This window comes from Sphaerimonospora thailandensis, assembly GCF_016863115.1.
Taxonomy (GTDB): Bacteria; Actinomycetota; Actinomycetes; order Streptosporangiales; family Streptosporangiaceae; genus Sphaerimonospora; species Sphaerimonospora cavernae.
In genome coordinates, this window is record NZ_BOOG01000033.1 from 1 (window position 1) to 56,621 (window position 56,621).

Sequence of the window (56,621 nt, forward strand, 5' to 3'; positions counted from 1 at the left end):
GTCCGCCCGCCGGTGAGCAGGCCCACCAGCGGCGCCGGCAGGCCGGACTGGTCGATCGTGAGGAGGAGCGATCCGCCGCCCGGTCGAGGTGTGATCGCGTGCCCCGCGACCGTGGTCACGCCTCCGCTGGTCGCCTGCCAGACGAAGGAGCCGCCCTCCGTGAACTCGGTCACCTGCCAGACCATCACGGGAAGCCCCGGTTGCTTGATCCGGACACGGCTGCCGAGGCCCAGTGGACCGTCCCCTTGACCGTTGCCGAGAAACTCGAGCTCGGTCACCGTGGGGAGGAACTCGGGCCACCTGGCCACGTCCGTCATGACCCGCCAGATCCGCTCCGGAGACGCGTCGATGTCGATGCCGGTCTCGAATCGCATAACGGTCGACCCCCGGGTCAGTTGGGTTTGACGAGCGTCGTCTCCCGCATCCTACAGAGAAACGATCTACGGAAGTGAGGAGGCCTCCCCACGGTCCCGATCGCACTGGTCAGCCTGCGGTCGACGCCTACTACGCCCTGCTGGTCCGGTCGCCGCGGCCGGAAAACCTGTGCCGGACTCCTACCTGAATGCCGGATGATGGCGACAGGCAAACGAAAGGTGGCCCAGTGGGTGGTTTAGGCAGAATCGGGGTCCTTGTCGTCGCCAACCTGCTCGGTGGAGTCGGAGTCGCCGCCGGGGTCGCGGTCGGTGCGCTGCTCATCGAGGCGGTCGGCGGCACCACGATGGCGGGGCTGGGCTCGGCCGCGAACGTGCTCGGCGCGGCGGTCGCCGCGGTGCCGCTGGCCGCGGTCGCGTCCCGGCACGGGCGGCGCTGGTCGCTCACCCTGGGCTATGCGCTCGCCGCCATCGGCGGCGCTCTGATCATCGCCGCCGCGGTGATCTCCAATATCGTCGTCCTGCTGGCCGCGCTGGCCTTCTTCGGCGTCGCGCAGGCGGTGAACCTGCAGACCCGGTACGCGGCGGCCGACGACGTCCCGCCTGCCACCCAGGCCAGGGCGATGTCGACGGTGATCTGGGCGACCACCATCGGGTCGGTGGCCGGACCCAACCTCAGCGAGGTGGGGGACAGGCTCGGCGTACGGCTCGGGCTGCCCGTTCTGTCCGGCCCCTACCTGTTCTCGGTCCTGTCCTTCGTGTTGGCGGCGGCGGTGGTGGCGCTGCTGTTCCGGCCTGCCGTACGGCCCCGGGAGGCGGCTGCGGCCGGTTCGGCGGGGTCCGCCGGGACGGAACCGACGGTGGGTGCGATGGCGGCGCTGCGCTGGGCGGCGGCGCATCCGACCGCGCGGTTCGCGGTGGTGCTCATCGCGGCGGCACACGCCGTGATGATCACGGTGATGGTGATGACCCCGCTGCACCTGCAGCACCACGGGATGACGCTGCAGGTGGTCGGCATCGTGATCAGCCTGCACATTTTGGGGATGTACGGGTTCAGTCCGGTCTTCGGCTGGCTGGCCGACCGGCTCGGCGTGGTCCGGGTCGCGTTCGGCGGCATCGCGATGCTCTCGGTGGCCCTCGTGCTCGGTTTCCTGGCCGCGGCCACCCCGGCGGGCGGGGCTCTCACCGCGGTGGCGCTGACCGTCCTCGGGGTGGGCTGGTCGGCGTCGGTGATCTCCGCTTCCGCGCTGCTGACGAGCGCCTCGCCGGCCCGGGTCCGGGTGCCGCTGCAGGGTGTCACCGACGCGGGCATGAGCTACGCGGGGGCCGTGGCGGCCGCGCTGGCCGGGCCGATCCTCGCATTCGGGGGTTTCCACGCGGTCAACATCGCCGCGGCGGTCATCCTGGTGCCCGCCGTGGTGGCCGGTGCCGCAGCCCTTCGCGGCCGGGGCGCCGACGCCGAGTCCCCGAGCAGCCGAGGCGTGACCGAACGCGCGAGTTGAGCGGGGACGGGGAGACTGTCGGTGTGCGGGGGGAGCCTCACGCTGCCGGCGGGTGACCGCACCCTTGCCGGGGTGACCGCACGATAAGGGCCTGTTGTGCAGATTGTCCGGCGTAGATCGATTTGGTGCCGGATGGTCTGGGCATATTGCCCGGTACGGCCTGGCCCCGGCGAGTTCGTGCTGATCAGCGGGGTAAAGGTCCACTAGCATGCGATCGTGGACAGCGACGAGGTGACGTTCTCCGGTGGCGAGGCCCGTGGCGAGGAACTGTTCGCCTCGCTGTTCGACGACGCCGCGCTCTTCCCGCCCGGCAACGCGCCCATGGCCGCGGCCGTACCGGCGCATCGCCGCCATCGCGCGTCGTGGTACGCCGGTTTCGTCGGCCCGTTCATCTGTGCGGACACCCGGCTGGCCGAGCTCCCGGCGGACCTGGCGATCAGCGTCGTGGTGACGGGCGGACCGGCGGCGATCGAGGGGCTGGTCGAGGGGCTGGCCGAGGGGTTGGCCGAGGGGCTCGGCACGCTGCCGAACGCGGTGGCGCTGGAGGTCTCGGGCGTGGCGGATCCGGCCGACGCGGCGGCGGCCGTGACCGCGCTGCGGGCCTGGATGAGCGGCAACCGGGCGAGCGGCAACCGGGCGAGCGGCCCCGACAGGGGCGCCGCCGGGTTCGTCGAGGTTCCACGGGGCGAGGCGTCCCTTCCCGTGCTGGACGTGCTCGCGGGCACGGCGTTCCTCGCGAAGTTCCGTACCGGCGGCCTCCAGGCGCAGGCGTTCCCGTCCGAGGCAGAGTTGGCCGGGGCGATCGTCGCCTGCGCGGACCGGGGCCTGCCGTTCAAGTGCACCGCCGGGCTGCACCATGCCGTACGGCACACCGCGCCTGACACGGGCTTCGAGCACCACGGGTTCCTCAACGTGCTGCTCGCCACGAGCGCGGCCCTGGACGGCGTGGCGGCGGACGAGGTGGCCGGGGTGCTCGCCGAGCGGGATGCCGCCGCGGTGGCAGACCGGATCCGCGCCCTCGGCGACGACGAGGTGGCGGCGGCCCGCCGGATGTTCCGATCGTTTGGCACCTGCAGCATCGACGAGCCTCTCGACGACCTGGCCGCGCTGGGCCTGATCACCGTACCCGCCTGATCAGCATTCGGACCGCGACCGTACAGGAGCGACTGTGACCTGGATCGACCTTCGAGACGACGGATGGGGCCTGGACAATCTGCCCTACGGCGTGTTCTCCACCGGCGGGCCGGACCGACGGGTGGGCGTGGCGGTCGGCGGGCACGTCCTGGACCTGGGCGCCGCCGCGCGGGACCTGTGGCCGGCCATGGCGGGCACGTTCGCCGAGGGCACGCTCGACCGTTTCATGGCCCGGGGGCGGGCCGTGTGGGACGAGACCCGCGAGCGCGTCACCGGCTGGCTCACCGACGCCGCCCACGAGCGCGCTGTGCGGCCGCACCTGGTGGACCGGGACGCGGTGCGGCTCCACCTGCCCTTCACCGTCGCCGACTACGTGGACTTCTACGCCTCAGAGCACCACGCCGCCAACCTCGGCCGCATGTTCCGCCCCGGCCAGGAGCCGCTGACCCCGAACTGGCGGCACCTGCCGATCGGCTACCACGGCAGGGCGGGCACGGTCGTGGTGTCCGGCACGCCGGTCGTACGGCCATGCGGGCAGCGCCGCACCCCGGACGGTGACATCGTCTTCGGCCCGTCGACCCGCCTGGACATCGAGGCCGAGCTGGGATTCGTCGTGGGCGCCCCCTCCGAGCCGGGCATGCCGGTGCCGATGGAGGATTTCGCCGACCACGTCTTCGGGGCCTGCCTGGTCAACGACTGGTCGGCCCGGGACATCCAGTCGTGGGAGTACGTGCCGCTGGGTCCCTTCCTCGGCAAGTCGTTCGCCACGTCGGTCTCCCCGTGGGTGGTCCCGCTGGCGGCGCTCGGACGCGCCCGGGTCGAGCCGCCGGTACGCGACCCGAGGCCGCTGCCCTACCTGGACGACGCGGGCATGGAGGACTGGGGGCTGGACATCCGACTGGAGGTCAGGCTGAACGGCCACGTGGTGTCGCGGCCGCCGTTCGCCGGGATGTACTGGACGGCCGCCCAGCAACTCGCCCACATGACGGTGAACGGCGCGAGCCTGCGCACCGGTGACCTGTTCGCCTCGGGCACGATCAGCGGACCCCGGCCGGATGAGCGCGGCTCCCTGATCGAGCTGTCCTGGGCGGGCGAGTCGCCGATCGAGCTGCCCGACGGGAGCAAGCGCACGTTCCTCGAAGACGGCGACGAGGTCGTCATCACCGCCACCGCTCCAGGAAGGAACGGGAGCGCCGTCTCCTTCGGCGAGGTCCGCGGCGTCATCGTCCCGCCCCGAGCCGGCTGAAACACCGCGCCCGGCTCGGATCTCCAGCCGGGTGGATGGAGCGGACGGGCCCCGGTTCCAGCTGGAACCGGGGCCCGTCGTCACTCAGCCGGTCAGCACGCCTGGTGCGTGGCCGGCGTCCGTCTCGCGAAGACCGCGTCGGCGAAGGCGCGGGCCTCGCCGTACGAGGCCGCCACGGTCGTCCTGTGGTCCGGCCCGGTGGCGGGCGGCGAGCCCAGCAGCAAGTAGTCCACCAGGGGCCTGCTGTTGGCGCACAGCCGTGGAATGAGCGGGTTCACCTGGGTCGCCGGATCGACGAGCGTGTCGCCCCAGCTGGAGACCACCATCGTCGGCACCCGCAGTCTGAGGTGCTCGGACGCCTGGCTGTCGAGGTAGGCGGTCAGCTTCGCCTGCTCGGTCTCGGTGCCGTCGGCGAAGGGGTTGCGCGGTGCGGCGGCGTACACCTGCTCGGCGACCGCGTACGAGTCCTCGATGCACCCGTTGCGGCCGACCTCCAGCAGCGGCTGCGCCTCGGGGATCAGCATCGCCGCGGCGTCGATGGCCGGATCGGCGGCTTCGGCCCCGCTCAGGATGGTCGGCAGGAAGGCCAGCACCGCGATCGCCTGGGCCCGCGGCATGTGCGGGATGGCGGAGAAGTACGAGGTGGTGACCTTCAGGTTGTGGCCGCCGGGGGAGATGGCGACCGCGCCCAGAAGTCGGACGTCGCGGCGCGGGTCGCTTTGGGCGGCGGTCCAGAGCGCGGAGTGCCCGCCCTGGCTGTGGCCCATCACGACGTAGTTCTTGCCGACGCGCGGGTCGAGGGCGCGGGCCGCGCGCACGATGTCGACCACCGTGTTGGCGGCGCTCGGCCCGTTCAGGTAGGGATGGACGCCCGGGGTGCCCAGGCCCTCGTAGTCGGTCTGCACGACGGCGTAGCCGGCGGCCACGTACCTGTCGAGTGTCTGACTGGCGGTCCCGATGTAGCCGCCGTCCTGGCGGGTGGGGGTGCACCGATCGGCGTTGCCCACGGTGCCGTGCGCCCAGCTGATGACCGGCCAGCCGCCCGCCGGCGCCTTGCCCCGCGGGATCGCGACCGCGCCGGTGACCTCGATGCGCCGGCCCCGGGCGCCCACGGAGACGTAGCGGACCAGGCGATTCGACGCGGCGCTGGGCAGGACGGTGGCGCCGGTCAGCTTGGTGCTGCGCAGCAGCCTGCCTCGCTGGCCGGGCGGGACCGACTGATGGGACGAGTTGCCGATCGCGTGGCCGGTCCCGTTGCCTTCGGCGCTACCTGCCTGCGCGGTGGTGATTCCGCCGGCGGTCAGCAGGGCGACCGTCCCGGTTACGGCGATGGCCCGGGACATCCAGGCCAGACGCGTGGTGCTCATCAGTGTTCCTCCTCGTGGGGGATACCGCCGGTCCGCCACGTCCTGTGGCGGTGTCGTTCACCTGTGCGTCTCCTCGGATGTCGATGGGCGGCATCCAACCGGTGAAGATCACGCTGCGGCAACCCGCCATCCCGCTCAGCGGGATGGCGGGTTGCGCGACGAGAGTTCCAGCTCGCGTCCGCCGCTTCCGGCGGTCGGCCCGCCCCGTCCGAAGATCCGAAATCCGCACAGGCTTCAGTGTGACGTGCTGGCCCGGATCATCAGTTCGGTGGGGAGGATCTCGACCGTGCCCGGCGCGACGTGGCCGGCGAGGATGCCGGCGAGCAGCCGCGCCGCCCGGCGGCCCATCTCGCGGGGGGCGATGTCGACCGCGGTGATGGGGGTGGCCAGGCCGCGCAGTGAGGGGCTGTCCACGTAGGAGGCCACCAGCAGGTCGGCGGGCACGTGGCGGCCCTGCTGGAGGGCGGCGTGCACCGCGCTGGTCGCGCCGCCGTCGGGGACGGAGACGATCGCGCCGACGCCGCCCGGCGCGCGCAGGGCCTCGGCCACCGCGTGGTTCACGTCCTCCGGATCGCAGACGAAGGGCACGTCGTAGACGAGCGCCTCGCGGCCGTTGTCGGCGCACCAGGCCCGGTAGGCGGTGCGGATGTCCAGGCCGAAGGAGGTCTCCTCGCCCGGGCAGAGCAGTGCGATGTGGTCGCCGCGGCCGGACAGGTGATCGAGCAGGGTGCGGGTCCCCGCCCGATGGTCGGACTCGACCCGGCCCGCGTGCCGGGCGCCCGGCGTCAGGTCCCGCTCGCAGGTGACGACCGGGACGCGCAGGTCGGTGAGCGTCCCCAGCATCGGGTCGCCGAGCACGGGGTCGGAGACCATCACTCCGTCGATGTGCGGCGGCGGCGTGCGGCCGGGGTCCGCGGGGGCCGGGATGAGGGTGAGCGCCAGGTCGTGCGCGAGCGCCTCCTCGGCGGCGCCGATGGCGAGGTCCATGTAGTACTCGAGCCCGATGGTGCGCGCCGGGAAGTACAGGCCGATGGCCCCGGTGCGGCCGCCGCGCAGGTTGCGGGCGCTCCGGTTGGCGACGTAGCCCAGCTCACGGGCGATCGCGGCCACCCGCTCGCGGGTGGCGGCGGGCAGCCGGCCACGCCCGCTCAGCGCGTCCGACACGGTCGTCTTCGACACCCCCGCGGCGCGGGCCACGTCCTGCAGGGTGATCGGTCGGGATTCGTTCATCGAGGTCAACGGTACTCGCAAAGATCGGCTGCCATCCCCTGTGGTAACGATCCGGACCACATTGGCGGAACGTTCCTTCAACCCTATTGCAGGAACGTTCCTGTGCGTGGTCTAATCGCGCTCACCTTCTCCGACCCCCTGCGCCCACGCCCTGGACACGGAGGTGACAGTCGTGCATCTCACCCCTGCGGAACGCGACCGGCTGCTGCTGTTCACCACGGCGGAGCTGGCCAGGGCGCGGCGGGCCCGCGGCCTGCGGCTGAACGTGCCCGAGGCCACCGCGCTGATCGCCGACACGGTGTGCGAGGCGGCGCGCGACGGCCGGCGGCTGAGCGAGGCGATCGAGGCCGGCCGCTCGGTGCTGACCCACGAGGACGTGCTGCCCGGCGTCGCCGACGTGGTCACCGAGGTGCGGGTCGAGGCGGTCTTCGACGACGGGACCCGGCTGGCCGTGGTCACCGGGCCGTTCGGCCCGGCGGGGCCCGGCCCGACAGGGCCCGGCGCGGTGATCCCCGGGAAGCCTCAAGCCGAGCCGTACGGCGACGACGCGGTGGACGGGGTGGACGCGGTGGACGGGGTGGACGCGGTGACGGTGGAGGTCGTCAACACGGCGGCCGTGCCGATCAGCGTCACCTCGCACTTCCACTTCTTCGAGGTGAACCCGCGGCTGCGCTTCGACCGGGCCGCCGCCTACGGGCGGCATCTGGCCGTACCGGCCGGAACGGCCGTACGGTTCGACCCCGGCGCGGCCAGTGAGGTGCGGCTGGTGCCGATCGGCGGCGCGCGGGTGGCGGTCGGCTTCGCCGGCCTGGTGGACGGTCCGCTGGACGCGCCCGGCGCCCGCGAGGCGGCGCTGGAACGGGCCCGGGCCTGCGGCTACCTGGGAGCGGGGGAGCAGGCATGAACGGTGGCGACTACGCGGCGGTGTACGGGCCGACGACCGGAGACCGGGTGGTGCTCGGCGACACCGGGCTGGTGGTGGAGGTCGAGGCCGACGCGCAGCGGTACGGCGAGGAGTTCCTGGCCGGATTCGGCAAGACCGCCCGCGACGGCCTGCACCTGAAGGCGACCTCGGTGCGCGACACCTGTGACCTGGTCGTGTCCAACGTGCTGATCCTCGACCCGGTGCTGGGGGTGCGCAAGGCCTCGATCGGGATCCGGGCGGGCCGGATCGCCGCGATCGGCCGGGCGGGCAACCCCGACACCCTCGACGGGGTCGACGTGGTGGTCGGCACCGGGACCACGATCATCAGCGGGGAGGGCCTGATCGCCACGGCCGGGGTGATCGACACCCACGTCCACCTGATGTCCCCGCGGGTGATGGAGGCGTCGCTGGCCTCCGGGGTGACGACGATCCTCGGCCAGGAGTTCGGCCCGGTGTGGGGGGTCGGGGTGAACTCGCCGTGGGCGCTGCGCACCGCGTTCGCCGCGTTCGACGCCTGGCCGGTCAACATCGGCTTCCTGGCCCGTGGCTCCTCCTCCCGGCCCGAGCCGCTCATCGAGGCGCTGGCCGAGGGTGGTGCCTGCGGCTTCAAGGTGCACGAGGACATGGGCGCGCACGCACGGGCGCTCGACACCGCGCTGCGGGTCGCCGAGGACCACGACGTGCAGGTCGCGCTGCACACCGACGGCCTGAACGAGAGCCTTTCGGTACGGGACACCCTGGCCGTGCTGGAGGGGCGCACGATCCACGCCTTCCACATCGAGGGCTGCGGCGGCGGGCACGTGCCCGACGTGCTCAGCCTGGCCGGGCAGCCGCACGTCATCGGTTCCTCAACGAACCCGACGCTGCCGTTCGGCCGGGACGCCGTCGCCGAGCACTACGACATGATCGTCTCCTGTCACGGGCTGTCTCCGGACCTGCCGAGCGACGAGGCGATGGCCCGCGACCGGATCCGCGCGCAGACCATGGGCGCCGAGGACGTGCTGCACGACCTCGGCGTCATCCCGATCACCTCCTCCGACGCCCAGGGCATGGGCCGGGCCGGGGAGACGGTCCGGCGGACCTTCGCCCTGGCCGCGAAGATGAAGGCCGAGCGGGGGGCAGAACACGACCGGCACGACAACGCCCGCGTCCTGCGTTATCTGGCCAAGCTCACCGTCAACCCGGCGCTGGCGCACGGCCTCGGCCACGAGATCGGCTCGATCGCGGTGGGCAAACTCGCCGACCTCGTGCTGTGGCAGCCGGCCCGGTTCGCCGCCACCCCGCACCTCGTGCTCAAGGCCGGGTTCCCGGCCTGGGGGGTGACCGGCGACCCCAACGCGGCGGTGGACAGCGCGCAGCCGCTGGTCCTCGGGCCGCAGTTCGGCGGGTACGGCGCAGCCCCGGCCGAGCTGGCCGTCGCCTTCGTCAGCCGGTCCGCCCGCGACGCCGGGGAGGACCGCCTGCCCACCCGCCGCCGCCGCGTGGCCGTACGCGGCACGCGCGGCATCGGCCTGCCCGACATGGTGCGCAACACCCGCACCGGGCGGGTCCACGTCGATCCCGGCACCGGCGCGGTCGACCTGGACGGTGAGCCGCTCACCTCCAGACCGGCCGAACGGGTGTCCCTGTCCCGCCTGTACTTCCTCTGAAACCCCTCAATCTCTCTCAGAACCAGGAGGTGCGCACCGAGTGACTCCGTACGCCGATCTTGTCATCACCGGGGCCGACGTCTACACCGTGGACGCGGCCCGGAGCTGGTCCGACGCGGTGGCCGTACGCGGGGACCGGATCGTCGCGCTCGGCGCGGCGGCCGCCGGGGAGCTCATCGGCCCGCGCACCCGGGTGATCGAGTCGCGCGGCGGGATGGTGCTGCCCGGCTTCCAGGACGCGCACGTCCACGCCCCGTTCGCCGGCCGGAACCGGCTGAACGTGGACCTGAACGGCCTGGCCGGCCGGCAGGCCTACCTCGACCGCATCGCCGCCTACGCGGCGGCCGACCCCGACGTGCCCTGGATCGTCGGCGGCGGCTGGGCGATGGAGTACTTCCCCGGCGGCACGCCCAGCAAGGACGACCTCGACGCGATCGTGCCGGACCGGCCGGTGTTCCTGTTCAACCGGGACGTGCACGGCGCCTGGGTGAACTCGGCCGCGCTCGCCGCGGCCGGGATCGACAGGGACACCCCCGACCCGGCCGACGGCCGCATCGAGCGCGACCCGCGGACCGGCGAGCCGACCGGCACCCTGCACGAGGGCGCCGCCTACAGCTTCAACGACCGCCACGTCCCGCTGCCCAGCCGGCAGGACTGGGAGGCCGCGATCCTCAACGCGCAACACCACCTGCACTCCCTCGGCATCACCGGCTGGCAGGACGCCTGGGTCACCCCGGCCACGCTGGACGCCTACCGCTCGCTCGACGCCTCCGGCCGGCTCACCGCCCGGGTGGTCGGCGCGCTGTGGTGGGACCGGCATCGCGGACTCGACCAGATCCCGGAGTTCCTCGGCCAGCGGGAGATGGGCACCGACCGGTTCCGCCCGACCACCGTGAAGATCATGACTGACGGGGTGATGGAGAACTACACCGGCGCGCTGCTCGAGCCGTACTGCGACGGCTGCGGCGGGCACACCGACAACCACGGCCTGTCGTACGTCGAACGCGACCTGCTGGCCGCGGCGGTGACCGAGCTGGACCGGCTCGGCTTCCAGGTGCACATGCACGCGATCGGCGACCGTGCCGTACGCAACGCGCTCGACGCCGTGCAGGCCGCGCGGGCCGCCAACGGCGGCGGCGACAACCGGCACCACATCGCGCACCTGCAGCTGGTGCAGCCCGAGGACGTGCCCCGCTTCCGCGAGCTGGGCGTCACCGCCAACTGCCAGGCGTACTGGGCGCAGATGGAACCGCAGATGGAGGAGCTGACGCTGCCGTTCCTCGGCCGGGACCGCGCCGACCTGCAATATCCGTTCGGCGACCTGCTCCGCACCGGCGCGACGCTGGCGATGGGCAGCGACTGGGCGGTGACCACCGCCAACCCGCTGGAGGAGATCGAGGTCGCGGTCACCCGCATCGACCCGGACAACCGCGGCAACGCGCCGTTCCTGCCCGAGCAGGCGCTGCCGCTGCCGGTCGCGCTTGCCGCGTTCACCGCCGGCTCCGCCTACGTCAACCACGACGACGACGCCGGCACCATCGCCGTCGGCAAGCGCGCCGACCTCGCCGTCCTCGACCGCGACCTGTTCAGCCGCGCCGCCGGTCCGGTCGGCGACGCGCACGTCGACTACACCATCGCCGCGGGCTCCGTCGTGTACGAGCGCCCGTAAGTCCGTAAGGAGCCCTGAGGAGGGTTCGATGCCAAACCAGCCCACCCCCCACTCCACCCCCAACACCACGACGACACATCTGCAGCGGGTGCTCGGCATGCCCTCGCTGGTGCTGTTCGGTCTGGCCTACATGGTGCCGCTGACCGTGTTCACGACGTACGGGATCGTCACCGACCTGACCGAGGGGCACCTGCCCGGGGCGTACGTCGTCACGCTCACGGCCATGCTGTTCACCGCCTACAGCTACGGGCGGATGGTCCGGGCGCATCCGTACGCCGGATCGGCCTACACCTACACGCAGAAGTCCTTCGGCCCGCACCTGGGATTCATGACCGGCTGGGCCCTGATGCTGGACTACGTTTTCCTCCCGATGATCAACTATCTGGTCATCGGCATCTACCTGCACGCCGCCTTCGACATGATCCCGATCTGGGTGTGGATCCTCGCCGCGATCGTCCTGGTCACCGGGCTGAACGTGCTGGGCATCCGCATGGTCAGCCGGATGAACCTCATCCTGATCGCGATCCAGATCGTGTTCATCGCGGTGTTCCTGGTGGGCGCCCTGCGCGCCGTCGCCGGCGAACCGCTGCCGTCGCTCACCGCGCCGTTCTTCAGCGACGGCGCCGACACCTCGAAGATCCTCGGCGGCGCCGCGATCCTGTGCCTGTCCTTCCTCGGGTTCGACGCGGTCTCCACACTGTCGGAGGAGACCCACGACCCGCGGCGGCGGGTGCCCCGGGCGATCATGCTGACGACGCTGGCCGGCGGCGTCATGTTCATCGTCATCTCCTACGTCGGCCACCTGGCCTTCCCCAACTGGCAGTCGTTCACCGACGTGGACTCGGCGGCGCTGGACGTCATGAAGCACATCGGCGGTGCCGCCATGGCCGCCTTCTTCACCGCCGCCTACATCTCCGGGTGTTTCGCCTCGGCGATGGCCTCCCAGGCGAGCGTGTCGCGCATCCTGTACGCCATGGGCCGCGACGGCGTGCTGCCGCGGCGGTTCTTCGCCTACCTGCACCCCCGGTTCCGCAACCCGGTGCTGGCCACCCTCGCGGTCGGCGCGGTGTCGCTGGTGGCGCTGTTCATCAGCCTGGATCTGGCCTCGGCGATGATCAGTTTCGGTGCGCTCGTCGCGTTCTCGTTCGTGAACCTCTCGGTGATCAAGCACTATGTCGTGGACGAGGGCCGGCGGACCGCCGCCGACCTGGTCAAGTTCGGCGTGGTGCCCGCCATCGGCGTGCTGCTCAGCCTGTGGCTGTGGACCAGCCTGTCCGGGCTGACGTTCATCGTCGGGCTGTCCTGGGTCGCGGCCGGGTTCATCTACCTGCTCGGGCTGACCCGGATGTTCACCCGGCGCCCGCCGGAACTGCGCCTGACCGAGGTCGAGCTGGACGACGAGGCGGAGCCCGGACCGGCGGTGCGGTCATGACCGTACGGGTCGCCGTATGTCAGCTGGCTCCCGTGGTCGGCGACCCTGAACGCAACCTCGACCTGGCGCTGGCCGCGGTGTCGGCGGCGGCCGACCGGGGAGCCCGGCTGGTCGTGCTGCCCGAGCTCGTGACCAGCGGATACGTCTTCGCCGACGAGGCGGAGGCACGTGCGACGGCGCAGGCGCAGGACGGTCCCGCGGTGACCGCCCTCGCCCGGGCCGCCCGCGACCGCGGCCTGGTGGTCTGCTTCGGCTTCGCGGAGCTGGACGCCGACGGGCTGCTGCGCAACAGCGCCGCGCTGGTCGACGCCGACGGCCTGCGCGCGGTCTACCGCAAGGCGCACCTGTGGGATCGGGAAAAGGAGATCTTCATCCCGGGGGACGACCCGCCTCCGGTGGTCGAGACCGAGCTCGGCAGGGTCGGCCTGGTCATCTGCTACGACCTGGAGTTTCCGGAGTGGCTGCGGCTGGCCGCGCTGCGGGGCGCCCAGATCGTGTGCGCGCCGACCAACTGGCCGGCCGAGCCCCGGCCGCCGGGGGAGCGGCCGATCGAGGTGGTGCGCGCGCAGGCGAGCGCGTCGGTCAACCGGATCTTCCTGGCGGTCGCCGACCGGGCCGGCACCGAGCGCGGGGTGGAGTGGGTGTCCGGGTCGGCGATCATCGGCCACGACGGCTTCCCGCTGAGCGAGGCCGAGCCGGGCGGCCGCGAGCAGATCCTGCTGGCCGACTGCGCCCTCGCCGAGGCGGCCGACAAGCGGATCTCCCCCCGCAACGACGTCCTCGCCGACCGCCGCCCCCACCTCTACGGCGGAGTCACCCAGCCTCCGCAGTTGTGACTCCTCCGTCTCTGAAATAGATAGGAGTACACTTCGACGAAGTACACTTCTATCAATTGGGTGGCCCTTCCGGTTGCCGCCTGGTGGGCCACGCCGCGACATGACTCAGTTGAGGCGGTCGAGCAGGCCCTCGAGGTCGAGCTCGCCGTCGCGGGTCTGCGCGCCGGCCGTGACGGCGCGTCGCATCCGCTCGACGACAGACGGCGGGGCGGGGTAGACCTTGGCGTGCGCCTGAGCCTCCTCGAGGAGGTCCGGGACGGCACCGCTGGCTTCGGCGGCGTCGATGGCCTGCATGGCGGCCTCGGCGACACCGGGCGGCAGGGCCGCGATCCGGCGTGCGAGGGAGTCGACGAAGGCGTCGAGGTCCTCGGGAGCTATCGCACGGTTGATCCAGCCGTAGCGTTCGGCCAGGTCGGTGTCGAAGAGTTCGGCGCCGAGGACGACTTCGAGCGCGCGGGCGCGGCCGAGCAGCCGGGTGAGGTACTGCGTGCCGCCCCCGCCGGGGAAGATGCCCATCCGGGTCTCCGGCTGGGCCAGCCAGGTCCGACCACGGGCGGCGAAGCGCATGTCGGCGGCCATGGCGAGCTCGGCGCCGCCGGCCCGGAGCCGTCCGCGCAGTTTGGCGATGGTGACCTGCGGCAGCGTGCGGAACCGTTCGTGCAGCTGCTGGAGCGGATTGAGGTTCGGATCCCCGTCGTCGTCGGCCAGCTCCGTCAGCTCGTCGGGCTCGAACATCCACTTGAGGTCGGCGTGCGCGGAGAAGAACTCCGGGTTCGCGGACTCCAGGACGATCACGCGTACCGCGTCGTCGTCCCTGACCGAGCGGACGAACCGGATCAGGTCGGTGACCAGCGCCCTGTCGAGGGTGTTGATCGGCGGGTTGTCCAGGGTGACGGTCGCGACGGCGCCCTCACGGGTGACGCGCAGTGCGGTGTAGCCGGTGTCGGTGAGCGGCATCGGTTCTCCTTCAGGATCGTTCGGTCCGGGCGGGGTTCGCGCCGCCCGGTGTCGATATCGACCGTACGGAGACTCGCGTTGTCGAGTCGATGCCTGAAAAGCTCATGATTTTGCCCATCTGTGTCACCAAATGCGGTGGGATGCACCACTCGGTGCCGCAGGGATGTACGGTCGTGTCATGGATGTGCTGGCCGACGCGCTGTCGGTGGCAGGCGTACGCGGCACCGTGGCGGTGCGGATCGACGGCGGCGACGACTGGGCCGTGTCCTGGGCGCGGAACGCCGACGCGGTGCTCTACGCCGTGACGACCGGCACGGCCTGGCTGACGCCGGACACCGGGCAGGACGACACGCCCGTGGAACTGCTGCCCGGTGACGTGATCTTGTTGCCCACCGGTGCCGCGCACAGCATCGCCAGTGACGCGCACCGCACACCGGCGCCCTGCGACACCGCGCTCGCGGACCACGCGAGGCGGGCAGGCGCACCGATGCGTCTCGGTTCCGGCGACACCCGCACCCACCTGCTCGGCGCGTCCTACCGGCACGACCGGGTGGTCTCGCTGCACGTGTTCGACCTGCTGCCGCCGATCGTGCACATCCGAGCCGGCCGCGTGAACAGCGCCCTCGACGACACGGTGCGCCTGCTCACCCGAGAGATCTGTGACCCGCAGATCGCCACCACGGTCGTGCTCGACCGGCTCGTCGACGTCATCCTCGTCCAACTGCTGCGCCGCTGGCTGAGCACCTGCCCGGACCTCGCCCGCGGCTCCTGGCTCGGCGCTCTCGCCGACCCGTTGGTCACCGAAGCCATGGTCCGCATGCATCAGCAGCCCGCCCGGCCGTGGACCACCGAGACGCTCGCCCGCGACCTCACGGTGTCCCGTTCCACCCTGACCCGACGCTTCCAGGACGTCACCGGACAGAGCCCGGGTGCGTACCTGACCCGATGGCGAATGGACCTCGCCGCCCGCCGGCTACGCGACACCGACGACAGCATCGAGACCATCGCCCGATCCGTCGGATATACCTCCGTCTACGCCTTCAACCGCGCGTTCCGCCGCACACGATCCCAGCCGCCGGCCCGCTTCCGCCTCAGCACCCGCTGACCGTCGCTGCCTCCCGAGATGATGTGGAAGCCGGTGCCCTTGGAACCTGCGACGGTTCCGGGGGCCGCGGTCAGATGAAGGGATCGACGATCGGCAGCAGGACCAGGATGAGGCAGGCCGCCAGGACCAGCCATGACTTGGGCCGTCCGGCGCTCGTCCGCCGCCAGACGATCGCCAAGGCCGCCGCCACGGCGAGCGCCAGGAGCAGGTGGGCGCCGTACCACACGGGCATCGGGATCTTCCCCGTGACCGTGCCGGAGAACAGGTCGTCGGGCAGCGCGTAGCCGACGACCAGGGTGAGCGTGCCCAGTCCCAGCAGCGCGACCCCGGCCAGCACCTGCCGGGCCGTGAGGCCGGCCACCGCACGCAGCGCCATCAGCACCAGGAGAGCCTGGGAGAACCCGTGGTGCGCCTGCCGCATCAGCAGGCCGCCGCGCACGTCGAAGCTGATCTGCAGGGTCGAGTGGTAGGCCTCGCTCATCTGGACGCCGTGCAGCGGCGTGTAGGAGCCGTCGTAGGAGACCGTCCCGCCGTCCGGGGTGTAGAAGAACGCGAGGAAGCCGCCGGTGATCAGGACGACCACGAAGCAGGAGATGAGCAGCGCGTTCAAGATCACCGTTAACGTCTGTCGCACGCGGCTTATCTCACCACAAGTCGCAGCTTGATGATCGGCGCACCGTGGGGTGGACCGACGTGAGCCCGGTGCGGGTCAGAGGTCGTTGCCGGCGTAGGACAGGTTGAAGCTCTTGTTGACCAGCGGGAAGTCGGGGACGATCGCGCCGCTCAGCGCGACGGGCAGGGCCGGCCAGTTGAAGAACGACGGGTCGACGATCTTCACGCGGGACAGCGTCCCGTCCCCGGCGAGCTCGACGCGATGGACGATCGTCCCCCGCCAGCCCTCGGCGATCCCGACGCCCGACGCCGGCCCCCCGGCCGTCACGCGCTCGCCGAGCTGGACGCCGGCGGACAGGCCGGCCACCAGCCGGTTGATCAGCTCGACCGAGACCGCGATCTCCTCGGCGCGCACCTGGAACCGGGCGAGCACGTCCCCGCTGGTACGGGTGACCACGCTGAGCGGCCCGATGTCGGCGAACGGGTGGTCGCGGCGGGCGTCCACGTCGAGGCCGCTGGCCCGCGCGACGTACCCGAGGACGCCGAGGTCCCGCGCCGCCTCCGCCGACAGCTCGGCCGTGCCCGCGAACCGGTCGAGGACGACGGTGTGCCCGAGCGCGAGATCGACGATCTCCGCGACGTCGGCGGCGACGGCCGACATGATGGCGGGATCGGGCAGGACGCGCAGCTCCGCACCGCCCGGGATGACCCCGCCGCGCAGCAGCCGGTGGCCGGTGACCTCGGCGTTGAGCCGCAGCAGCCGCTCACGGACCCGCTGGGCATGGGCGTTCAGGATGGCGTGGGCCACGTCGTTGCACAGCGCGCCGAGATCGGTGACGTGGTTGTACAGCCGTTCCAGCTCCAGGAGGACGGCCCGCATGAGCTGCGCCTTCCGCGGCACCGCGCATCCCGTGGCCTCCTCCACGGCCAGGCAGTACGCCAGGGCGTGACCGACGGAGGTGTCACCGCTCACCCGCTCGGCGAGCTCGAGCCCGTCGGCGGGGGCGCGGCCCTCGAAGAGCTTCTCGATGCCCTTGTGCACGTACCACAGCCGGGCCTTCAGCTTCAGGATCGTCTCGCCCACGACCGAGAACCGGAAGTGTCCCGGCTCGATCATCCCGGCGTGCACGGGCCCGACGGGGATCTCGTAGACACCCGGCCCGGTCACGGTCAGGAACGGAAAGGGCCCTTCGGGGTCGCCGAACGACGGCGGCGGCCCGGCGTCGGCGCGCATCGGATACCACCCGCGCGGCCAGTGGTGGTGGCGCACCAGGCGGCGCGGCAGCGGATGATCGGCCGGCACGATGCCGTACAGGTCGCGCATCTCGCGTTCGAACCGTCCTGCGGGAAATGACAGCGCGGCGAGGCTGGGCACGACCGGATCGTCGGCGGGCAGGTGCACCCGCAGCTCGGTACGCCGTTCCGGGCCCTGATCGAAGCCGGCGGCGGTGAACAGGTAGACGACGCGGAAACCGCCGGCCTGCTCGCACGCGGACACGAGCGCCAGCCGGTGGCCGCCGTCGCCGAGCAGCCGCGCGGCGTGGCCGGGCAGCTCGCCGGGGCCGATGTCGAGGACGAGACGTTCGGTCATGGCGTGACTCCGGCTATGGTCGCGGCGGTTTCGAGCAGCGGCCGCAGCGGCCCGGTCCAGACGCCGAGCACGGCGGCCGCGGCCAGCCCGGCGACCAGCGGCAGGGCGGCCGTGCGCGGCAGCAGCCGTACGGCGCCCGCCGGGTCGTCCGGACCCGCCGCATCGGAGAACTGGGGGGGACCGAGCAGCATGCGCCCGGCGTGGCGGGCGACGGCGGCGAACACGACGAGCAGCAGCACGAGAGCCGCGCCCGTCGCCCAGCCCGCCCAGGCGCCGGACCGGAACCCGGCCCGTACGATGCCGATCTCGCTGGCGAACAGGCTGAACGGCGGCAGCCCGAGCACGGCGGCCAGCCCGAGGCCGAAGGCCCCCGCGAGCAGCGGCGCCCGCCGGGCCAGGCCGCGGATCGCGGTGATCCGGCTGCTGCCGGCCGCCAGGTTGATGTGGCCGGCCGACAGGAACAGCACCGACTTGGCCAGGCCGTGCCCGAGGATGTGCAGCAGGACGGCCATGAGCGCCAATCGACCGCCGATGGCGGCTCCCAGGGCCAGCAGGCCCATGTGCTCGATGCTGGAGTAGGCCAGCATGCGCTTGTAGTCGCGCTGGGCGATCAGCAGCGCGGCGGCCACCGCGAGCGAGCCGAGCGCGGCGGCCAGCAGCAGCGTCCGGGTGAAACCGGCGCCGAGCGCCGCGTCGGAGATCACCTTGACCCGCAGGATCGCGTAGAACGCCACCGACAGCAGCACGCCGGACATCAGCGCGGACACCGGCGCCGGCGCCTGGCTGTGCGCGTCGGGCAGCCAGGCGTTCATCGGGGCGAGCCCGGCCTTGGCGCCGAAGCCGAGCACGAGCAGGGCGACCGCCATCCGCGTCACGCCGGGGTCGAGCGCGGCGGCGTGCCCGGCCAGCACCGCCCAATCCAGGCCCGCGCCGGCGTCGACGCCCGCGTGCTGCCCCGCGTAGTGCAGCAGCACCACGCCCAGCAGCGCGAGCGCGATGCCGACCGAGCAGATCACCACGTACTTCCACGCGGCCTCGGTCGCCTCCCGGGTGCGGCGGTGCCCGACGAGGAACGCGGTCAGGATCGTGGTGGCCTCGACCGCCACCCACAGCACGCCCAGGCTGGCCGCCAGCACGGCGAGCGCCATCGCGGCGACGAAACCCTGGGTGAACATGCCGTAGCGGCGGGCCGCCCGCGGCCCGCCGTGTCCGGCGGCGGACTCGGCGGCCAGGTAGGCGGGGCTGGCGAGCATCGCGAGCAGCGCGACGGCCCCGATCACGATCAGCATGAACGCGCTCAGCGAGTCGGCGCGCAGCAGCCCGCCGAGGGCCTGCCGCGGCCCGTCGGCGGTGACGGCGGCCAGCGCGATCGCCGCGGCCAGCGAACCGGCGGCGGCCACCGCGCCCAGCCAGGCGGTGGCGGGCCGCCAGCCGAGAACCGCGTACAGGCAGCCGGCCAGCGCCGGCAGCAGCACGGGTGCGCCCACCAGCAGGGTCACGACAGGTCCTCCTCCATCAGTCGTGCAGCTCGCGCAGCTCGCCGAGGTCGGTCCCGCCGAAGGCGGCGCGCATCCGCGTGGTCAGGACCTGCAGCACCAGTACGGCCAGCAGCACGTCCAGCGACACGCCGAGCTCGACCACCAGCGGCACTCCGCTGGTGGTGAGGAACGCGGTCGCCGTGATCGCGTTGTCGATCAGCAGGAAGCCGACCACCTGCGACAGCGCGCGCCGCCGGGTGACCAGCACGAAGAAGCCGACCAGCAGCACGGTCAGCGCCACCGGCACCGCCTGGGTGGCGGGGCCGGGCGACAGCCGCACGATCGGCTGGGACACGGCGTAGGCCACCAGCGCGAGCACCGCCGCGGCCAGCAGCGAGGTCGCCACGTTGACCAGCGGCCGCGTCTCACGCGCCTCCTCACCCGCCGTCCCGTTCCCGGGTGGCGGGGTGTCCAGCGCGCGCCGCATCAGGTACGGCAGCAGCCCGGCCCGCAGCGCCCCCACTCCCACCGCGACGGCGACCAGATGGACCGACCCCTGGCGCAGGCCGAGCACCACGACCATCGCGCCGAGCGCGACGCCCTGCAGGGCGAACAACCTGACGATGGCCGCCAGGTCGCGCCGCCACAGCACCAGCACCCCGGCGAGCAGGAACGCCCCGCAGGCCAGCGCGAGCCACTGGGCGTACATCGAGTCGTTCATCAGGCACCACCCGCCAGGAAGAAGGACGCGGCGACCGCCAGCAGGGCCAGCAGGAAGGACCCGGCGAGCAGCTCGGGGATGCGGAACAGGCGCAGCTTGGCCATGAAGACCTCGCCGACGGCCAGCAGCACGCCCAGGGCGGCCGTCTTCACCGCGAACGCCGCCACACCGATCAGCACGGCGAGCGCTCCCGTGCCGGCCGTGGCCACACCCCAGGGCAGGAACAGGCTGCCCAGCAGGCCGAGCAGTACGGTCAGCCGGGCCGCGGAGGCCCACTCGATCAGCGCGAGATCGGGGCCGGAATACTCCAGCACCATCGCCTCATGGATCATCGTCAGTTCCAGGTGGGTGGACGGGTTGTCCACCGGGATCCGGCCGGTCTCCGCGATCGTCACCACGGCCAGGGCGACGGCGGCCAGCAGGCTGGCCGGGGACAGCACCCGCATCGGGTCCGCCTCGGTCACGTTGACGATCGCGCCCAGGTTGGTCGACCCGGCCCGCACCGACAGGGCGAACACCGACACCAGGATGGTCGGCTCCACCAGCGCGAGCACGGTGACCTCCCGGCTGGCCCCCATGCCGCCGAACGCGGTCCCGGTGTCCAGGCCGCCCAGCGCCAGCGCCACCGAACCCAGCGCGAGCAGCGCGGTCACCGCGAACAGGTCGGCCGCCGAGTCCAGCGGCGACGCCGTGCTGACGAGCGGGACGACGGCCGCCACGACCAGCGCCGTGCCGGCAAGCACCAGCGGCGCCAGGCGGAACGGCCATCCGGTGTCCCGCGGCTCGGTCGGCTCCTTGCGCAGCAGCTTGCGCAGGTCCCGCCACGGCTGCGGCACACCGGCTCCGGCCCGCCCCTCCATGCGGGCGCGCACCTGACGCATCAGCCCGACCAGCAGCGGCGCCCCGGCGATGACGAGCACCACCTGCAGCACGGTCGCGATCAGGCCGCTCATGAGATCACCGCTCATGGGATCACCGCCAGCAGGATCAGCAGGCCGGTGAGCGTCCAGAAGCCGTAGGCCAGGTAGCGGTGCACGCTGCCGTTGGCCAGCGCCCGCGCTCGGCGACCGACCGCGTCGACGGCGGCCAGCACCGGGCCGTACAGCCGCCGCTCGATCCGGTCGGGGACCAGGGCGTGGAAGCGGATCCGCTCCACCAGGTAGGCCGACTCCTGCTTCGGGGTCACGTCGACGTCCGTCTCCGGTCGCAGCACGTCGTCGAAGACACGCTGCAGCGGCTCGGCGAAGGACGTCGCCGTGTACTGCATGCGCGCCGACATGGGTCCGACCCCGCAGTCCCACAGCCGCGCGACCCGCCGCCCGCGCGCCGCGAGCATCCGTACGGCCCCGGCCAGCAGGATGATCGCCGCCACCACGGCCGCGGCGATCAGCAGCGGCGACATGGTGCCCGCGATCCCGGACAGATGCAGCGTCACGGTCTCCATCGCCGGCCCGGAGACCGGACCGGAGACGGGGCCGGTGGCCGGTGCGGCGCCCGGGAGCAGCGTGCCGACCGCGCGGGCCAGGCCGGGCACGATCACGGTGGGGCCGAGCGCGAGGGCGGCGCAGCAGAGCGCGGCCAGGCCCATCCCGCCCAGCATCGACGGCGGGCTCTCCACCGCCCTGTCCGCCTCTGGGCTGCGCGGCCGGGCGAGGAACCCGACGCCGAACGCCTTGACGAACGTGGCGACCGCCAGCCCGGCCGACAGCGCCACCACCCCGACGGCCAGCGGCAGCGCCACCGCCCCGGCGACGCCGGAGGCGGGGATCGCGTGGACGAGGCTCTGCAGCAGCAGCCACTCGCTGACGAACCCGTTGCCCGGCGGCAGCGCGGAGGCCGCCAGCGCCCCGATCGCGAACAGCGCGGTCGTGTACGGCATGCGGGCGCGCAGCCCGCCCAGGACGTCCAGGTCCCTGGTGCCGGTGGCGTACAGCACCGACCCGGCGGCCTGGAACAGCAGCGTCTTGAACGCCGCGTGGTTGACCACGTGCAGCAGCGCGGCCACCAGCGCGAGGGCGGCCAGTCGCGGCGCGCCGCGCGTGGCGAAGAACCCCGCGGCGCCGAGGCCCATCAGCACCAGCCCCATGTTCTCCGTGGTGGAGTAGCCGAGCAGCCGCTTCAGGTCGGCGGACACCGCGGCCTGCAGGATGCCGTACATCGCGGAGACGCCGCCGGCGGCCAGCACCAGCAGCCACCACCAGGCCGGTGCGCCGCCTTCCGACGAGCCGCGCAGCAGGTCGAGGCCGACCCGGGCGATGCCGTACACGCCCATGTTGACCATGGCGGCGCTCATCAGCGCCGACACGTGGCTCGGCGCCTCCGGGTGCGCCCGCGGCAGCCACGCGTGCAGCGGCACGACGCCGGCCTTGGACGCGAACCCGGCGAACGTCGCCAGGAACACCGCGTCGCGGGCGAGGGGCGGCAGATGCGCCGCGCGGAGCTGGTCGAAGGCCTCGCCGTGCGCCCCCGCCGCGAGCCCGGCGAGCCCGGCGAGGATCGCGATCAGCCCGAGATGGGTCATCACGGCGTACCACAACCCCGCACCGCCCACGGCCGTACGGCGGCCATGCTCGGCCAGCACCAGCAGCAGCGAGGTGATCGCCATCAGCTCCCAGGCGACCAGCAGCGTGCTCACGCTCGCCGCGGCCGGCACCAGCAGCATCGACGCGACGAACAGCGGCAGCGTCGCCTGCACCACTCGGCCGGAAAGGCCGTGCCGGGCGTAGCCGATGCCGTAGACGCCCGCGCAGACGGCCACGCCTCCGGTGACCGCGACGAACAGCCCGCCCAGCGGGTCGAGCGCGAGCCGCACCCCGGCCAGCGGCAGCAGATCGGGCAGCCAGGCCGACCAGGCGTGCCCGGCCATGGCGGCCCCGCCCGCCGCCGCGCCCACCGCGCCCGCCGCCGCCGTGCCGAGGCCCGACAACGCGGGCCGGATCCGGGCGGGTACGGCCGGCGCGAGCAGGGCCGTCGCCAGGCACAGGCCGAGCGCGACCGTCAGCAGAGTCCCGGGGACGTTCATCGGCCGGTCAGCCGCCGCAGCGCCGCGACGATGGCCTCGGGCTCGGGCGGGCAGCCGGGCACCTCGGCGTCGACCGGGACCACGTCGCTCACCGCGCCGGCGACGCCGTACGCACCGGCGAACACCCCGCAGTCGCGGGCGCAGTCACCGACGGCGATGACGAGCCGGGGCTGCGGCACCGCTTCGTAGGTGCGCCGCAGCGGCACCTCCATGTTGCGCGTGACCGGGCCGGTCACCAGCAGCGCGTCGGCGTGCCGGGGAGAGGCCACGAGCCGGGCCCCGTACCGCTCGGCGTCGTGGACGGGGCCGAAGGCCGAGCCGATCTCCACCTCGCAGCCGTTGCACGACCCGGCGTCCACGTGGCGGAACTGTACGGACCCGCGCAACTCGGCCGCCTCCGGCGGCGCCTCCCCGGTGGGTCGTTCGGGCGCGGGCTCGGCGACCCGTCCGGTCTTTCTGATCTTGCGCCACAGGCTCACGCGGCGGCTCCTGCTTCCAACTCGGATGATCTCATTGGGACCGGGGTTGTTCCTCCTGCCGCAGCTCGGCCAGCACCCTTCCCTGGCCGGAGAGCACCTCGGTGAGGATCCGCCGGGCCGCGCGCAGTAGATCGGCCACATCGCCGCAGCTCAGGGCGTACACAACGGTGGATCCCTCGCGGGTGGCGGTCACGAGGCCCGCGCGGCGCAGGACGGCGAGCTGCTGCGACAGGTTCGACGGCTCGACCTCGATGTCCGCGAGCAGGTCACGCACCGGCAGCGGGCCGTCCTGGAGCAGCTCGAGCACCCGCACGCGCACCGGATGGCCGAGCGTGCGGAAGAACTCCGCCTTGACCTGATGGAGGGGCACGGACACGGTCAGTTCCTCTCCATGTCTAAGCCGCGTCGCGCCGTCGGCGCGACACTCCCGAAAAGTTGGACATGTCGGAAACTCACCAATCCAGTATGTGACGAATTGACGATTTCTTCAAGTCGCCACACACCCCCATGATCGTGTGCTCATGATCGAACAGAACAGAAGTTCGAATCCATGTTCGGGATGGTGATCTGCCCGCGCATCGGCGCGCCGATGCGAAACCGGCGTGTCAACATTTCATCGGCCCTATGACCGGGGTTTCCACGGGCTCAATCGTCTGGGATAACGCGGCTACCGCGAACGATTGACATTCGATTCCAACCACGGGTTGAGGACTGGCCGGCGATCTCTCCCTAGATTTCTCGGCGTCAGGATCCCCACTGCGCTCGGAAGCGCCGCGCCGCCTGCCGAGAAATGCCGAGGCCGCATCCCTTATAGCGCTCTGTCCGGATCCACGGATCACTTCCCATCCCCTGGAGGACCCACCAGATGAGGCGATTAGGCATCGTCATGGCGGTCGCGACGGCGACGCTTCCGCTGATGGCCGCGCTCCCCGCGAACGCGTCCGTTTCCGCGAACGCCTCCGTTTCCGTGAACGCGGAAACGGACCCGACCACCGAGGTCCAACAGATCGGTCCCGGCCAATACCTGGCCGATGCCAAGACCTTCGAGATCAGCGTGAGCGACGTCTCGGTGGGCTCGATCGGCCGCCGGCACAGCGTGGCCGCGGTGGACGGCGCTCTCGCGCAGCCGAAATCCGTGCCGGCCGCACGGACGGACCTGTCCGTCTTCGGGCCGGGCTGGCAGGCCGAATTCCTCGGCGGCATGACCAGCCGGAAACTCGAAAGCCAGAACGGCGCCATCCTCGTCACCGACCTCGCATCGGGTGAGACCGACCGCTACGAGCCGCGCGGCGGCGTCGCGTTCCCCGGTGGCGGAGAGGTGAACCGGTACGAGGCCGCGGACGGATCCAAGATCAGCGAAACGACCCGGTGGGACTCGGCGGCCGGAGCGATGCGCACCACGATCAGCGAGACGATCCCGGTGGATCCGGGGTCGATCGAAGAGGGTGACGAGGGGTTCACCGACGAGAGCGGCGATCCGATCAGCGCGGGGGATCTCGCCCTCACATACAGCTGGGAACAGGTCGGCACGCAGGGCGACACCTGGCGGGTGACCGGCGTCGGACAGAAGGCTTTCGGTGCCTCGTCCGTTCGCTACGACTCCCAGGGCAGGGTCTCCACCGTCACGGCGCCGGCGGCCGGTGACGAGCCCGGGAGCGTGCTGGCCTTCCACTACGCGACGTCGACCACGGCCACCGCCGCCGCTTTCGGCGACTACGCGGGCCGGCTCAAGGACATCACGCTGTCGTACGGCTCCGAGACGCCGGTGACCGTGGCCCGGTACGGCTATGACGCGGCCGGGCTGCTGCGCACGGCCGCCGACACGCGCGAAGGCGTATCGGAACAGGCGACCTACGCGTATGACTCCGCCGGGCGGTTGAGCTCGGTCGACTCGCCGGCGCAGGGTTCGTGGCAGCTGACGTTCACCGGACAGTCCGCCGCTCCGAGCGCGACGAGCTCCACCCCGGCGCCGCCGAGGCCGGTCCCCACCGCGGAGCCCGCGCCTGTTCCCGGCGGGGACCCCACCGCCGGCGGCCCGCCTCCGGGTGACCTCACCGGCGATGACATCACGGGCACGCTCGCCTACCCGCGACACTGCTGGGCCGCCGTGCACTGGATGTGGTACAGCCGCAGCGGCTGCGCGGCATGGGCGGCGCACTACGGCTGGCGCTACCCGTACTGGAAGCGCCTTCCCACCGGCTACTGGGTCGTCGGCATCAACCACGACCACTGCACCAAGTCTCCGGACCGTCCCAGTGGTTTCGATTTCCGTTCGGCCTGCGATATGCACGACTACGGGTACGGGGTGATCGGTAACACCTATAAGGGGTACGGCTACTACCTCGACCGGAACCGCAAGGCCGAGGTGGACAATCTCTTCTACATCACGCTGCGCGACTGGACGTGCACCGCGTACCGCAAGTCCGGCAGCTGCAAGAGAATCGCCTATGTCTACTGGAAGTTCGTCCGCGCCAAGGGCAATCCCAAGAACGGCGCCAAACGGACCTGAGCTCTGACCACGCTCATGCTCCGGTGCTGAGCGTCTGACCACGACGGATCGGATGGCGAAGGGCGATAACCGCCCTCGCCATCCGATCCCGGCTGCCATATCCCTGTTGAACGACATGAACTGAGCGGAGAATGCCATGAAAAAACGCCGGACGCGGGGCGTCATCGCCGCCGCGGCGGTCCTGGTGTCGTCGATGGCGACCACGGCGATCACGAGCGGGCCGGCGGAAGCGGCCAGGCCGGCGTCCTCGGCGGGCCCCTGGGTGGAGCCCGGGCTGGCCGACAGGCTCGCCGGCGGAGGCAGGATCAGGGTGAACGTCGTGACCGAGGACCGCGGGGATCTGCCGGCCGCGCAGAGCGCCGTCGCCCCCGGGCAGGTGCTTCAGACGCTGTCCCGATTACCGGTCGTCACGCTGCGCGTGGACCGGACCGCGCTGGACCGGCTGACCCGGCAACCGGGCGTCGTCAGCGTCTCCGAGGACAGACCCGTGCCGCCCGTGCTCGCCGACAGTGTTCCGCTCATCGGCGGGGACCGTACGCGGGCCGCCGGGCTGACGGGAGGGGGCAGCGCGGTCGCCGTGTTGGACACGGGTGTGGCGGTCGGTCATCCCTTCCTGGGCGGCCGGGTCGTGGCCGAGGCGTGCTTCTCGCCGATCGATCCCGACTATTCGGCCACCAGCCTGTGCCCCAACGGCATGGATCGGCAGGAGGGACCCGGATCGGCCGACGCCGAACACGGCCCGTGCGCGGATGACGGCCTCGACTGCGATCACGGCACCCATGTGGCCGGGATCGTGGCGGGAAACGCCGAAGGGCTCGGCGATGCCGATGGAAGCGGCGTCGCCCCGGCGGCCGACATCGTCGCCATCCAGGTCTTCAGCGAATTCGAGTCCGAGGACTTCTGCGGGCCGGGCGCCGCCCCGTGTGTGCTGAGCTTCACCAGCGCGCAGCTGGCCGGGCTGGAGAAGGTCCAGGCGCTGAAGGAATCCGGGGCGCCCGTCGTCGCGGCGAACCTGAGCCTGGGCGGCGGCAGGCACACCGCGCCCTGTGACACCGATCCCCGCAAGCTCGCCATCGACGGACTGCGGGCGGCCGGAGTCGCCACAGTGATCGCGGCGGGTAACAACGGCTACCCGGACGCGGTCAGTGCCCCGGCCTGCGTCTCCTCGGCCGTCGCGGTGGGTAGCACCACCAAACAGGACGAGGTGTCCAATTTCAGCAATCGCGGCCCGCTGCTCGATGTTTTCGCCCCGGGGTCCGGGATCGTCTCGTCGGTGCCCGGCGACGGATGGCTCCCCATGAGCGGCACCTCCATGGCCGCCCCGCACGTCGCCGGAGCCCTGGCCGTGCTGCGCCAGGCATTGCCCGACGCGACGATCGACGAACTGGAGACGGCGCTCGAGAACACCGGAAAGAGCATCGCCTACTCCGGCGCGGCGACCCCGCGGATCCAGCTTGACGACGCGGCTCTGGGGGCCACGCCCCGGCCCGGTCCCGACCAGTACTTTCCCGCGCGCGGCCGCATTCTCGACAACGCCCAGATCAGCGCGGACTCCACCATGACGGTCCAGGTGTCCGGGGCGGCAGGACTGCCCGCACAGGGAGTCGCCGCGATCGCGCTCAACGTCAACGCCAAGGGCGACTGGTTCAACTCAGGCTCGGTGACGGTGCACCCGGCGAGCGAGGCCGGGCCGGGCGGCGGTGCGGTCGTCTACGACGCCGGCCGCCACGCCTCGACGATGGTCATCGCGAAGGTCGGCTCGGACGGCAGGATCAGGATCGCGAACAGGGGCGGTGGGCCCGTCCGGGTCACCCTCGACGTCCACGGGTACACCCTCGACCGCGCGGCCGACTCCGTCGGCGGAACCTATGTGCCGCTCACGCCGGCGCGGATCGCGGACCGGGTCGTCGTTCCCCCGTGGGGGAACTTCGAGCTGGCGACGTCCGACGTGGGCGGGATCCCGTCGTCGGGCGTGCGGGCCGTCGCGCTCACGGTGGCGATGAAGAGCGCAGCGACCGGAACGATTCGGGTGTACGCCACCGGGGACCCCTGGCCGGCCGATGCCAACATCGATTATCCGGCCGAAACGCCGGCGCAGTTCTTCACCGTCGTGAAGCCCGGAAGCGGAGGCAAGGTCAACATTCACAATCTGGGCGCCCAGCCGGTGGAGCTGTCCGTGGACGCGACGGGTTACTACACGTCCTCGGAACGGGGAGCGACGGTCAAGGCGGTGCCCCCGGCGTCCGTGGCGACGGGCGTGACCATCCCGGCCGGGGGCACGCAGCTGTTCAGGCCCGCGGGCGTCGGCGCGATCCCCTCCTTCGGCGTCGCGGCGCTCGGTTTCACCGTCGTCGCCAGGGGAAGCGCGGACGGGGCTGTCGGGGTCGTGCCCCAGGGAGGCGGGAAGACCATGCGGGTCGTGGCGTACGGGGGCGGTAAGGAGCGCGTCGGGTTCACGACGGCCGCGTTGCGACCGGACGGCACGATCATGCTGAAGAACGAGGGCACATCGCAGGTGACGATCTCCGTGGACGCATACGCCTACTTCGCCGCCCGATGACGGTCACCGCTCGCCGCGGACGTCGGGATCGGCCCACGGGGGTCGCGTTCACTGGCCGACCGGCTTGACCAGGCCGGAGTCGTAGGACAGGACGACCGCCTGGGCGCGACTGGCGAGCCCCATCTTGGCCATGAGGCGGTTGAGGTGCGTTTTGACGGTGCCCTCGGTGATCGACAGGCGCTCGGCGATCTCCTTGTTGGACAGCGCGTGGCCGACAAGGCGCAGCACCTCGGTCTCACGGGCGGTCAGACGGTCGAGCTCCGGGGGCGGGGCGGCCGCCGGCGGATCGACGAATGCCTCGATCAACCGTCTGGTGGCGGTGGGCGCGAGCAGAATGTCGCCGGAGGCGACCGTGTGAATCGCGGCGATGAGGCGCTCGGGCGGCGTGTCCTTGAGAAGGAAGCCGCCCGCGCCCAGCCGTAGCGCGTTGTAGACGTACTCGTCCAGGTCGAAGGTGGTCAGGATGAGGACCTTGGGCGCGGGCGGCTCGGCGGCGGCCAGGATCCGTTCGGTGGCGTGGAGGCCGTCCATCCCGGGCATGCGGATGTCCATTAGAACGACCTCGGGCTTGAGCGTGGCGGCGAGCCGTACCGCTTCCTCACCATCCTCGGCCTCGCCCACCACGGTCAGTCCCGCCGTGCGCAGAAGTGCCGCCAGGCCAGCGCGGATGAGCACCTGATCGTCGACCACGAGCACACTGATCATGGACCTGCTTCATTCGACCTCGCCGGACGAGGGCAGCGGGAAGATCGCCAGCACCTCGAAGCCGCCTTGCGGCAGCGGGCCCGCCTTCAGCGTGCCCTGGTAGAGCCTGACACGCTCGGTCATGCCGATCAAGCCGTGTCCGCCAGATCTCGGATCCCGCCCGGCGGAGGCGGCGCCGGTGCCGTCATCGGTGACGCGTACGGTGAGCGTGGCCGGGCCGTACGTGACCTCGAGCTCCACCCGGGAGGGCCCGGCATGTTTGAGCACGTTGGTCAGCGACTCCTGGACTATGCGGTAGGCGGACAGCTCCAGTCCCGGCGGCAACGGCCGTACCACCCCCTCGACGATCATGTCGACGGCCGGGCCCGCCGCACGGATCCGCTCCGCGAGGGTGTCGACGTCCTTGAGGCCAGGCGCGGCGGCGTACAGGCCCTCGTCCTCCTCGTGCGCCTCGATTCGCAGGATCGACAGCAGGCGTCGCATCTCGTCGAGTGCCTCATGGCTGGTGTCCGCGATGACCTCCAGCGTGGCGAGTGCCGTCGGAGGATGGGACAGCGCGACGAAGCGGCCGAGGCCGGCCTGGACCGAGATCACGGACATGTGATGTGCCACGACATCGTGTAACTCGCGGGCGATCCGCACACGTTCCCGGGTGACGGCACGGTTGGCGGCGGCGTCCTGCTCCTTGCGGAGCTGCTCGGCGAGCTCGGCAAGCTGCCTGGTGCGTCGGGACAGCAGTCGCACGCTGACGCCCGCGCCCAGCGCACAGGCCGCCAACAGGAGCGACTGCCCGAGCGCCGACAGCAGGGCGACGGTGGGCTGGAGTGCCGACCCGTGTGTCCACGTGGGCACCACCAGCGCCGCACCTGCCAGGTCGGCCTTCCAGGATCGGTGGACGGCGACGGTGTAGAGAGCCACCATCATGCCGATGGTGTTGAGGCCCACGTGGTAGCCCAGCATGTGGTAGGCGAACGACGCGACCGTGATGATCACCAGGACGGCCAGCGGCGCGCGCCTGCGCAGCGCCAGCGGCCCGTTCGCGAGCAAGGTCAGCGCAGTGGACAGCAGGTCGCAGTGGCGCCCCATGTCGGGCCCGTAGAGGTCCCACAGCCAGGTGACGACGACCAGGGAGGAAGCCAGTGAGCTGTCGAGAACCAGGGGGTGGAGCGACGACAGCCGCCGGAGAGCTGACACGGCGCTGAGGGGCATCCGTCACGCTAACTCCGAAACCGGCCGAGGCGCATCAACCCCGGGGTATACCACTGGAGTTGCAGGTCCTGCCGGCCGGAGCGAGAGCCGACCTCGGGGTAGCGCATCTTCTTGGGGGAGTGGAGCTCCCCGACGGTACGGCGCCGCCGGGCTTCCGCCGGGAAGCGGGCCTCGATCGCGGCGTCGCTGAGCAGCTCCAGTTCGCCCATCACCCGATCTCGCAGCCGGTCGTCGAAACGCGGCGGCGGCAGGGCTGGTCCGCAAGCGGCGACCACCGCTGACGTGATTTCCAGGGTCTGCCTGGCACGTACGTACGGCGAGCAGAGCACGACCTCGGGACGCTCGTCGGCGGGCGACTCCGACAGGTGTACGCCGAGCCGCGCCGCCTGCCGACATCCCAGCGGGGAGAGCGGAACTTCGGCGTCCCGACAGGTGAGCCCCAAATCGAGGGCACCACTCGCCCGCGCGGCCGCGAAGGCGATGTTCGCGGTGCTCTCACCGTGCCTGACCACGATCAGCTCGGCGACGCCAGGAATCGGGGACGGCGGCATATGTCGATGTAATCACGGCGTCGACCTCAGGTCAGGCGACAGCCTTGAACCATGCGGTCAGCCGATCAAGCGGCTGAAGGCGTCCGGCGTGACGATGGGGAGCCCGTACGCCCGGGCCTTGCGAGCTTTGCCGGAAAGGGTGTCGGGATCGGCGGCGACGAGGAGCCGCACCTTCTTCGTCACGCTGGGATGGGGGATGTAACCGGCTCGGCGGGCCCGTGCCTCCCATGCTTCGCGGCCGCCGTCCATTTCCCCGGTGAACACGATCAGGTCGCCGGGCGTCAGCTGGAAGCGGGAGATCGCCGGCGTCGTCTCGCCCGCCGTGCGGCTCAGGGCCGTTTCGACCGCCGCGGGCGGCAGGTCGAGCAGCGCGGCGACCAGTCCCAGCTCGCGGCGTTCGGCCTCGGTGACGACACCGTCGGCGAGCGCCGCCCCGGCGAGCGCGGCGAGGTAGCCGCGGTGCAGCCGTTCCAGGTCCTCGCGGCCGAGCCCGAGGTCCGTGGCGAGCTGGACCAGGGCGTCGGCCTCCGCCGCGGAGATGTGATGGTCGAGAAGCACCTGGTCCAGCAGCGCGAGGTAGGAGTCGGCGGCGGCCGGATGCGGCACGCGGGGGAGCCGGTCGACGATGCGGGCCAGGAAATGACCGTTGCGGTCGGCCGCGACGCCACGCCGTACCGCCGGGGTGTCCGAGGGCGGCAGGTGCGGCCATGAGGTCTGGGTCGCGAGGTGGAGCAGGTCCCGCCAGGGGACCGCCGGAGCGGCGAGGCCCAGGTAGTGCCGCAGAAGCGCGGCCGCGGCCCGCGCGTCGATGAGCGCGTCGTGATGACCGTTGAGCGGGATGTCGGCCATCGCGCAGCAGGCCGCGAGCGCGCGGGGAGCCTCGGGAAGATAACGGGCGGCCTCGGCCATCGTGCAGATCCCGAGGTCACGTCGGAGCGGGACGTCCGCGCCGAGCCGGCTGAACTCCTGCGAGACGAACCCGAGGTCGAAGGGGAGATTGTGCGCGACCACGACGCGTCCGTGCAGGAGCTCGGCGAGGGGCCCGGCGATGTCCTTGAAGGTCGGGGCGTGCCGTACGTCGGCGGCGCGGATGCCGTGGATGTGCTGCGGGCCCAGATCGCGTTCGGGATTGAGGAGGGTGGCCCACTCGCCGGTCACCTCACCCGTGGGCGTGAGGTGGACGACTCCGATCTCGATGACGCGATCGTTGCGCCTTGGTGCCAATCCGGTCGTCTCCACATCGATGACCGCGTAGCCGAGTGGGCCGTTCGCCATGTCACTCCCTGCTGGCCGTGTGAATCTCCTACACCTGCCTGGAAGATGACACCGGGCGTACGGAAAGTCAGCCGGAACGGGCAGAGTGTGACCAGCTCGTGACGATCCGAGGCACAGGACCGCCCGGGCGGCGTGCGGCAGCCCGGGCGGCTCCGGGGATGCCCCGGCTCAGCGGTGAGTGAAATCAGCGAGCGGAAACGGTCTTCTGCCACTTCTCAATCGTCTGCTTGTACGGCTCCGGCATGTGGAGGGCCGGCACGTCGGCGTAGGCGAAGACGCCGAGCTCCTTGTGCTCGTTGGAGCTGCGGATCTCTTCGTCGCCGGTATAGGTCGCTCCGAAGCTCACGATGAACGTATGGCGTAGCGGCGTGATCTCGTAGACCCAGGTGTCGATGATCTCCTCTACGGACACGGTGATGTTGAGTTCCTCGAAGACTTCTCGACAGACACAGACCTCCGGGGTCTCCCCCACCTCGAGCTTCCCGCCGGGCAACTCCCACTCGTCGCGCTCGTTCATCAGCAGCGGGACCTTGCCGCCCATGTCGATGACGAGCTTCACGGATATCGGGAGCTGATATTCGAAGTAGCCCGGGTTGCGCTCGACCAGATATTCCGGCATGCCGTTGCTCCGAAGGCGGTCCGGTCCGTCCATATCAGTTCTCACTTTCAAGGGTCAAAAGAATCGCCGCCAAATCGTCGGCATTCTTGAATTTCTTCGCCGCTGCCGCCTGTGTCGGGCCTGATTCGCGTTGCCTGATCCGGGCGGTGATGCTGTCGAGACCATCCTCGCGCGCGTGGTGGCCGAGGCTATGCCAATCTGGAAATATCCGATAGTCCGCAACAGCGCGGGCGAAGCCATCGGTACAGAGCAGCAGTGTGTCAATACTCTCCAACGGAAGGGTCTCCGCGTGGACTTTGAAAACCGCGTCGGGATGGCCGGAGAAAACCGATTCTTCATAGACGCCTTTGATGTACTCCGTTCGTCGTGCGAACATCGCGTCTACGATCTCCTGCCTTGTTTGCTGCTGTGACCTGGCCCGCTCGACCGCTCCCGCTTCACGAGCCTCAAAGAAATCGGTACTGATCTCCCGGGCGACCTCTGACTCGCGATAGGCGATAATAGTGGCGTCGCCGATGCGCCCTAGTTGAACATAGTCGTCATGTATTACGGCGAGGCCGATCGAGCAACAGGGGTGATTGTGCAGGTCGTGCGGAGAAAGATCTGCCAGTCGGGTGCGCACGTCTCTCCCCAGAGCATCGAAAACGTCGCCGGCAGTCTTGGCGTCGGCGCCAGAACCGATTACATGCAGACGCTGCTGAACGAGATCCACCAGCCATTGGACATTTGATGCCGCAGGCAGTGTCATTTCATTGGTGAAATCGGTTGCTCCGTCTATCACCCAGGCGAGGTTTCCCGATGCCCCTGCCCGATCCTCCGTCGGCTTCGTCCGCGAGCCGGGACTCTGCGTCAGATCAAGGACTTTCAACGGTCTCGTCACCGTCCTATCAGATGCGGTATCACTATCAATGCCACGCCGGCCAGGAACGAGACCAGCACGCGCCACAACGAGCGCGCGGTCATCAATGAGAAGGCCGAGAAGACGATGACGACGGAGCCTGCCATCACTTGGATGAGAGCTACGCCGTCCGCGGGTTTGCTCTGGCTGGCGATGCTTCCTCCCGCAGCGATCAATGCCACGACCGCGGCGAGCAACCCCATCAACTGGAGCTGTTGGTTTTTGAACTCCGCCAACTCCCGTCTACCGCTTTCTTGCATTTCGTCCCAGCGAGCCTGCTGCTCCAGCAGGTCGATCCGTATTCGTGTGGTGTGGTACTGAGTCAGCCGCCTGTGATGATCGCGGCCGTCGCGCGGCTCCAGTTCGATGGCCCGAGTCAGGGAAACGCGAGCCGAATCAAAATCTCGCCGAAGTGCCAGGATGCGTGCTTTTGTTTCATGATAATGAGCGACCTGCCCATTGGAGGATATTATGGCTTTGTCTGCGCATTGCTCCGCTTCTGCGATCTCGTTTTTCGTTGGCGGGGTTGACCTCCGTTCGAGGTATTCTGCCATGAAGGCGGCCAGTTGGTGCACAACTCCAGCGACGTTGGGCATGTCGACAGTCGCCCTACGAGAATATTCCACTGCTTTGCGTAGACTGGCGACATCCCCGCGGTTGCGTTCGATTATGGCGAGGAAAGTAACGAAGTAGGGTTCTCTGGAGAACTGTTTGGCGTAGCGTGCCACTGTTTGCTCGTAGTCGGTGTGCCGTTCTTCTCGCCGTATTCGGAGGAGCAGGCCATATAAGGCACAAAAACGTGTGGATGGTTCAAGTCTGGAAAGTTCCAGTATCTCACGTAATGTCTCTTCTGGTTCGGGGAGGCGCTCGATGGCGGCCCGTATGGCTTGCGGGAAATCCGGGGATGTCTGCTCAGGTAAGCATCTGAGCTCCCGAATGACGGCACCATATTTCTTTGGAGCACGCACGCATTAACCCTGGAGTTGGTCGGAGCGATCGTTTGTCAATTCGAATCCGGTGTTCATGTGGGAGTGTGCGGAGGAGCCCATGACTACCGCCATTATCCTAATGGCTTCGCGATTCCCGGTGAATGTTCTGCGGCCGTGTAGAAATCTCTGATTGTGAATCAGGTAGCCCTGCCCCTCCTCAAATAAGTGGACGGCGGGCGTCGTAAGTGCGCCCTGCATCATGGTGAGCAGGGGCTGGGCGCCGACGGTTGCGGCGTGCGGCTGCGCCATCTGATCGGATCTGTACCGGATGCGGTAGCGCTTCGAGTCGGTAGAGGACGAGATGACAGGCAACCAGGGGCGCCCCCTGGATCGTAAGACGACATGTCGTGCCTCTGAGACCAACGTACTGCGCTCGGCGGCCCGGACAATTTCTGCCCCATCCAAGAGAAGGGACTCACCGCCCTTGGAGGAAGGCTGGGTGTAGAGGCATCCCACTATCGTGGGTGGCGCAGGTGAATGTGCGCGATCGGTGTGGAGAGGCAAAGACCGGCGTGTGAAGCCGTTGCCGTTGCCGTCGCTCACCGCGAGTGGCTGGATGACGGTGATCCCGGGGCTGCTCTCATGAGGATGGGAGTAGGGAACCGTCCAATCGCCAAGAAACGAGGTGAGTTCCGCCACGGTGGCCTCGGCCACGAGGACGATGCCGTGAACGGCCAACCATCTTCTGGCTTCTACGGCGGTGAGTTGTCGCCCCATCGGCGTCAACAGTCTCATGCCACGGCCCTCGCTGGGTAGGCAGCAGATCCCGGGTAGGTGGTGCCATGGTAAGTAGACCGCACATCTGCCGTTCTATCCAGTCAGGGTGTGCTCGTCACCGAGCATGCCCGGTTCATAATTCTGTTTGTGGTCTGTCCCCTTCCTGCCGCATAATTGAGTTATGATGCGATATCAGCCTGTTTTTGACTGAAAGGGCGATTATTGTGTGTCGTGGAATCCGTGCTTATGGTTCGCGCTGTGGCCGATGACGTGCATGGAAAGAGCGCGGGGGGAAATTGGGCGCTTTCCTTGTCTTCGATCGAGGCCAACGGCTGAGCGCAACTCCCGCACATCCAGCTCCCGCCGCCGCTGCTCCTCGTCGTCGTGATCCTCACCGAGGTGGGTGGGCACCTGGGCCAGGCCCTCGGCGATGGCGTTGAGCAAACGCGACCAGACCGCCGCGGAAGGGCCACCTCGCTCGTTTGCTCGGCTAAGATCCACAAAAGACGCGTCTCAGGCGGGGATGGCTGACATGGAAAAAGTGCCGGCGGGAGTCGATCCGACTGTTCCGAGTGTGGCCCGCATCTACGACTACCTGCTCGGTGGCAAGGACAACTTCGCCTCCGACCGGGCGGCGGCCGAGAAGCTGATCGAGCTGACCCCCAACGCCCGGGAGGGGGTGCAGGCGAACCGGCGCTTCCTCAGCCGGGCCGTGCGACTCATGTGCGAGAACGGGATCCGGCAGTTCCTCGACATCGGCACCGGCCTGCCCACCCAGGAGAACGTGCACCAGGTGGCGCTGCGCGCGGCGCCCGAATCCCGGATCGTGTACGTCGACAACGACCCCATCGTGCTCAGCCACGGACGCGCCCTGCTGGAGGACAACGCGCAGACCATCGTCGTGGACGGCGACATGCGGGAGCCGGAGGCCATCCTCGACGACCCCAGGGTCACCGGGCACATCGACTTCGACCGGCCGGTCGGCCTGCTCATGCTCGCCGTGCTCCACTTCGTCCCGGCGGACGAGGACGCCGAGCGGATCGTGAAGACGCTGCGCGACCGCCTCGCACCCGGAAGCGGCATGGCGATCAGCCACCTGTCGTACGGCGACCTCGACGAGGAGCAGATCCGCAAGGGCCGGGAGCTCTACCAGAAGACCTCGGCCGGCTCCGCGACGCCCCGCTCGTACGCGGAGATCATGACGTTCTTCGACGGGTTCGACCTGGTCGAGCCGGGTTTGGTGCCCACCGAGGAGTGGCGTCCCGAGGAGGGGGAGCCCCACCTTCCCCGCCTCCCGGGCGTCGTGGGCTTCGCGGGAGTCGGCCTGCTCCGCTGAGCCCGTGACGACGGCCGGGCCGTACTGCGCCGGCGGCCCGGGCCGTCCCGCCTCGCCGTACGCCTCCGGAATGGGCTGTCAGCAGCTCCGGCTGCGGTATCGGATCGAGGTGGGCCCGCAGGATGCGGCGCCCGGCGGGGTTCAGTCGGCCGGGGGACAGGGATGTACGGCGATGACCGCGCCGACGGGCAGCGGCCCGTACAGGTGGGGGAAGCCGCCTTCCACGCGGATGTCCAGGCCGGTGGGGTCGATGTGCAGGACGGCGAGCGGCTCGGTGACGCCGCTGTAGAAGGTGTCGTGGACGTCGCGCAGCTGGGCGGCGTCGCGGCTGCAGTGGATGAAGCCCTCCTGCTCGAGGGTGCGGCCGAGGGTGGAGACGCGGTATTCGCCGGACTGGCGGGCGGCATCCCAGTCGGTGAGCAGGGCCAGATGCCGGACAGTGGCCTGGGCGGCCCATTCGTGTTCGAGGACGGCGTAGACGATCTCGCTGGTCCACTCGCCTTTGACGTACTCGTTGTCCAGGAGGTGGGCTTCCTGGCGCATGCCGAGCTTGCGCAGGACGGCGGCCGAGGCGGCGTTGCGGGCGTCCAGCCTGCCGGTGACGCGGTGCAGGCCGAGCTGGTCGAAGCCCAGGCGGAGCATCTCGCGGGCGGCTTCGCCGGCATAGCCGCGGCCGTGGTGGTGGGGGTGGAGGATGTAGCCGATCTCGCCTTGGCGGTGTTCCCGGCTGGTCCAGATCAGCAGGGTGCTGCCGATGACCTCGCCGCTGTCGGCCAGGATGATCGCCAGTTCGATGACGTCGCCCTCCTGGTGCAGGGCGGTACGGGTGATCTTTGCGTCGAGGGACGCGCGGGAGGCGTCGAGGTCGCGGGGCTGCCAGTAAAGGTAGCGGGCGACATCGGGGAGGGACTCGTAGGCGTGGACCGCGTCGAGGTCGCCGGAGGTGAAGGGGCGCAGCAGGAGGCGGCGGGTGGTGATGGGGTGGCGGGGGTGAAGCACAGGGCGGAAGTCTAGGGAGGAGGCCAGGGGGCGGCAACGCGTTTTCGAACGCGGCTCGGCACGCGAACCTGACTAACATTCCCTATCGTACATAATGTTGGGGAGTGTTAGGGAAGTTTGAGGAGTGCCCGGCAGGGGGCGAGCGGTGAGCGGAGGGGGAGCGGTGGCGCGGCAGTACTACTCGGTCGACCAGGTGGCGGCGCTGCTGGGCCTCCACGTGAAGACCGTGCGCGCCTACGTACGGGACGGCCGGCTGAAGGCGACCCGGATCGGCAAGCAGTATCGGATCGCACGCGAGGACCTGGAGGCGTTCACCGGGAACGCGGCGCCCTCCACTGGCCGGGGCGGCGGCCCGTACGCCGAGGCGTCGACGATCGTGCGGATCGACGGGATCGACCGCGAGGCCGTCACCCGGCTGACCACCACGGTCATGGCCGCCATCGCCCACGGACCGGACGGCGACGGACGGATGCGCGTCGAGGCCGTCTACGACGAGGAACGGGCCAATCTGAAGGTCGTCATCCTCGGCGGCCTGGACAGCACAGCGGAGCTGATCAAAATCATCGACGTGCTGGTCGGGGAGGCGGAATGAAGGGCAACCACACCGTCCTCCTCACAGGCCGGACCCTGCCGATCGTTCGGCGAACACCAGGAGGTACGCACCCACATGACTGACGCCCTTCAGCAGATCAACGGCACTCCGGTCTTCGTGTGCGCGGCGGACGGCGAGCCGCTGCGCGGTGAGCGCGACGCCGTCGACCTCATCGGCAACGCCTCCTATCAGGGCGCCGAGTGGGTAGCCGTCCCGGCCGGCCGGTTCACGGACGATTTCTTCCGGTTGCGTACGCGCGTCGCCGGGGAGATCGCGCAGAAGTTCGTCAACTACCGGCTGGGCCTCGCCGTCGTCGGCGACATCTCCCGGCACACCGCCGCCAGCACCGCCCTGCGGGACTTCGTCTACGAGAGCAATCGGGGCACGCAGCTGTGGTTCGTCCCTGACATGGACACCCTGCGCGACCGGCTCGGGCCTGCTCCCGCCAGTTCTGAATCAGTCGCGCGCCGGTAGCTTCTGATGCCCTCGTCAACCCCCTGGTCAGGCTGAGGAGCGCGCCACCCCTGGTCGATTACGTCGCCGCGGACCGACGACAAGAATGGATGCAGAGCCCAATGGTGCTGAAGAAAAAGATGGCACGTTCCGCCGTCTATCAGATACTCGCCGGCGGCATCGCGGGAGCAGTGGCTGTCGGCGTGATCGGAACGATCGCTCGTCCCGACTTCTCGGTAAGTTATATTCATGGCCAGCGTGCGTTCGACTACTCGGATGAGAGGAAGCTTGCCGGGTGGGCCGATAACGTTTTTATCGGACGCGTAACCGCCAAGGCCGGCCAAACTACATATAGCACTACAGACATTCCGGTCACGCTTTGGAGTGTCGATGTTTCCGAAAGTCTGAAGGGCTCCTTTTCTGGGGCTGTTACCGTAGCTCAGCGTGGCGGTTATGACTCGATGGCCAACCAGCTAAAGGTGTTCGAAGAGGATGCCCTTCTCAGTGTCGGCCAGGAGTACTTGTTCGCGACGCGACGCAATAGCGCGGAGCTGAATATTCTTACTCCGAAATATGGAGATGTTCCACTCTCGAGCGAGCAAGGCATCTCCGCCGGGGAAAACAGTCGGACTGCTGTGCGTGAGCGGTGGCAGAGGGCTATCGCGAACCAGGTGCCCCGTGATCAACTTATCCCCAAGAATTAATGGAGAGAGCCTGACCGAGCGTTGCTGACGATGCGAGTAATGTGATGGTTTTATATGCAGGGTGATCGCCTACATGGATAGGCGATCACCCTGTGCATCACTTCTCGGCGAGCTGGAACCAGACCACGCGGCCCGCCGGGATGTCGTGCCAGCCCCACGCCGTGGCCAACTGCCGTACCAGCCAGAGGCCGCGGCCTCCGTCGCTCGGTTGATCTATGTCGCTGTCGGTACAGATCTGGGGTTTGTGGACGGAGGAGCCGGCGTCGATGACGTCGAGGTGGAGCGTTCCATCGCGCAGGGCGGCCGCGAGGGTGACCTGACCGCCGGGGCGGGCGGAGTCGGAATGCCGTACGGCGTTCGCGACCAGTTCGGTGGTCAGCAGCAGGGCGTCGTCGACGCGGGGGTGGCCGGTGGCGGCCAGCAGCACCCGCAGGTAGCGGCGGGCCCTCGGCACGGAGGCGGTCTCGCCGGGCAACTCGACCTGCCCCAGCAGGCCGAGTGCCTTCATCGCGCCCTCCAGAGAACCCGGACACCCGGTGCGCCAGAGACGTCGTCTCTGTCTGACAGGACCTCCGCTGCCCGCGCTACCCGTACGGTCTCCGCGGTCGCGGCGAGCCGGGCTTCGTGCGCGGCCCGGGCAGCCTGGGCAGCGGCGACGACTCGCTGCGCGGCCTCGGGCGTCGAGGTCGGGACGCGCCGGCGGCGGCTGCGGCCCCAGATGAACATCCAGGTGCGGCCCCGCCGTACGGCGGTGACCCGCAGCCGCGACCCGGGGTCGTAGAGGGGGATCTCCATGGCCGGCTCGTGGTGCGGCGGCAGCCGTACGACCGAGTCCACCCCGAGATCGTGCAGCTCCCCGGCCAGCCGGATCAGATGGCCCGCCTCCACCCCAACATCCCGCACCCGCATCTCCCCGCTGCCCTCTCGTCCCGTCGTGGCCTTGGTGTAGCGCCCGCTTTCACGGAAAGTGATCGGACGCATACGAAGAGCATGCGACTGTCGCGATCGCTGCGCAACAGGATCCGCAAATTGCGTTGCGGATTTCTTTGGCACTATCCGTCGTCGACTCGCTACTCTGTGTCTCGGATCAAGGGAGGGTGTACATGCGGCAAAGCGGCAGCCCGACGGTGCGTAGGCGACGTCTGGCGGCAGAACTGCGTCGTTTGCGCGAGCGGGCCGAGATGACGATCGAGCAGGTCGCCGAGCGGCTCGGCTGGTCTGCCACCAAGGTCTCGCGCATCGAGACCTCCCGCGTCGGCGTGGCGCTGAAGGATGTCGAGCGGCTTGTTGATCTCTACGAGGTCGATGACGCCAAGCGCAAGGAGTTGCTCGACCTCGCACGGGATGCGCAGAAGAAGGGCTGGTGGCACGCCTACGGGGATCTCCCCAGCGAATACGCCACCTACATCGGGCTTGAAGATGAGGCCGCCTCGATGCGCAGCTTCGCCCCCTCGGTGATCCCCGGCATCCTCCAGACCGAGGACTATGCACGTGCCATCATCCGTTCGGCTCTGATGGGCCTGTCATCGCCAGCCGAGGTCGAGCGTCGTGTCGAGGTCCGCATGGCCAGGCAGGCGCTGCTCACTCAGGACGAGCCCCTTCGCCTCTGGACCATCCTGGATGAGGCGGTCATCCGCCGGACCATCGGCAGCCCTGCTGACATGCGGGCCCAACTCGGGCGGCTCCTCGAATTGGTCGATTTACCCAACATCACCGTCCAAGTCCTGCCCTTCGCTGCCGGGGCGCATCCAGGTACGAACGGCGCCTTCCAGATCTTGGAGTTTCCCGAGCCTGCCCACCCAGATGTGGTGTCCCTGGAGAACTTCACGGGCAGTCTCTATGTGGAACAGGAGACGGATGTTTACCGATATACGGTGATGTTCGACCACCTTCGCGCCAAGGCGCTGGACCCGGACCAGTCCCGGAGTGTTCTTACCGAGACGATGACTGGACTCGGCCGGTCGGCATGAGAGGAGAAAGTGGGATGTTCAAGCCGGAGCTGTCTCGCGTCGAATGGAAGAAGAGCGTACGCAGCGGGAATGGTCAGGACTGTGTCGAGGTCGGCGTCTGGCGGAAGAGCTCCAGCAGCGCAAACCAGGACTGCGTTGAGGTCGCGATCGCCGATGCCGGCGAGGCCGGGGTCGAGCACAAGGCGGACGAAGAACGGCTCTACCTGATCCGTGACTCCAAGGACCCCGACGGCCCGGTCCTGGCCTTCACTCCCAGCGAATGGGACGCCTTCATCGGCGGCGTCAAGGATGGCGAGTTCGACGGCCCCTCCTGAGCATTGCCTTACGCCGAGAAGATCTTCCTGCGGTAGCTCAGGTGATCCTTGTCGGGGATGTGTCCCGGGACCGTGCGGAGTGGGCCGATCGCGTCGCTCGTGATCACGTCCACCACCTTCAGATCATCCGTGATCCTGATCGCGCCTCCGTCGAACAGCACGTGGTGATCGGGACATAAGCAGAGAAGATTGCCCGGCGTGTCGGGTCCGTTGTGCGGGTCACCGAGTGGGCGGATGTGAGCGCCCTCGGCATAGAAGCCGTTCGGAAGCTGTAGCCGGTCTCCGCAGATCTGGCAGCGGTGGCCGTGCATGCTCTTGATCAACCGTGCGAGAGGTGAGTCACGGACCACCCGCGACGTGGTCGTCTCGCGCCGGGCGGGGACCCGCGTTCCCTCGGGTAGTGGTGCATCGGTCGCTGCGAGCCCGACACGATCCAGCAAGGCGTTGTGGTCGATGTCCTTGAAATATTTGTTGAGGAGCATGATGGCGGTCTGCGCACGAACGTCCTCATGGTTCGTCACGATGTCGTGAACCCACTTGATCGGCCCGCTGTCGGGTTGGTTCTCCCTCATCCAGCTGGTTGCGCGGCTGCCATGTGCCGGAGGTGGGTTCGAGTGGCCGGGTAAGTCCCATAGCCCGAAACTCGTGAGTTTGAGGATCGGGAATTCGGGGTTGGGGCCGTCGTCCACCAGGCCGAAATCCCTGATCAGGCCGCTGATCTCCTGGCGGGCAGTTGCCCAGGAGGTGAGACGATCTTCACCTTGAGCGGCTCGGCCGAGAGCCCAGACGAGAGTGAGGGGCTGGTGCCGTTTGTCTGTACCGGTTTTCTGAGACGTCGCGGTTTCGAGGCTTCCAACCATGCTCAGGAGCGTTTTGATCCGGGCATGGAGAGGAAGATCAGAGGGGTTCACGCGGGCATCCTATATCTGGAATGTCCCCGCAATTCGGACAGTGGATCTGGCCAGTCTCCCTCAAGTGCCGATCTCGGCTCTTCCGTGATCTGCAAGATCGTCTTATGCTGTCGCGTTATGGACTGGGTCGAGCGGATCGCCGACATCCGGCGGTGGTCACGTGGCGGCGAACGGGCACCACACAAGCCGTTGCTCCTGCTCTACGCCCTCGGGTGCTTCCAACGCCAGGGCAGTCGTCCGATCCCGTTCAGCGCTGCCGAAGCGGACCTGAAACGACTACTCCAGGAGTTCGGCCCGCCACGCAAGACCAGTCCGGGGTATCCGTTCCATCACCTGACCAATGACGGCATCTGGTTGGTGGAGACGGCCGAGGGGCCAGGCAGCCCTGGCTCGGAGCTCGGCCGGTTGCGCGAGAGTCAGGCGGCGGGCCGCCTGCACCCCGACCTCGTACGCGCGCTGCACGACGACTCCCGGCTGGTCGCGCAGCTCGCCCGTGCCCTGCTGGATGCGAACTTCGAGCCGTCGCTGCACCCGGACATCTGTCTGGCCGCCGGTCTTGAACTGACCGACCTGGAAACCGCAGTAGCCGGCGGAATCACCCGGCCGAAGGCCAGGGCCGTACGGCGGAATCCGGCCTTCCGTGAACAGGTCCTGATCGCCTACGAGTACTGCTGCGCGTTCTGCGGCTACGACGGCTGGCTGGACGGCACCGCGATCGGCCTGGACGCCGCGCACGTGCGCTGGTGGGCCTTCGAAGGCCCGGACGACCTGGCCAACGGATTATGCCTGTGCGTGCTGCACCACAAGTTGTTCGACAAGGGCGTTCTCGGCCTGAGCTCCGATCGCACGATCAGCGTCTCGCAAAGATTCGTTGGCCGGACATCGACGGCCAAAGAGATGGTGCTCTCCCTGGCCGGGCGTCCGGCCCGTGAGCCTCAGCCCGGCCTGGAGCACGTCGAACTCGAGTACATCGACTGGCACAACCGGCAGGTCTCTTCCGCTCACCGGCGCGTCACGGCTGAAAGCTTCCAACAGCGGTGAGACGGATGCCCGTCGTGTGCCGTACGTCGGGGTGCGAGGTCACGTGCAGGACGCGCCGTTGAGCAGGAACGCGGCGGGGGTGGGATTGGCGCCGGTGTGGGTGCCGTTGAAGCCGATCCAGAGCGTCTGCCCGGGAGCGATGTCCTTGTTCCAGGACGTGGCGGTCGCCGTCACCGCCGCGCCGGTCTGTGACCAGGTGGCCGACCATCCCAAGGTCACCTGCTGGCCGGGGTTGGGGAAGGTGAACGCCAGCCGCCAGTCCCGCACGGTCGTGGACCCGGTGTTGGTGATCGTGATGTTCGTGGTCATCCCGCTGTTCCAGGTCGTGGAGGTGGCCTTCACCTGGCAGACGGGGCTCGGCGACGGCGAGGGCGACGGTGAAGGCGGTGTGATGACGTCGTTGTAGATCGTCACGGCGACCGTGCCGGACGCCGGCCCTATCGCGCCCTTCGTGTCGACCGCCACGACGTACAGGTTGTGCGTCTGGGAGGGGACGCCGGACGGCGGCCATGGCAGGTAGACGTCGCCCTCGGTCACGGCGGGCTGGAAGCTGGCCACGACGGCGAACGTGCCGTCCCCCCGGTCCTCCCGTACGTAGTAGCAGGCGATGCCGTCCGAGTCGGTGGCCGGGGCCCAGCGCAGCCGGACCACGTTCAGCGTGGTGCGGACGATCTCGGGTGTTCCCGGCGCGGTGGGCGGCGTGTTGGCCGGAGTCGCGGACGGCGCCGGGGAGGTCTTGCAGGGGTACGGAATGGACGACGACGGCATGGGTGTCGGATTGGCCGATCCGGCGCCGGCCACCGCCGGCGGGACCAGGAACACGGCCGCCCCCAGCACCGCCGCGCCCACCGTGCTCACCCGTGTCCTCGTCCGCATCGCCTCGGTCCTCCGCGCTGTACGGTCGTTACCGGCTTACGGGGAATGTCACCATAGATAGTGGTCTTGGTCAAGAGAACCCCGGCAGCCGACCGTACGTCGGTGGTGTGCGACCTACAGCGATGAACCTTTCAGGGGCAGGCCGTTCCGGAGCCGCGCTGTGAAGGCTCTCCGGCGAGGCGCCTTCGGCGGAGTCGCGCGGGAGCCGCGAATCAAGCCGCCTGCAGGGTCAGCAGGCCGTCGGGGGCGCGGCGGATGTCGACGCCGAAACCTTGGCTGAACTCGTCGAGGGTGGCGCACAGCCATTCGACGTCGTCGGGCGTCGCGCGGCACAATCGCATGCGCCGCGACTGCAGGGGTGCCATGCGGAGCTCGGTCAGTCTGCCCGTGGCCGGGTCGAGGGTGGCGAAGTAGAGCAGCCGGAGGTCGTCGCGGAACTCCTCATATCCGCTGATGCCTTCGTAGTCGTCGATGAGGTCGCCGCAGCCGTACAGGATTAGCTTGCCCTGATACAGCTCGATAGGGCGCGGGTGGTGTGAGGAATGCCCGTGCACGATGTCGACGCCGCCGTCGATCAGCGCGTGCGCGAAGCGGATGTCCGCCCGGGAGATCCGATATCCCCAGTTCGAGCCCCAGTGGATGGAGGCGACCGCGATGTCTCCGGGCCGTCTGACCTTCCGTACCCGCTCGGTGATCTCGCCGGCGGCGTGCTCCGACGATCCGGGCACGAGGTCCACACCGGAACGGCAGGCGGACGCCGCCCAGGTCGGCGGGATCCCGCTGGACTCCATGCCGAACGAGAACACCAGCACCCGGCCGCCTCCGGCCAACGGCACGACCACCGGCCGCCGCGCCTCGGCCAGGTCGCGGCCTGCCCCGGCCGTCGCGATCCCGGCGGCGGCCAGGGCGTCGAGGGTCTCGGCGAGGCCTTCGCGGCCGAAGTCCAGCACGTGGTTGTTGGCCAGTGCGCACGCGTCGGGCTGGGCGACGGCCAGGGCGGGCAGGTTGGGCGGGTTCATCCGGTAGTTGACCGCCTTGCCCGGGGCGAAGTGATCGCTTCGCGTGACGCTCGTCTCCAGGTTCACCACGCGGACGTCAGGCGCGACCTCGTCGAGAATCCGAAGCGCCTCACCCCAGGGATAGGAGTAGTCGGCCCGCCGCGGGATCAGCCCGTTCACCTCCTCGGCGAGCTCGACGTACGTCCGGGCGTCCAGGACGTACGACTCACGCAGCAGCGGGCCTCCCGGGTGCGGCAGGATCTGGTCCACCCCACGGCCGAGCATGACGTCGCCGCAGAGAAACAGCGTCACCACGTCGTCACCCATGCCCCCAGGCTATGGCGGGCCGACCTCCCCGGTTCACCGGGCACCGCTGCACAGATCGCTCAACCGTCGCGGCGGCGCAGGATAAGCCATCGACCGGCCAGGCCGACGGCGAACATGATCGCGCCGGCGAGTACGGACTGCCGGGGCAGGGTGGCGACCAGGGTCAGGCAACCGGCGACGCCGAGCAGGTTGAGCCAGCGCGGCCAGCGGCGGTCGGCTGCGGGCTGGGTGAACGCGGACGCGTTGGCGATGGCGTAGTAGACGAGGACGCCGAACGAGGAGAAGCCGATCACGCCGCGCAGGTCAACAGTGATCACCAGGACGCTGACCACGACCGCGAGGGCGATCTCGGCGTGGTGCGGTACCCGGTGGCGGGGATGGATGGCGGCGAGCCGGCCGGGCAGGTCGCGGTGGCGGGCCATGGCCAGGCTGGTGCGGCCGATGCCGGCGATCAGGGCCAGCAGTGCGCCCAGCGCCGCCAGCGCGCCTCCTGTCCGCACCACCGGGGCCAGGGCGCCGGCGCCCGCCGCATCGAGCGCGGTGGTCAGCGGCGCGGACGCGGCGGCGAGCCGGTGCGGCCCGGCGGCCAGCAGCGCCGCGACCCCGACCACCAGATAGACGGCCACGGTGATGAACAGGGCGATCGGGATCGCGCGGGGAATGGTGCGGTGCGGGTGCCGGACTTCCTCGCCCATGGTGGCGATGCGGGCGTAGCCGGCGAAGGCGAAGAACAGCAGCCCCGCGGCCTGGAGGATGCCGTAGGCGCCGCCGCTGCCCACCGCCGACAAGCCGCCCAGGTGCGCAGTGCCGGCGTGCCCGCCTGCCGCGATACCCACTACCACGACGGCCAGGGCGGTCAGGCTGGTGGCGACGAGCACACGGGTGAGCAGAGCGGTCTTGGTCACGCCGCGGTAGTTGAGCGCAGCCACTCCCAGCACGCCCGCGACGGCAACGGTGCGCTGCGCCCACCATGGGCCGGGCACCGCGTAGGAGGCGAAGGTGAGTGCCATGGCCGCGCACGAGGCGGTTTTGCCGACCACGAAGCCCCATCCGGCCGTGAATCCCCACCAATGGCCGAGGCGTTCGCGGCCGTAGATGTAGGTGCCGCCGGAGGTCGGGTACACCGCCGCCAGTTGCGCGGAGGCGGCCGCGTTGCAGTACGCGATCACCGCGGCGATCACCAGCCCGATCAGCAGGCCCGTGCCGGCGGCGCGCGCGGCGGGGCCGAACGCGGCGAACACGCCCGCTCCGATCATCGACCCGAGCCCGATCACCACCGCGTCCCCGGTGCCCAGCCGGCGTGCGAGGTGGTCGCCGCTGCCGTGAGATGGCCGGTCCGATCCGGGTACGTCACCGGGCTGTCGTGGGGATGCCACCGCCCGCCTCCTCGTCAGCCGTTCCCTAGGTAGTCCATCAATTTGATTTGATGTATCGTCCAGGCCATGGCGTCATCGAGTCAAGCCCCCCCGGCGTTCGTGCGCCTGGCCGCCCACCCGCTGCGGTGGCGGCTGTTGACCGAGCTCGCCGCAGGTGACTTGCGGGTCCGCGAACTCATGGAGCTGGTCGGAGCGCCGCAGAACCTGGTCTCCTACCACCTGCGGCTGCTGCGCGAGGGCGGCCTGGTCACCGCCACACGTAGCAGTTTCGACGGCCGCGACAGCTACTACCGGCTGGACCTGGACCGCTGCGCGCAGGCCCTGGCCGGCGCCGGGGCCGCCCTACATCCGGCACTGCACCACGTCGCCGAGGCGCCGGAGTCCCCGGCCGGCCGGCAGCGGTGGCCGCGCCTCGCGGTGCTGTTCGCGTGTACGGGCAACAGCGCCCGCTCGCCGATCGCCGAAGCTCTGCTGCGCCACCACACCGCCGGCCACCTGACGGTGACCAGTGCCGGCAGCCGGCCCAAACCGCGGGTGCACCCCGGCGCGGCAGGGGTACTGCGCGAGCGGTACGGCATCGACATCGCCGACCAGCGGCCCCGCCATCTGGACACGTTGCGCGGTCGCCGGTTCGATTACGTGATCACGCTATGTGACAAGGTCCGCGAAGTGTGCCCGGAATTCGGCGACCGTTCTCGGCGGGTCCACTGGAGCATCCTCGACCCGGCCACGGCACGCGACACCGCGCAGGACAGCCATGCCGCTTTCGGCCGCGCGGCGGCGGACATCGATAGACGTGTCCGATACCTACTGCCCGTTCTCGTCCGGACACCGGAGACTCGCCCATGACGACACCCGATCACTACGCCGGCGTCCGTCACCTCGCCGACGACGTCCAGGCAGGGGCCGACTTCTCCACCGCTCACACACCCTGAGCGCAGCAGAGTGGCCCAACGGTTGGGCGCTGGTTTGTCGTGCAGCCAGGCCGCGACGACCTCCCGCTGAAAGTCGGTGTCCCGGCCGCACAGGCCGAACACGTGCTGCGCGCCGGCCGCCCAGAAGCTCACGATGGTGGTCGAGGAAGCCGCATGCCCCCACGATGCGGCCGGCGCTGGAACCACAACCCGATCTCGACGGAGGTAGGTAATGGGCAAGATGGTGGGACCAACGTCAGGATCGAACGTCTCAGCCTGACCCACGCGCCGCGAGCGACGAACCTGCGGCTACGCGTGGTCCGATAACGGCCGGCGTCGTTGAACCGGTAGGTCATCATGGCGGCTCGGCCCGGAACGCCCGGCGGTAGGCGCCCCCTTTGCTTCGTTGTCCCCGGCGGACCGATCGCCGCCTCGCAGAGTGTCAGGAGAGACATTACTCGGCAGTCGAAGGGCAACCGATTCCTTAGCCGGCGGGGCGTTCGGGTTCGTCGCGGAACAGGTCGGCTGTGGAGGTGGCTGTGACGGCGCGCCGCGCCCATTCATCGAGCAGGTCCAGGTCCGTGCAGGTCTTGATGCGGGTGCGGTCGGCCTCGGAGACGGGGATGCCCCGCACCTGCAGGACGGTCAGCACCGTCCTGGCCTCACCCTTCACGAGGCCTTCCTGAAGACCTTCTGTTCGGCCGGCCTGGAGGCCCTTGCCGTAGTGCTCGCGGGCGAAGGGACTGTAGACCGGCCAGACAGCTGATTCCATGAGCTTCTCCATCATGAGTCGGGCAGCCAGCGGGGCCAGGCGGTAAGCGTATTCATAGTATTGCGGAGCGTGTTCGGTGGGGAGGTGTTCCAGCGCGGCCATGAGCGCCTCCACCACCGGTGCATGCTCGCCATGGGTCATCACCGACAGTGCGGCCAGTTCCGGATGTGCCGCCGCCTCCGCTGGATCGGCGATGGGCGGGATCTGGTCCGGGCCGATCACCTCACACCTCAGCGTGTAACCCGCCAGGTTGGTGGGAATCGGCTCGGCCGCCCATGCGGCGGTCCCCGCGTCCGGGCAGATCATCAGCACCGTGACCGGACAGGACAGCTGCAGCCACAGCGCGGCGACATACCGCGGCAACTGCTCCCGTTTCGCTTCCTCCTTCTTCTGTTGGATCTCCACGATGATGGCGTGCTTGGGGTCGTGCCGAGGCCCGACCGTGATCACCGTGTCCGGACGCAGGTCCTTGGACGGACGGTCGTTGAGTTCGTTGCTCACCACCTGGACTGGAAGCCCGGCGGGCACATCGACGCCCAGATGGTCGCGCAACATCTCCACGGCGAGCCGCGGCCGGTTCCGGAACATCAGGTTGAGTGTGTCATGCAGGGGGGATGGCATGACGGAACGCTACAGCATCGATACCGTCAGTAATTGCAATCCTCGCCATCCCCACCCGCAAGTTCAACGCCGATAAGCCCTCCGCCGGCGCGCACGCCCGGCCCATGCCGTACGGCATGCCGCCTCGGCGCACTGAGCGGCGTGCTGACCAGGGAGCACTGGCGGGGGAGCACTGCGCGACGCCGGCGCTAACCGCTCTGGGTCGGGTCGGTCTCCCGGCTCTGGCGGCTTTTCAGGATGGCTTCGAAGATCTGGGCCAGTTCGGCGGCGTCGTCACCGGCGTGGTGGGTGTGCGTGAGACCGGTGAGCCCCAGTTGTTTGATGATCATAGTCTTGCGTGAGTCGCCCCACTCGCAGCCGGTCAGGCCCATCCAGTAACTGCGCAGGTCGAGGCCGGCGCCCGAGATGTTGAAGGGACTCTTGCCGAGGAAGCGCATGAAGTACCAGTGCACGAACATCCCGTCGAAGACGGCGGGACCGGCCAGGAAGACGGGACGGCCGATCCGCCGCAGGCCGTCGATCCACCGGGTGGCCGCGGACATGGCCTGTTCAGCCGTGGGAGCCTCCCGCAGCAGGCGCTCACGGTCGAGGCCGGAGACCGCGAGAGCTTTCGGTACGAAGTCGTCGGAGATCGGCCGCAGCTCGGTGTAGAAGGTGAGGTCGGGGCGGCCGACGACGGCCATGCCGAGCGAGATCATGCTGTACGGCCCCGGAATCGGCCCGTCCGCCTCCACGTCGACGGCCACATACAGCTCGGGGAGTTTCGCCATGCGGGCCACGCTAAACACGGCGGACGCTCTGATCAATGGGATTCCGGCCGCTGACGGTGGCTGCTCCTGCGCCTCCGCTGCGCGGACGCGCAGGCGCCGGAGCCCGTACGGCCCGGCACGGTGCTTGGTCTACGTCATGTGTCGTCGCGGTCGACCACCTGGTAACGCAGCAGCACGTTGTCCGAGCCGTCCCGGCGCCGGGTGTTCACGAGCCGCAGCGACGGGACCGGGCCGCTGCCGAAGGCCGGGGTGCCCCCGCCGAGAACGGCGGCGCCGACCATGACGTGCAGTTCGTCGACGAGCCCGGCGACCAGCAGGTCGTTCCACAGGTCCTGCCGTCCAGCCTGCTGTCCACGAGCGTTTCACCGATTGTTAGTGAGGAATTGTTAGATATAGCAGTAAAGCGAGATGTGCCCCCAGAATGGTTGTAATCAGATTGTTTCGCTGCGTCTGGTGAGACGATCCAGGCCATGGGTCATCTAATGGAAAGGCGGTGATTGGAGGGTCTGAGTGGAGTCCTCGGAGTCATCCGTACATCTGGTCTATTTAGTGACATATTGCCGTAAGTGGCGCGCGTGGGGCCCCGACAGCGGCGAGGCTGAGGATCGCATCATCAGCGAACTGCTCGAATCTCCGGGCAGTGCGAACAAGGTGTGGCTGGCGGACACGCCGGAGGGCCTGCTGGACAACGTGACGTGGCACACCGGCGCCGATGCCCTGCGAGAACTCGAAAAGGGTAACAAGGAAGTCGACCGGGCGAGGCGGGATATCGAGGCCGGTTACCTCGCCGCGGCAGACCACCTCCCCTGGTGCCACGTGCTGATCCACCCAGATCACGAGGTGGGAGAGTTCCGAAAGCCGGAGAGCGGCCGGAAACCGTGGATCTTGCTCGATATCCAGTTCCGGAACCGCTGGAGCTCCCGAATCATGGTCATCGGCGTCAGCTTCTGGGCCGGGGATCCCGCGTGGGCGCCGGAGAAGGCCGGACGCTGGTTGCCGCCGAAGGACGGTGACCGGGCGCGGCATGAGTGGTTTGTGGACTACGAGCGGCAGGCGCGGGAGTACGTGGAGGGCCACTTCCAAAAGGTGAATCAGGACCTTCAGGAGGAGTACGCCGCGCCGGAGTTCTGGATCGCCATGGAGGGCGACGTCGTCCGGAAGCAGGTCGTCCGGAAGCAGGTCGTCCGGAAGCAGAGGGCGCAGCCGACACATGACGCGGTCGGAGAGCAGGAGTTGCGGTCCGCGCGTGATCTGTACGAGACGATGCACGGGACCGTCTCGCCCCGCGACGTGGACGAGCGTCCCAGGCTGTTCCGCAAGGTGGGAAGGCGTCCCGGGATGCGGTGGCGGCTGTTCGCCGACGACCTCGATCTGGCCTTGAGCAGTGCCGACGTGTGTGTGGTGCCCATCCGGCGTGGCGATCGGAAGGTGCGGGAGTGCTACGTCGTGCTGCCGAAGACGCCGCACCTGAACGGCACCGTCGTGGGGGAGCAATTCCGGTCGGCGGTGGTCGGGCTGCTGTCCTTGGAGACGCTGGTGGCGTCCGGTAACGACATCAGCAACGACCTGGAGGTCTGGCGGGAGCACGCCATGATCTACCAGCACGCCGCGCGTACGATGAGCGCGCTGTGGGACGGAGTGGCCTCCCATCTCCCGATCCGGCGCTGGCTGAGACTGAACCGGGCGCACCGGGCCGTGGAACTGATCCATCTGACCCTCCTGCAGGGGATGGCGGACCTCGCCGACGTGGCCAGCCACCTCGATGAGCGGGTCCGTCGGATCGAACGGCTGGAGCACCTGGCCGACGACCAGTTCGCCGCGACGCTCGGCTGGGCGGGCCGAGGGCTGCGCGAGGCACTGGATGACGCCAGCCGCTTCACGACTGTCAAGCGACGTGGGACGCAGGCACGCTACGTGGTGGACCGGGCCACGGAGCAGTACAAGAACCTGCTCGAAGCGATGGCGCACGCCTTCGACGAGCGCCGTGTCCGGGAGTTGGAGGTGCTGCAGCGGGCGGGTTTCTGGCTGAGCGTCGCGGTGGGCGGCTTCGGAGTGTTGACGTTCATGGACTTTTTCATGAGCGTTGACAAGTGGCCCGTGTCCACCTTCTTCATGGAGCCCACTGGTGAGAAAAACGGTGAGCCCGTCAGCACAGGGCTGAAGCCGGGGACATGGGCCATTCTCGCGCTGCTGTTCCTGGGCATGGTGGGCTCGTGGGCATACTCCGTGTGGTTGCGGCGGATGGGGTCGATCTGGTTTCACCGCACGTTCCGGAAGCTGGAGCGGTATCTGCGCCTGTCCTCCACCCGTGAGCTGGAGTTGATGCGGGCGGGGATCACGGCACCCTCCCCGAAGCAGCGGCGGAAGCGTTACCGGCGGCTGTCGTCCACGCAGGGAGTGAATCAGATGCGCCTCGAGGCCACGCCCCTGCCGCCGGAGGAGTGGACGAAGCGGGACGAGGACCTGGCCGGCCGGTTCGCCGAGCTCTGGGACGCGGCGACGCTCCATGCCGAGCGCGGTTCGTCGTGCAGGCCGCCGGTGCCGGACCGGGCTGACGGGGATCGGCGGAAGCCGGTCTGGCCGCGCGCGACGCGGGCGGCTCTGCGTGGCCAGTGGTGGACGATCAGTGACCTCGCCATGCAGCGCAATGACATCGAGGCGCTGACCGTGCGGACGCTGCTGCTGGCGGAGCGGACGCCGACCCTGCGCAGGTACGGGCTGCCACGGCTGGCGCTGCTGCACCGGCACTGCGGGCGACTGCCCGTCAATTGGTTCGGTGATTTCGACGGTGTGCCGAAGACGGAGTTGAAGATGGTCTTCGCGGCGGCCGGATTGCCGGCCGGTAAGGCAGAGGAGGTCGACAAGTCCCTGACGAAACGGATCGCCGACACCAAAGCGCTGATCGCGGGGCGGATGGGGGAGAGGGAGAAGGTCGAGGCGGGCAAGAAGGAGATCATGACCGCCCAAGACCTGCTCGTCGCGATCAATGAGGAGCTTGAAGACCGCCGCAGTTCATGACGTCCCCCTCATGAGTTGGGGCCGAGGGAGAGGCGGGTCTGGACCCGTCGAGCGGCGACCGGAAAAGACCTCTTCGGCTTCGGAACGCATCGAACAGGTCAGCCGGCCGCGGCGGCCTTGCGCAGCAGCACCGCCCGTTCACGGAGGTTGCGGCACAGCCGGGCGGCGAGTTCCAGTTCGGCCTGTGCCTCGGCGGTCCGGCCGAGGCGGGCGAGCAGCTCGCCGCGTACGCCCGGGAGCAGGTGCGACCCCGGCAGGCGGTTGGATGCGACCAGTTCGTCCACGATCGACAGTGCCTGCTGTGGTCCGTTCGCCATCGCGACGGCGACGGCTGAGTTCGACGACGGGGGATGGGGCCACGCGGCCGAGCGCCTCATACAGCAGCACGATGCGTTCCCAGTCGGTCTCCGGCACCGAAGACGGCGACGTGCTCGGCGGGCCGCCCGTGGCTGCGAGCGTCACAGCTGGCCGGTCCGCTCGCGCCACGCCCTGGGCCGGGTCGTCCAGGCCCTCGGCGGCGACGAGCACGCCGGCCCGGACCAGCTCCTCGTTGAAGCGGCCGACCGCATCGAGCATCTGCTCCATGGGCGTGTCCATCATCTTGGCGATGGATTCGTCGGTGCCCCGCATGATCAGCATGTACTTCGCCGTCGTCGATCTCCTTGCCATCGGGGTCGCCTGTCGACCCTCTCACCCCAAGGTCGAACGGGGCAGCCGCAAATCGACACCGCGGAGCAAACTCAGGTGATTTCGCTCCGAACGCTCCGCCTTCCGGCGCCGCTCCGGCCGCCAGGTTGAGCGAGCAGACCAACTGGATCCAGCGGGTTCAGCGCGGGCCTGGTCGACGTGCCGCGCGAGCTCGGGGGCGGGTCGATGCAGCGCTGGTCCCCAGCACCGGGACGGTGGCGCTGCCGCGATCGCCACGCTGAAGCCTGGGGAAGCCTAGCTCCGCGGGAGGTCCTTGACGAAGACGATCCCGTCGTTTTCGTCAAGGTGGGCCGGGTCCAGGGGGGAGTAGCCGAACCAGGGGGACACCCGGGGGGTGGGCCGGGCGCCGGCGAGGGCGGCGGCCAGCCGGCGGGTGTCGACGACGTAGCGGTCCTGCGGGAGTGCGTACAGGAGCTCTTCGACGGTGTCTGGTGGCGGGGTGTCCACTCCCTGGTGCCGGATCGTGCCGACGGCCGTAGCCAGGAAGGCGTACTCCTCGCCCAGGTGGGCGCTTACGATCGCGCCGGCGCTCCACCACTCCAGCGGCAGGCCGCCCATCCGCATCGTGCTCTTGTTCCGCTGGAGATGGCCGTTGTGGGCGTGGGCCAGCGCCGGGCCCCGCTCGGCGATGGCGAGGAGGTTGGCGGCCATCATCGAATCCCGGATCGCGCACAGCCGCGTCAGGCGGCTCGGTGAGGTGTCGGCCATCCAGAAGTGGTAACGCAGCAGGCCGGTGGCGGTGCGCCCGTACAGGCGTGCCCGGTCCCAGTCGCCTCGTGAGGACACCGCGATCAGGTGCGGCGTCTGCGCGTCGAGCAGCGCCACCAGATCGTCGGCGAGCAGCCGCAGTTGACTGGCCTCGGCCGACTGCCCCGCGGACTGGGACGGGTCCATCATCGCGGCGGGATTGGTCCACCGGTCGTCGGCGCCGAGCAGACGGTCGAGCGTTTCCGCTGTGCAGGGGAGCAGGTCCGCGTCCACCCGGGCCGCGAGGTAGCCGTGGAGTGCGGTGAGGGCCTGGCGGGGGCTGGCGGCGTGGCTGATCTCCAGCGGGCCGTCGACACCGGCGAAGCGCAGCCGCTCGGACGCGGGCCGACCGTCGTTGTACGCGCGCATCCAGCGCACGAGCTCGCGGTTGGCCGCGGACGCGCCCCACCCGTGGCTGAAGCCGCGCTCCATGACCTCGTCGAGAGCGCCGGTACCCGAGGTGACGTAGTCGTCCACGACCAGGCCCATCATGCAGTCGCTCTCGATTGCGATCGTCCGGTAGCCCTCCCGCTCGACGAACTGGCGGAAGAGCTCGTTGCGCAGGTCGAGCAGAGTGTCCTCGCCGTGGGTGGGCTCGCCCAGGGCGAGCAGTCGCGGCCGGGCCGGGAGCAGCTTCATGACGGCAGCGGCCTCGACGGCATGAGTGGTGTCTTTGATCCCAATAGTCACACCTTCGACAGTATCGTTGAACCTTCGGTTTAAACTTTTACGATGAACCTCTGCTTTCACCGGGTGGAACCTTCAACATGAGGCCAGTGGATCTGGCGCGCGAGCACGGCCTGTCCACCCAGGCGATCAGGAACTACGAGGACGCCGGCATCCTGCCCGCCACCGGACGCAGCCCCCACGGCTACCGCGCCTACGCGCCGCTGCACGCGCAAGCCCTGCGCGCGTTCCTCGCCCTCGTGCCCGGGCACGGCCACCAGACGGCCACATCGATCATGCAGGCGGTCAACCGGGACGCGACCGAGGACGCACTGCGGCTCATCGACGAGAGCCACGGCCAACTCCTCGACGACCGCCGCACCCTCCAGGCCGTCGAAGCCGCGCTCCACGACCTCGCGCCCGTGCCGCAGGAACGCGGCGACACGTTCATCGGCCCCCTGGCCAAGAGGCTCGGCATCCGCCCGGCCACCCTGCGCAAATGGGAACGGGCAGGCCTGGTTCGGCCGCGCCGCGACCCGCAGACGGGCTACCGGGTCTACAGCGCGGCCGACGTGCGCGACGCCCGGCTGGCCCACCAGCTCAGACGGGGCGGCTACCTGCTGGAGCAGATCGCCCCGCTGATCGCCCAGGTCCGCTCCGCCGGCGGCGTCGCACCGCTTGAGTCGACGCTGCACGGCTGGCAGGCCCGCCTCTCGGCCAGGAGCCGCGCCATGCTCACCGGCGCCGCCGCCTTGGAGGCCTACCTCAGCTACCGACCGGCCCCGCCCGAAGGCGGACCGACTGCACCAGCGTGATGGCCAGGCCGTACGCCGGCGACGTGAGGGCGTCGCTGGCCGCGGCCACGATCGTGTTCAATCTGTTCGGCCGGTAGGCGTTGACGCCCGGGGGCTCGGCGACCAGGATGCGCGTGGTCCGCCCAGTGGCTGCTCGGTGCAGGGCCGCTCAATGCCGCTGCCAGGAGGAGACAAGCGGAGCCAGTCGCTGAGCGAGTGATATCACCATGACGGACTTAAGTGATAGCATTGAACGGTGAAACAACTGCTGCTCCGGATCGATGACGACCTGCATCGGCGCATCACCCGTCGGGCTCACCGCACTGGCCGATCCATCAACGCGACCGCCGGAGAGA

Annotated in this window: 54 protein-coding genes and 1 pseudogene (1 of these 55 running past the window's edge); 23 read left to right on the forward strand and 32 right to left on the reverse strand. The window is 69.7% G+C overall.

All coding sequences use genetic code 11. From position 1 onward, the window contains the following. Positions 1–374 (reverse strand): SRPBCC family protein (locus tag Mth01_RS17535; protein WP_204016950.1); only part of this gene is annotated, 374 nt, incomplete at its 3' end. 227 nt (positions 375–601) lie between these two features. On the opposite strand from Mth01_RS17535, the gene Mth01_RS17540 reads away from it, so the two are divergent. From Mth01_RS17540 to fahA, 3 genes are all read left to right on the forward strand, one after another. After that, positions 602–1,873: an MFS transporter gene (locus Mth01_RS17540; RefSeq protein ID WP_204016951.1), complete on the forward strand. Its 1,272-nt coding sequence runs from the start codon at positions 602–604 to the stop codon at positions 1,871–1,873. A 216-nt stretch (positions 1,874–2,089) separates the two neighbouring features. Further along, entirely contained in the window at positions 2,090–3,007 is a 918-nt protein-coding gene (locus tag Mth01_RS17545; RefSeq protein WP_239089764.1) for a hypothetical protein, read from the forward strand. A gap of 34 nt (positions 3,008–3,041) precedes the next feature. Continuing rightward, positions 3,042–4,253, forward strand: a complete 1,212-nt coding sequence (gene fahA, locus Mth01_RS17550; RefSeq protein ID WP_204016952.1) for a fumarylacetoacetase — start codon at positions 3,042–3,044, stop codon at positions 4,251–4,253. A 92-nt stretch (positions 4,254–4,345) separates the two neighbouring features. Here the strand turns inward: fahA and Mth01_RS17555 are convergent, their stop codons facing one another. Beyond that, positions 4,346–5,620 carry an alpha/beta hydrolase gene (locus Mth01_RS17555; protein WP_204016953.1) on the reverse strand — a complete coding sequence of 425 codons (1,275 nt, stop codon included), beginning with the start codon at positions 5,618–5,620 and terminating at the stop codon, positions 4,346–4,348. A 234-nt stretch (positions 5,621–5,854) separates the two neighbouring features. Continuing rightward, the gene (locus Mth01_RS17560) at positions 5,855–6,850 is read right to left on the reverse strand and encodes a LacI family DNA-binding transcriptional regulator (RefSeq protein ID WP_204016954.1); all 996 of its coding nucleotides are present in this window, start codon (positions 6,848–6,850) and stop codon (positions 5,855–5,857) included. Positions 6,851–7,022: 172 nt separating this feature from the next. On the opposite strand from Mth01_RS17560, the gene ureA reads away from it, so the two are divergent. The 5 genes from ureA to Mth01_RS17585 are packed head-to-tail and all read left to right on the forward strand — an operon-like array spanning position 7,023 to position 13,361. Next, complete coding sequence (gene ureA, locus Mth01_RS17565; protein WP_204016955.1) at positions 7,023–7,754, forward strand: urease subunit gamma; 732 nt, start codon at positions 7,023–7,025, stop codon at positions 7,752–7,754. Next, the gene (locus Mth01_RS17570; protein WP_204016956.1) at positions 7,751–9,424 is read left to right on the forward strand and encodes an urease subunit alpha; all 1,674 of its coding nucleotides are present in this window, start codon (positions 7,751–7,753) and stop codon (positions 9,422–9,424) included. The genes ureA and Mth01_RS17570 overlap by 4 nt, the downstream gene beginning before the upstream one ends. A gap of 40 nt (positions 9,425–9,464) precedes the next feature. Then, positions 9,465–11,093, forward strand: a complete 1,629-nt coding sequence (locus tag Mth01_RS17575; protein WP_204016957.1) for an amidohydrolase — start codon at positions 9,465–9,467, stop codon at positions 11,091–11,093. Positions 11,094–11,121: 28 nt separating this feature from the next. Continuing rightward, on the forward strand, positions 11,122–12,525 hold the full coding sequence (locus Mth01_RS17580) for an APC family permease (RefSeq protein WP_204016958.1): 1,404 nt from the start codon (positions 11,122–11,124) through the stop codon (positions 12,523–12,525). Beyond that, on the forward strand, positions 12,522–13,361 hold the full coding sequence (locus Mth01_RS17585) for a nitrilase-related carbon-nitrogen hydrolase (protein WP_204016959.1): 840 nt from the start codon (positions 12,522–12,524) through the stop codon (positions 13,359–13,361). The genes Mth01_RS17580 and Mth01_RS17585 overlap by 4 nt, the downstream gene beginning before the upstream one ends. 105 nt (positions 13,362–13,466) lie before the next feature. Here Mth01_RS17585 and Mth01_RS17590 read toward each other — a convergent pair whose 3' ends face one another. After that, entirely contained in the window at positions 13,467–14,318 is an 852-nt protein-coding gene (locus Mth01_RS17590; protein WP_204016960.1) for an enoyl-CoA hydratase/isomerase family protein, read from the reverse strand. Positions 14,319–14,496: 178 nt separating this feature from the next. Between Mth01_RS17590 and Mth01_RS17595 the strand changes: the two genes are divergently transcribed. After that, positions 14,497–15,423 carry an AraC family transcriptional regulator gene (locus Mth01_RS17595; protein WP_204016961.1) on the forward strand — a complete coding sequence of 309 codons (927 nt, stop codon included), beginning with the start codon at positions 14,497–14,499 and terminating at the stop codon, positions 15,421–15,423. Between the two features lie 70 nt (positions 15,424–15,493). Here Mth01_RS17595 and Mth01_RS17600 read toward each other — a convergent pair whose 3' ends face one another. The 8 genes from Mth01_RS17600 to Mth01_RS17635 all read right to left on the reverse strand — a co-directional run bounded on the left by Mth01_RS17600 (position 15,494) and on the right by Mth01_RS17635 (position 23,702). Beyond that, a complete protein-coding gene (locus tag Mth01_RS17600) occupies positions 15,494–16,057 on the reverse strand; it encodes a hypothetical protein (RefSeq protein ID WP_204016962.1) in 564 nt (187 codons plus the stop codon). Between the two features lie 75 nt (positions 16,058–16,132). Further along, entirely contained in the window at positions 16,133–17,626 is a 1,494-nt protein-coding gene (locus tag Mth01_RS17605) for a hydrogenase large subunit (protein WP_204016963.1), read from the reverse strand. Next, positions 17,623–19,125: a proton-conducting transporter transmembrane domain-containing protein gene (locus Mth01_RS17610; protein ID WP_239089765.1), complete on the reverse strand. Its 1,503-nt coding sequence runs from the start codon at positions 19,123–19,125 to the stop codon at positions 17,623–17,625. Before Mth01_RS17610 ends, Mth01_RS17605 begins: the two co-directional genes overlap by 4 nt. Before the next feature lie 16 nt (positions 19,126–19,141). Continuing rightward, on the reverse strand, positions 19,142–19,825 hold the full coding sequence (locus Mth01_RS17615; protein ID WP_204016964.1) for a hypothetical protein: 684 nt from the start codon (positions 19,823–19,825) through the stop codon (positions 19,142–19,144). Next, a complete protein-coding gene (locus Mth01_RS17620; protein ID WP_239089766.1) occupies positions 19,825–20,793 on the reverse strand; it encodes a respiratory chain complex I subunit 1 family protein in 969 nt (322 codons plus the stop codon). Before Mth01_RS17620 ends, Mth01_RS17615 begins: the two co-directional genes overlap by 1 nt. Beyond that, positions 20,790–22,847 carry a proton-conducting transporter transmembrane domain-containing protein gene (locus Mth01_RS17625; RefSeq protein ID WP_204016965.1) on the reverse strand — a complete coding sequence of 686 codons (2,058 nt, stop codon included), beginning with the start codon at positions 22,845–22,847 and terminating at the stop codon, positions 20,790–20,792. Before Mth01_RS17625 ends, Mth01_RS17620 begins: the two co-directional genes overlap by 4 nt. Further along, positions 22,844–23,326: an NADH-quinone oxidoreductase subunit B family protein gene (locus tag Mth01_RS17630; RefSeq protein WP_204016966.1), complete on the reverse strand. Its 483-nt coding sequence runs from the start codon at positions 23,324–23,326 to the stop codon at positions 22,844–22,846. The genes Mth01_RS17625 and Mth01_RS17630 overlap by 4 nt, the downstream gene beginning before the upstream one ends. A gap of 31 nt (positions 23,327–23,357) precedes the next feature. Next, entirely contained in the window at positions 23,358–23,702 is a 345-nt protein-coding gene (locus Mth01_RS17635) for an ArsR/SmtB family transcription factor (protein ID WP_204016967.1), read from the reverse strand. A gap of 489 nt (positions 23,703–24,191) precedes the next feature. Between Mth01_RS17635 and Mth01_RS17640 the strand changes: the two genes are divergently transcribed. Both Mth01_RS17640 and Mth01_RS17645 read left to right on the forward strand, forming a co-directional pair. Then, positions 24,192–25,835: a phospholipase A2 gene (locus tag Mth01_RS17640; protein ID WP_204016968.1), complete on the forward strand. Its 1,644-nt coding sequence runs from the start codon at positions 24,192–24,194 to the stop codon at positions 25,833–25,835. A gap of 136 nt (positions 25,836–25,971) precedes the next feature. Next, entirely contained in the window at positions 25,972–28,395 is a 2,424-nt protein-coding gene (locus Mth01_RS17645) for a S8 family peptidase (RefSeq protein WP_204016969.1), read from the forward strand. A 48-nt stretch (positions 28,396–28,443) separates the two neighbouring features. Here the strand turns inward: Mth01_RS17645 and Mth01_RS17650 are convergent, their stop codons facing one another. The 8 genes from Mth01_RS17650 to Mth01_RS30410 all read right to left on the reverse strand — a co-directional run bounded on the left by Mth01_RS17650 (position 28,444) and on the right by Mth01_RS30410 (position 35,376). Beyond that, positions 28,444–29,100: a response regulator gene (locus Mth01_RS17650; RefSeq protein WP_204016970.1), complete on the reverse strand. Its 657-nt coding sequence runs from the start codon at positions 29,098–29,100 to the stop codon at positions 28,444–28,446. 9 nt (positions 29,101–29,109) lie between these two features. Next, positions 29,110–30,294 carry a sensor histidine kinase gene (locus tag Mth01_RS17655; RefSeq protein ID WP_204016971.1) on the reverse strand — a complete coding sequence of 395 codons (1,185 nt, stop codon included), beginning with the start codon at positions 30,292–30,294 and terminating at the stop codon, positions 29,110–29,112. A gap of 23 nt (positions 30,295–30,317) precedes the next feature. Continuing rightward, positions 30,318–30,860 (reverse strand): histidine phosphatase family protein, encoded by a 543-nt coding sequence (locus Mth01_RS17660; RefSeq protein ID WP_204016972.1) that lies wholly within the window; start codon positions 30,858–30,860, stop codon positions 30,318–30,320. Between the two features lie 57 nt (positions 30,861–30,917). Continuing rightward, a complete protein-coding gene (locus Mth01_RS17665; protein ID WP_204016973.1) occupies positions 30,918–32,135 on the reverse strand; it encodes an exonuclease domain-containing protein in 1,218 nt (405 codons plus the stop codon). A 184-nt stretch (positions 32,136–32,319) separates the two neighbouring features. After that, positions 32,320–32,787 carry an NUDIX domain-containing protein gene (locus Mth01_RS17670; protein ID WP_239089767.1) on the reverse strand — a complete coding sequence of 156 codons (468 nt, stop codon included), beginning with the start codon at positions 32,785–32,787 and terminating at the stop codon, positions 32,320–32,322. Between the two features lies 1 nt (position 32,788). Beyond that, positions 32,789–33,634: a protein phosphatase 2C domain-containing protein gene (locus Mth01_RS17675; RefSeq protein WP_204016974.1), complete on the reverse strand. Its 846-nt coding sequence runs from the start codon at positions 33,632–33,634 to the stop codon at positions 32,789–32,791. Beyond that, positions 33,631–34,620 (reverse strand): hypothetical protein, encoded by a 990-nt coding sequence (locus Mth01_RS17680; RefSeq protein WP_204016975.1) that lies wholly within the window; start codon positions 34,618–34,620, stop codon positions 33,631–33,633. The genes Mth01_RS17675 and Mth01_RS17680 overlap by 4 nt, the downstream gene beginning before the upstream one ends. A gap of 3 nt (positions 34,621–34,623) precedes the next feature. Then, positions 34,624–35,376, reverse strand: coding sequence for a TauD/TfdA family dioxygenase (locus Mth01_RS30410; protein ID WP_204016976.1), 753 nt, complete (start codon positions 35,374–35,376; stop codon positions 34,624–34,626). 514 nt (positions 35,377–35,890) lie between these two features. Between Mth01_RS30410 and Mth01_RS17690 the strand changes: the two genes are divergently transcribed. Then, entirely contained in the window at positions 35,891–36,694 is an 804-nt protein-coding gene (locus tag Mth01_RS17690) for an SAM-dependent methyltransferase (RefSeq protein ID WP_239089768.1), read from the forward strand. Positions 36,695–36,835: 141 nt separating this feature from the next. Here the strand turns inward: Mth01_RS17690 and Mth01_RS17695 are convergent, their stop codons facing one another. Continuing rightward, positions 36,836–37,693 carry a GNAT family N-acetyltransferase gene (locus tag Mth01_RS17695; RefSeq protein WP_204016978.1) on the reverse strand — a complete coding sequence of 286 codons (858 nt, stop codon included), beginning with the start codon at positions 37,691–37,693 and terminating at the stop codon, positions 36,836–36,838. 145 nt (positions 37,694–37,838) lie between these two features. Here Mth01_RS17695 and Mth01_RS17700 point away from each other — a divergent pair, with 145 nt between their 5' ends. The 3 genes from Mth01_RS17700 (at position 37,839) to Mth01_RS17710 (ending at position 39,442) form a co-directional block, all read left to right on the forward strand. Beyond that, the gene (locus tag Mth01_RS17700) at positions 37,839–38,285 is read left to right on the forward strand and encodes a helix-turn-helix domain-containing protein (RefSeq protein ID WP_308440808.1); all 447 of its coding nucleotides are present in this window, start codon (positions 37,839–37,841) and stop codon (positions 38,283–38,285) included. 75 nt (positions 38,286–38,360) lie between these two features. Continuing rightward, on the forward strand, positions 38,361–38,759 hold the full coding sequence (locus Mth01_RS17705) for a DUF4180 domain-containing protein (RefSeq protein ID WP_204016979.1): 399 nt from the start codon (positions 38,361–38,363) through the stop codon (positions 38,757–38,759). Between the two features lie 101 nt (positions 38,760–38,860). After that, on the forward strand, positions 38,861–39,442 hold the full coding sequence (locus tag Mth01_RS17710; RefSeq protein ID WP_204016980.1) for a hypothetical protein: 582 nt from the start codon (positions 38,861–38,863) through the stop codon (positions 39,440–39,442). A 97-nt stretch (positions 39,443–39,539) separates the two neighbouring features. On the opposite strand, the gene Mth01_RS17715 is transcribed toward Mth01_RS17710, so the two are convergent. Then, on the reverse strand, positions 39,540–39,950 hold the full coding sequence (locus tag Mth01_RS17715) for an ATP-binding protein (RefSeq protein WP_204016981.1): 411 nt from the start codon (positions 39,948–39,950) through the stop codon (positions 39,540–39,542). Further along, positions 39,947–40,423, reverse strand: coding sequence for a hypothetical protein (locus Mth01_RS17720; protein WP_204016982.1), 477 nt, complete (start codon positions 40,421–40,423; stop codon positions 39,947–39,949). The genes Mth01_RS17715 and Mth01_RS17720 overlap by 4 nt, the downstream gene beginning before the upstream one ends. A gap of 122 nt (positions 40,424–40,545) precedes the next feature. On the opposite strand from Mth01_RS17720, the gene Mth01_RS17725 reads away from it, so the two are divergent. Continuing rightward, the gene (locus Mth01_RS17725) at positions 40,546–41,412 is read left to right on the forward strand and encodes a helix-turn-helix domain-containing protein (RefSeq protein WP_204016983.1); all 867 of its coding nucleotides are present in this window, start codon (positions 40,546–40,548) and stop codon (positions 41,410–41,412) included. Between the two features lie 14 nt (positions 41,413–41,426). Continuing rightward, positions 41,427–41,726, forward strand: coding sequence for a DUF397 domain-containing protein (locus Mth01_RS17730; protein ID WP_204016984.1), 300 nt, complete (start codon positions 41,427–41,429; stop codon positions 41,724–41,726). A gap of 8 nt (positions 41,727–41,734) precedes the next feature. Here Mth01_RS17730 and Mth01_RS17735 read toward each other — a convergent pair whose 3' ends face one another. After that, on the reverse strand, positions 41,735–42,637 hold the full coding sequence (locus Mth01_RS17735; RefSeq protein ID WP_204016985.1) for an HNH endonuclease: 903 nt from the start codon (positions 42,635–42,637) through the stop codon (positions 41,735–41,737). Between the two features lie 117 nt (positions 42,638–42,754). Here Mth01_RS17735 and Mth01_RS17740 point away from each other — a divergent pair. After that, positions 42,755–43,659: pseudogene (locus Mth01_RS17740) on the forward strand (phosphorothioated DNA-binding restriction endonuclease). A 58-nt stretch (positions 43,660–43,717) separates the two neighbouring features. Here the strand turns inward: Mth01_RS17740 and Mth01_RS17745 are convergent. The 3 genes from Mth01_RS17745 to Mth01_RS17755 all read right to left on the reverse strand — a co-directional run bounded on the left by Mth01_RS17745 (position 43,718) and on the right by Mth01_RS17755 (position 47,255). After that, positions 43,718–44,554 (reverse strand): cellulose binding domain-containing protein, encoded by an 837-nt coding sequence (locus Mth01_RS17745; RefSeq protein WP_204016987.1) that lies wholly within the window; start codon positions 44,552–44,554, stop codon positions 43,718–43,720. A 212-nt stretch (positions 44,555–44,766) separates the two neighbouring features. Continuing rightward, complete coding sequence (locus Mth01_RS17750) at positions 44,767–45,879, reverse strand: CapA family protein (RefSeq protein ID WP_204016988.1); 1,113 nt, start codon at positions 45,877–45,879, stop codon at positions 44,767–44,769. Between the two features lie 59 nt (positions 45,880–45,938). Then, the gene (locus tag Mth01_RS17755; RefSeq protein WP_308440809.1) at positions 45,939–47,255 is read right to left on the reverse strand and encodes an APC family permease; all 1,317 of its coding nucleotides are present in this window, start codon (positions 47,253–47,255) and stop codon (positions 45,939–45,941) included. A 66-nt stretch (positions 47,256–47,321) separates the two neighbouring features. Here Mth01_RS17755 and Mth01_RS17760 point away from each other — a divergent pair, with 66 nt between their 5' ends. Then, a complete protein-coding gene (locus Mth01_RS17760) occupies positions 47,322–48,104 on the forward strand; it encodes an arsenate reductase/protein-tyrosine-phosphatase family protein (protein WP_204016989.1) in 783 nt (260 codons plus the stop codon). 549 nt (positions 48,105–48,653) lie between these two features. On the opposite strand, the gene Mth01_RS17765 is transcribed toward Mth01_RS17760, so the two are convergent. The 3 genes from Mth01_RS17765 to Mth01_RS17775 all read right to left on the reverse strand — a co-directional run bounded on the left by Mth01_RS17765 (position 48,654) and on the right by Mth01_RS17775 (position 50,661). Then, the gene (locus Mth01_RS17765) at positions 48,654–49,562 is read right to left on the reverse strand and encodes a hypothetical protein (RefSeq protein WP_239089769.1); all 909 of its coding nucleotides are present in this window, start codon (positions 49,560–49,562) and stop codon (positions 48,654–48,656) included. A gap of 188 nt (positions 49,563–49,750) precedes the next feature. Then, positions 49,751–50,332 (reverse strand): 3'-5' exonuclease, encoded by a 582-nt coding sequence (locus tag Mth01_RS17770; RefSeq protein ID WP_239089770.1) that lies wholly within the window; start codon positions 50,330–50,332, stop codon positions 49,751–49,753. 134 nt (positions 50,333–50,466) lie between these two features. After that, positions 50,467–50,661: a dihydrofolate reductase family protein gene (locus Mth01_RS17775; RefSeq protein WP_204017027.1), complete on the reverse strand. Its 195-nt coding sequence runs from the start codon at positions 50,659–50,661 to the stop codon at positions 50,467–50,469. Between the two features lie 220 nt (positions 50,662–50,881). Here Mth01_RS17775 and Mth01_RS17780 point away from each other — a divergent pair, with 220 nt between their 5' ends. After that, positions 50,882–53,350, forward strand: a complete 2,469-nt coding sequence (locus tag Mth01_RS17780; protein ID WP_204016991.1) for a hypothetical protein — start codon at positions 50,882–50,884, stop codon at positions 53,348–53,350. 98 nt (positions 53,351–53,448) lie between these two features. Here Mth01_RS17780 and Mth01_RS17785 read toward each other — a convergent pair whose 3' ends face one another. Further along, positions 53,449–53,727 (reverse strand): hypothetical protein, encoded by a 279-nt coding sequence (locus Mth01_RS17785; RefSeq protein ID WP_407695955.1) that lies wholly within the window; start codon positions 53,725–53,727, stop codon positions 53,449–53,451. An 11-nt stretch (positions 53,728–53,738) separates the two neighbouring features. On the opposite strand from Mth01_RS17785, the gene Mth01_RS30415 reads away from it, so the two are divergent. Next, complete coding sequence (locus tag Mth01_RS30415) at positions 53,739–54,098, forward strand: hypothetical protein (protein WP_204017031.1); 360 nt, start codon at positions 53,739–53,741, stop codon at positions 54,096–54,098. A gap of 194 nt (positions 54,099–54,292) precedes the next feature. Here the strand turns inward: Mth01_RS30415 and Mth01_RS17795 are convergent, their stop codons facing one another. Then, positions 54,293–55,495 (reverse strand): erythromycin esterase family protein, encoded by a 1,203-nt coding sequence (locus Mth01_RS17795; RefSeq protein ID WP_204016992.1) that lies wholly within the window; start codon positions 55,493–55,495, stop codon positions 54,293–54,295. Positions 55,496–55,572: 77 nt separating this feature from the next. Between Mth01_RS17795 and Mth01_RS17800 the strand changes: the two genes are divergently transcribed. Next, positions 55,573–56,286: a TioE family transcriptional regulator gene (locus Mth01_RS17800; protein WP_204016993.1), complete on the forward strand. Its 714-nt coding sequence runs from the start codon at positions 55,573–55,575 to the stop codon at positions 56,284–56,286. Positions 56,287–56,521: 235 nt separating this feature from the next. Next, on the forward strand, positions 56,522–56,621 hold the 5' portion of the coding sequence (locus tag Mth01_RS17805) for a FitA-like ribbon-helix-helix domain-containing protein (RefSeq protein WP_204016994.1). 197 nt of this gene lie beyond the right edge of the window; the window shows 100 of its 297 coding nt (coding positions 1–100); its start codon is at positions 56,522–56,524; its stop codon lies off the right edge, out of view.

What these genes read in the sequence shown, in the direction of transcription:
- Mth01_RS17560 (WP_204016954.1), bottom strand. Translation starts at nt 6,850, where the DNA reads ATGAACGAATCCCGACCGATCACCCTGCAGGACGTGGCCCGCGCCGCG.
- Mth01_RS17670 (WP_239089767.1), bottom strand. Translation starts at nt 32,787, where the DNA reads ATGGACGGACCGGACCGCCTTCGGAGCAACGGCATGCCGGAATATCTG.
- Mth01_RS17660 (WP_204016972.1), bottom strand. Translation starts at nt 30,860, where the DNA reads ATGCCGCCGTCCCCGATTCCTGGCGTCGCCGAGCTGATCGTGGTCAGG.
- Mth01_RS17760 (WP_204016989.1), top strand. Translation starts at nt 47,322, where the DNA reads ATGGCGTCATCGAGTCAAGCCCCCCCGGCGTTCGTGCGCCTGGCCGCC.
- Mth01_RS30410 (WP_204016976.1), bottom strand. Translation starts at nt 35,376, where the DNA reads ATGAGACTGTTGACGCCGATGGGGCGACAACTCACCGCCGTAGAAGCC.
- Mth01_RS17605 (WP_204016963.1), bottom strand. Translation starts at nt 17,626, where the DNA reads ATGACCGAACGTCTCGTCCTCGACATCGGCCCCGGCGAGCTGCCCGGC.
- Mth01_RS17715 (WP_204016981.1), bottom strand. Translation starts at nt 39,950, where the DNA reads ATGAAGGCACTCGGCCTGCTGGGGCAGGTCGAGTTGCCCGGCGAGACC.
- Mth01_RS17705 (WP_204016979.1), top strand. Translation starts at nt 38,361, where the DNA reads ATGACTGACGCCCTTCAGCAGATCAACGGCACTCCGGTCTTCGTGTGC.
- Mth01_RS17645 (WP_204016969.1), top strand. Translation starts at nt 25,972, where the DNA reads ATGAAAAAACGCCGGACGCGGGGCGTCATCGCCGCCGCGGCGGTCCTG.
- Mth01_RS17730 (WP_204016984.1), top strand. Translation starts at nt 41,427, where the DNA reads ATGTTCAAGCCGGAGCTGTCTCGCGTCGAATGGAAGAAGAGCGTACGC.
- Mth01_RS17580 (WP_204016958.1), top strand. Translation starts at nt 11,122, where the DNA reads ATGCCAAACCAGCCCACCCCCCACTCCACCCCCAACACCACGACGACA.
- Mth01_RS17725 (WP_204016983.1), top strand. Translation starts at nt 40,546, where the DNA reads ATGCGGCAAAGCGGCAGCCCGACGGTGCGTAGGCGACGTCTGGCGGCA.
- Mth01_RS17750 (WP_204016988.1), bottom strand. Translation starts at nt 45,879, where the DNA reads ATGGGTGACGACGTGGTGACGCTGTTTCTCTGCGGCGACGTCATGCTC.
- Mth01_RS17625 (WP_204016965.1), bottom strand. Translation starts at nt 22,847, where the DNA reads ATGAACGTCCCCGGGACTCTGCTGACGGTCGCGCTCGGCCTGTGCCTG.
- Mth01_RS17570 (WP_204016956.1), top strand. Translation starts at nt 7,751, where the DNA reads ATGAACGGTGGCGACTACGCGGCGGTGTACGGGCCGACGACCGGAGAC.
- Mth01_RS17690 (WP_239089768.1), top strand. Translation starts at nt 35,891, where the DNA reads ATGGAAAAAGTGCCGGCGGGAGTCGATCCGACTGTTCCGAGTGTGGCC.
- Mth01_RS17615 (WP_204016964.1), bottom strand. Translation starts at nt 19,825, where the DNA reads ATGAACGACTCGATGTACGCCCAGTGGCTCGCGCTGGCCTGCGGGGCG.
- Mth01_RS17745 (WP_204016987.1), bottom strand. Translation starts at nt 44,554, where the DNA reads ATGCGGACGAGGACACGGGTGAGCACGGTGGGCGCGGCGGTGCTGGGG.
- Mth01_RS30415 (WP_204017031.1), top strand. Translation starts at nt 53,739, where the DNA reads ATGCGTTCCCAGTCGGTCTCCGGCACCGAAGACGGCGACGTGCTCGGC.
- Mth01_RS17620 (WP_239089766.1), bottom strand. Translation starts at nt 20,793, where the DNA reads ATGAGCGGTGATCTCATGAGCGGCCTGATCGCGACCGTGCTGCAGGTG.
- Mth01_RS17765 (WP_239089769.1), bottom strand. Translation starts at nt 49,562, where the DNA reads ATGCCATCCCCCCTGCATGACACACTCAACCTGATGTTCCGGAACCGG.
- Mth01_RS17590 (WP_204016960.1), bottom strand. Translation starts at nt 14,318, where the DNA reads ATGCCGCTCACCGACACCGGCTACACCGCACTGCGCGTCACCCGTGAG.
- Mth01_RS17710 (WP_204016980.1), top strand. Translation starts at nt 38,861, where the DNA reads ATGGTGCTGAAGAAAAAGATGGCACGTTCCGCCGTCTATCAGATACTC.
- Mth01_RS17785 (WP_407695955.1), bottom strand. Translation starts at nt 53,727, where the DNA reads ATGAGGCGCTCGGCCGCGTGGCCCCATCCCCCGTCGTCGAACTCAGCC.
- Mth01_RS17650 (WP_204016970.1), bottom strand. Translation starts at nt 29,100, where the DNA reads ATGATCAGTGTGCTCGTGGTCGACGATCAGGTGCTCATCCGCGCTGGC.
- Mth01_RS17640 (WP_204016968.1), top strand. Translation starts at nt 24,192, where the DNA reads ATGAGGCGATTAGGCATCGTCATGGCGGTCGCGACGGCGACGCTTCCG.
- Mth01_RS17800 (WP_204016993.1), top strand. Translation starts at nt 55,573, where the DNA reads ATGAGGCCAGTGGATCTGGCGCGCGAGCACGGCCTGTCCACCCAGGCG.
- Mth01_RS17585 (WP_204016959.1), top strand. Translation starts at nt 12,522, where the DNA reads ATGACCGTACGGGTCGCCGTATGTCAGCTGGCTCCCGTGGTCGGCGAC.
- Mth01_RS17720 (WP_204016982.1), bottom strand. Translation starts at nt 40,423, where the DNA reads ATGCGTCCGATCACTTTCCGTGAAAGCGGGCGCTACACCAAGGCCACG.
- Mth01_RS17770 (WP_239089770.1), bottom strand. Translation starts at nt 50,332, where the DNA reads ATGGCGAAACTCCCCGAGCTGTATGTGGCCGTCGACGTGGAGGCGGAC.
- Mth01_RS17555 (WP_204016953.1), bottom strand. Translation starts at nt 5,620, where the DNA reads ATGAGCACCACGCGTCTGGCCTGGATGTCCCGGGCCATCGCCGTAACC.
- Mth01_RS17595 (WP_204016961.1), top strand. Translation starts at nt 14,497, where the DNA reads ATGGATGTGCTGGCCGACGCGCTGTCGGTGGCAGGCGTACGCGGCACC.
- Mth01_RS17665 (WP_204016973.1), bottom strand. Translation starts at nt 32,135, where the DNA reads ATGGCGAACGGCCCACTCGGCTACGCGGTCATCGATGTGGAGACGACC.